The following is a 57,230-nucleotide window of genomic DNA, read 5'->3' as shown; positions in this document are numbered from 1 at the left end:
TCGAACCCCTCGTCGGACAGGGCGCTGCGGACGTCGGTCACGGTGCGGCCGGGCTCAAGGGTGACACCCAGCGCGAGGATGCGGCCGATCTCGGCGTCGAGGACATCGCGGGGCAGCCGGTATTTCGGGATGCCGTAGCGCATCATCCCGCCGGGTTGCTGGCCGGCGTCGCGCACAGTGACGGCGTGGCCGAGACGGGTGAGGTGGTAGGCGGCCGAAAGCCCCGAGGGACCTGCCCCGATCACCAGGACGCGCCGCCCGGTGGGTGCGGCGGTGTTGGGGAGGGTCCACCCGTTTCGGATGGCGTGGTCGCCGAGGAATCGTTCGACGGAGTTGATGCCAACCGCGTCGTCGAGCTGGGCGCGGTTACAAGCTGTCTGGCAGGGGTGGTAGCAGACCCGGCCCATGATCGCGGGGAAGGGGTTGTCGGCCATGATCTGCTGCCAGGCTGGTTCGTAGTGGCCTTCTTCGGCCGAGTACAGCCACTGTTGCACGTTTTCGCCTGCGGGACAGGCATGGTTGCAGGGTGGCTGCAGATCGAGATACACGGGGCGTTCGGTGCGCCATGTGCCAGTCTTGTTGGCCAGGCTGGAACCGACGTCGAGTGTGATCGCAAAGGGCTTGTCCATCAGGGCATCTCCGTTGCTTGCAACAAACCGAACCGGGCGATGTTGCGGTCGGCGATAGCCTGGATGGCCGCGATGATGTCGGGTCGCGGCGGATCGAACAGGTGCGCGTAGCGGCCCTGCAGTTGCAGGTAGTGCTCGACGGGTTGTTTCGTGCGGATGGGCGATACGCCCACGACGTCGCCGTGTTCGGCTTCGAAGACCGGGAACAGCCCGGTCTCCTTGGCCAGCCGTGCAATGCGGATGGTGTCGGCGGCCGCGCTGGCCCATCCCAACGGGCACGGCACGAAGATATGCAGGTATCGCGCCCCGCGAAATGTCATGGCGCGACGCACTTTGTCTTCGAGGTCGCGCAATTCGGCCACCGTCGCCGTGGCCACGTAGGGGATTTCGTGGGCCATCGCGATGAGGGGAAGGTTTTTTCCCTGACCAAATGCGTTGCCGGGCTTGCTTGCGACGGCCGGTGTGGTGGTGGTCGCCGCCGCCGGCGGGGTCGAGCCGGACCGTTGGACCCCGGTATTCATGTATGCCTCGTTGTCGTAGCAGATGAACAGCACGTCGTCGTTGCGCTCGAACATTCCTGACAAGCAGGCCATGCCGATGTCCACGGTGCCGCCGTCGCCGCCCTGACCGACCACCCGAACATCGGTGCGGCCCTTGGCCTTCAGTGCGGCGGCGACACCGGTCGCCACCGCAGGGGCGTTGCCGAACAGTGAATGCAGCCACGGGATCTGCCAGGATGTTTCGGGGTAGGGAGTGGAGAACACCTCCAAACAGCCCGTAGCGTTGACGGCGATCATCTGGTTTGCGGTGGCGCGCATTGCCGCGTCGAGCGCGTAGTGGGCACCGAGGGCCTCGCCGCAGCCCCGGCAGGCGCGATGCCCGCTGTTGAGGGAATTCGTGCGGGTCATATCGGCCTGGACACTGCGCTGCTCAGGGGTCAGCAGCCGGTTGCCGACCACGAAACTGCCGGTTTGATAGAACTTGATGGGTTGCACGGGCATGGCGGCCTCCCTCAGTGGTGTGCGGTCGCCGCGATGCCAGCGTCGCGCAGCAGGTTCTCGGGGCTGGGCCCCGAGCGTCGGACGTCCCGCGCACGCGCCAATTCGCGCTCCACGAGATCGCCCTTGAGATCGAGGAACGTCAGCGGCTCGGCCGTGTCGGCGACGGCGGCGGCGGCGGCGAAGATGGTCCGCAGCGAAGCGGTCGTGATTGGTCGGCCGCCCAGGCCAGCGACCACGGTGTAGCAGCGCAGGCCCAGGCCGGGGGTGGCGTTAGCCACCGTGGCCGCGACGATGCCACCCAGGCCCAGCTCAAATGCTTTCTCCACCACGACCACACGGTGGGCGCGGCTGAGCGCCTCGCGCACCGCCTCATGCGGGAAGGGCCGAAACGAGGTGATCCCCAGCCCGCCGATGCGTACCTGCTGGTCGCGCAGCTCATCGATCACGTCTTTGATGGTGCCGAGCACCGAACCCAGCGCCACCACGACCGTGTCGGCGTCCTCGATCCGGTAGGGCCGGATCAAACCGCCGGAGTCACGCCCTGAGGCGCGCAGGAACTCAGCGGCCACGGCAGGGACGACCTCGAGGGCCTGCTGGTGTTTGAGATGCGCCAGATAGCGGACCTCGGTGAACGCTTCGGGACCGACCATCGCGCCGATGGACACCGGCTCGGCCGGATCGAGGACCTGGCGCGGCTCATAGGGCGGCAGGAGTGAATCCACCAGTTCTGCCCCGGGGACGTCGATCGGTTCCACGGCGTGGGTGAGGACGAATCCGTCCATGCAGACCATCACCGGCAGTGAGAGTTCCTCGGCGATGCGGAATGCCTGCACGTGCAGATCGGTCGCCTCCTGGTTGGTTTCGGCATAGAGCTGAATCCAGCCGCAGTCGCGCTGCGACATGGCGTCGCTGTGGTCGTTCCAGATGTTGATCGGCGCCCCGATCGCCCGGTTGGCCACGGTCATCACGATCGGCAGGCCCAGCCCGGCGGCGTTGTAGAGGGCCTCGGCCATGTACAGCAGGCCCTGGCTGGCGGTGGCGGTGTAGGCGCGTGCTCCGGCGGCCGACGCACCGATGGCCACCGACATCGCGGCGAATTCCGATTCCACGTTGATGAATTCACACGGCGCCAGCTCACCGGCTCTCACCAGCCTGCTCAGCGCCTCCACGATGTGGGTTTGCGGAGAGATGGGGTAGGCGCAGATAACCTCGGGCCGGCAGGCGGCCACCGCCTCGGCCACCGCGCGGGAGCCTTCGATCTGCTTAAGCACGTTGAAATTCCTCACGCTCGGCGTGCACGAACTCGAAGGCTTGTTGCGCGGCGGCCACATTCGCCTCGGCGAGCGAGCCGGCGAACCGTCCGCGGATGGCGGCGACCACCGACTCCAGCGACACGGCACCGGTCAGCGCGGCGAAACCCCCCAGCAGGACCGCATTGGGGACCGGACGCCCGATGAGCTGCACCGCGAATACCGTCGCGGGAACCACCTGCAATTGCTCCCGGCGGTATTGTTCGACGAAGTCGCCGAGGCCCAGTTCGTCGAAGCTGCGTGAGGAATTGATCAACAAGTAGCCGTCGGATCGCAGTCCGTCAAAGACCGGCACCTGATGCAGCAGTGTCGGATCCTGGATGATCACGGCGTGCGGTTCGATGATCGGCTCGCGAGTGCGGATCGGCTGGTCGCTGATGCGGCAGTAAGCCACCACCGGAGCCCCGGTGCGTTCGGATCCGAAACTTGGAAACGCTTGCGCGTGACGGCCTTCGAGGAAGGCCGCCACCGACAGCAGTTCCGCGGCAGTGACCACACCTTGTCCGCCACGCCCATGAATGCGAACCCCGAATGTTCGTGTGCGCTGCGGTGGCAATCGGTGAGTGTCCACTCTGCCTGCTTACTCCGGCCGCGGTGCGCACCGGTAGGGCCCGAAGTCCTGATCTTGCTCGTAAGTTCGGTTACGGCGCCCGGTCAAGTGGACGCCGGCTGATCCACTCTGCTGCTGGGACCGCTGAGCGACCCGCGCGGGTAAACGTGGTCGGCCGCTATGCAGCGACCGCTGGTCAACGAATGGGCCTAACGACGCACACTCGTTGAGCCGATCTGCCCGGACGCGACGATGGTAGCCAACCGATGTCGTCGTGGGACAGCATTGACGGGGAACTACGGTGTTCTCGCAATTAGGAGACGATATGGCGGATCTGTCACAGTTTCAGCACCCTCGGCTTGCGCGCATGTATGAACGGATCAGCGCCGAATCTGAGCAACTCGGAACGGCCGAGCGCCGCGATCGCACGCTGACCGGATTGACTGGCCGCGTCATCGAGGTCGGTGCGAGCAACCGGTTGAACTTCCGACACTATCCCGACACCGTCGCCGAGGTGGTGGCCGTCGAGCCCGACGATCACCTGCGCCGTCGGCTGTGCGTTTCGCCGCAGTGTCGTTGAGTGACTCTCGGTCAAACATATCGTTTCAGCAGCGCAAATGTCGTACAGCCGAATACCCCTTGTTCCGCCGACGCCGTACACGCCTCAGGACACGACCGCCACCAGCGTTGCCGCGATCCACACTGCGGCCGCGGCCGACAACAGCCACCGAAACGCCGAGTGCAGCATGAGGTTTACCACCGCCATGACGCCGATCGACGACGCGCCGGCAACCGCCAGAACTGCCACCGTGGCCAGATCCCCGTCGCGCACGCCGGTGGCGGCCAGGTAGAGGGTCAGGATCCCGGTCGCCACCGCGTACCCGCCGAGAACGGTGAACACCCACCGCAGCCACCGGCCGAGGCGCGGTACCGCGGTAGTGACCTCGACGGCGCTGCGGTCCAGGTAGCGCAAGTCCTCTGGCAGTAAGGCGGGCCGCGCCAACGCAAAGAACCCTCCGATGCCGATGAGGATAACGCCACCGGCACCAAACAGCCACGCAGCCGTCATCACCGCTGAACTCCGCCCGTGTGTGCGCCAGTGGATCGATTTCTCGGGGCGGCAACGGGTTCGACCCCTACTCCGGTGAACGTTGCACCGGGGTGACGGTGCGCTGTGGTGCACAACCCGATCTGTCGAGACCAGACGACCCGGACTCGATGCCCTGCCCTCACGCCGGTCGGGACGGTCGAACACCGTGTTGGCGGCATGAGAGTGGCCGCGTCGTCTTCGTAGACGGCTAGGGCTGCGGTGTGCTCGGGCTGCTCGTCGAGGTCGGGGGGTGGTGCGGGTCGGTACTCGTTCCACCAGGACCCATCCCGCCAGGAACCGGCCCGCCAGGACTCATTCCACCGCCTGGGCCCATCCCGCCTGGAACCGGCCCGCCAGGACTCATTCCACCGCCTGGGCCCATCCCGCCTGGAACCGGCCCGCCAGGACTCATTCCACCGCCTGGGCCCATCCCGCCGGGTGCCATCATCCCGCCAGGCCCCATCATCCCGCCAGGCCCCATCATCCCGCCAGGCCCCATCGGCATTTGACCACCAGCGCCCGTCATCGGGCACGTGCCCGCCGGACCAGTTCTGTCGCCGTCGTAGCCGCGATGCCACCCCGAGTACCTGCCGAGGAAAAACCCGGAGAAGAAGAGGACCGCGACGATGAACACGACGCCTGCGACGATGCCTACCCACGCCAGGACAGCGGTCAGGCGACGACGCTGGTCTGACGCTGGCGACGACGCGATTACCGGCCACTCCCCGGAAGCGGGAACTGTCTGGGAGGAAGTTTCAGAAGATTCGGCCACGCTGTGATGATGCGCCGATTGAGTTCGCCCGGTGTGGTTTCCCCTCGATTCCCAGCGTGCGTACAGGATGTCCTAAAGAGGGTAGTACTAAGCAACTACGTTGATCACGCGCACGCTAGGTGTTCGTCGTTCAGATGTCTGCCACGCAGTCACGGCGCCCATGGCGCGCCATGTGTCCCAGCACTCCACAAACTACTAATGCGCTACCTACTTTCGTAGATAGTAGATATATGTCGATTGATGCGAAGGGGCGAGAATGCCGAGAAGACGGGAAGTCCGGGAGCGTCCAATCCCCAAGTCGCTGTATACGATCGAATACCAGCGAGAGCGGCGATGGCGGGTCGCGGGCTGGGTGTTAAAAGGGATCGGGACGGTGATGGCGGTCATCCACACCATTACCCACCTAGGGCGGTTGCGGATCATCGGGATGCAGGATCTGCTGATCGGGTATCCGATCGCCGCTGTGCTGATCCTAGCCGGTTTATCGGTCGTGGGATTCGCCGCCAGAACCTAGCGGCCGCAGCCTATTGCGGTTTCACCGACGGGTCCTGCCCGGCCTTGCCTGCAGCGCACGTGCCGGCGATGGGCCCCACTTGGTAGGGGCTTTCTCGGCAAGTGTCATATCGTCCTCCACCTCATATATCGTCGCCTGCCGTCGTCACCGCAGTCGGTCGGCACACGGGTGTCTGCAATCGCAGCGACGCACGGCATGCGGCGCAGGACGAAAGCGTCCGTGTATCAGCATGTTCCAACCGGTGCTGGGCAACCCAGTTCCCCAGGGTGCCGGCACTGCCCCAGGTCCCCGAGCACCCGGGCCGATCGGCTTCTCCGGTTGTGCGACGATCTGCACCGCCCGCTCCCGAAACTCCGGAGCGGTTTATCTTCGTGTCTGTGGCATGACTACTGCCTCCCACCGCATGCCTCCACGGTTCAGGGGAGATCCAGCTGCCGCGGCGGCTGCGGGATGAATCGTCGGCGACGACGGCAAGGTACGTGCGTGCGTACGTACGACAACAACTTTGACTGTTCTTCGCCGATCTAGTGTCCGTGCTGGTCGGGTGGTGGTTGCTGGGCGCGGTCGGCGTCGTTCGTGGGAGGTGTGGGGATATTGAGTGTGGCAGTGGCACCGAATGCGGCGGGTGGGCGGGGTGAGTAGCTGATTCCGCTGGGCTCAGCGCCGACAGCGACAGTCGCCACCACTGACATGCTGCCTAAGTTGATCGCCGACACCGTGTTGTCGTAGGTGTTGGTCACCCATGCCCTCGTTCCGGAGGTGTCGACGACGACGCCGTGGGGTCCTGCGCCGGTGGGGACGCTGCTGCGGACGGTCATCGCGGCGGCGTCGATCACTGACACAGTGTGGCCGGGTTTGTCGGGGGTGCCTTGATCGGCCGAGAGCACCGTCGCCTCGTCCGGGGTTAGGTACAACTGGACCGGAGGGGCCGATACGGGTGCGCTGCCGACGACCGTGCGTGCGTGCAAGTCCACTTTCACCACCGATGCAGGGGCGGTGATTCCTGCGTAGGCGTAGCGCCCGTCGGCGGTGACCGCGACCTGTGCCGGTCCCGTGCCCACGGGCACCGCGCCCAAGAACGTATCGGCGGCGGGGTCGATGAGATCCAGCGCGCCAGCCATGGTGTTGGCGACCACGATCACCGAGCCCCCGGCGGCGGGGCGTAGTCCATGCGGCATCCCGCCGAGGTTGATCCGGCCCACCGGCTGGAGCCCCGGGGTCTGGTACACCGACACGGTGCCGTCTCCGGTGTTGGTGACATAGACCCTGCCGCTGGGGGCGTCGATCACATGCGCGGGAGCTGGTCCAGTGGAGGCGGCAGCTTCCACGGTGTAGGTCGCTGCGTCGATCGCCACCACCAAGTTGTTGCTGCTGCTGACCGCGTACACCGTCGCACTGTCGCGACCCACCTGGACGTTGTGCGGTTTTTTCAGGCCGCGCACAGTCGTGGTCACCGCGTTGGTGGAGGCATCGAGCACTGTGAGGCTGTCCCCGCCCTCATCGGCCACCCACACCGACCCGGAGGGGGCCGGTTCTGGCGACACAGTCGTCGTCGGTGTCTGTGGTCGGGAGATGTTGTTTTCGCTCGAGCAGGCCGCCAGCGCCGCGGTAATCACCACAACTGCGGTAACGGCAACTCGTCGGGTTCTCATCGAAGGGTCCTTTCGCCGGTACCACAGCGTGCTGTGCCATCTGGATCTAGCCGTCACGCTTTACACAGGCGAGACGACTTTCGGATGCCACTGCGGCGCGGCACCATCATCGACCATGCACGCGCGATCGCCCCCGCGGCGCGGTTTCTTGAGCGAATCTTTACAGAACCCTCATCGATTCAACGTCATCCGTGCGCACTGTTGGAGTTAGCACGAGGTGGACGACCACGTTTTGCCGCAAGGCTCTGCTATGGGTTGCTTGTGCGACGCTGGTGTCGTACCTCGCGCATGAGAAGTTCGCCGCAGTGCGGCTTCATCTTTGAGGAAAGGAGCGGACGACGATGATGTGGTATGGCGGTGACGGCTGGGGATGGGGCGGTTGGATCCTGATGACGGTCGGGATGGTTGCGTTCTGGGCGCTGGTGATCACTGCGATCGTGTTTGCCGTTCGCTTTGTTGCCGATTCACGCCACACCTCCACCCGTCCGCCTGTTTCCGGGCCGATGCGGGCGGAGGATCTGCTCCACGAACGCTTCGCTCGTGGCGAGATCGACGGCGAGGAGTATCGGCAGCGCATGGCGCTGCTGCGTGATCACCGGTGACCGCGATGGGCTCGCACCGTGTGCGGCCGGTGTTGATCATCGCGATCGCCGCCGTCGCCCTCGGAATCGCGAGCACGGCAATGTTGGCCGCCTTTGGGTCGTTCGCCGGTTCACGATCCTGTGCGGCACCGGCGTTGCCCGGCACAGTGGTTGACGTCACCCTCACCGACATGGGAGGCATGATGGGGCCGGGCATGATGGGCAACGGCCCCTATGGCCCGGGTGCGAACAACAACGGATACCCGTGGCCCCGCAGGGGAACGACGCGAGTCTTCGTCAACCCGTCCACAGTCCCGGCGGGACCGGTGTCGCTGCGGGTACGCAACAAAGGTGCGCTGACCCACGAGGTGGTCGTGCTGCCACTTCCGCAGGGCCAGCTTCCTGGGCAGCGTGTCAGCGGTCCCGACGGCAAGGTCGACGAGACCGGCAGCCTGGGTGAAGCCTCCCGCACCTGCGGTGCCGATGACGGTATGGACATCGCCCCTTACGGCATCGCTGCCGGGGCCAGCGGCTGGACCACCATCACCCTGCCCCCCGGACGCTACGAGCTGATCTGCAACATCGCCGGCCACTATTGGTCCGGCATGTTCGCTGAACTCGACGTCACTGGTCAGAACCGATAAATCTGGCGCCGCAGGCGCAACCGCGTGCGAGAACCTAACAAGCTCGTATGAGTTCTGGTGTGTTGACGCCAAGAAGGCCTTTGACCTCGACACGTTTGCCTGTATTGCCCAACAATCCAGTCACTGTCTGATGGCACCGGTATATTTTCTGGCATGTTGCAATACCCGGATCCGCAGATAGTTGTCGACGACCTCGGCGACAAATTCTTGCGTGCTTTCGTTCAAGCCGTCGACGCCGCGCGTGCTGACCTCACGGCATTCGAGCAGTTCAAGCCTGAGTGGTTCGTCAATTTCTCGAAGCGTTTCGTCGCGAACTTCATCCACGAGCGCATGTGGGACAGCATGACCCGCCAGGTCGCCAGCCACCCGGACGTCACCGTCGTCGACGAAGAGCCGACCCGTCAAATCCATTACGGCACCAACTATGTGGTGCGCTTCAAACGCCACGCGAGCAACTTGAGGATCGAGACGTTCCCGACCGGCGGAGCGTTGGCGTTCTGGACCAACCAGGCCGCCCTGCCCGGCCTCGACCTCGTCACGCTGGCCATGGGTTATATCTGGGACACCGACCTCGGTGAAATTGGAGACGCCATCCTGTCGTTCCGGGATGGCAAGAATAAACCGGTGTGGTCGGTTACCTTGAAGTCGCGAGGTGGCGAGGCGGCAACCGATATCATGTGGGAACCGATCGATCCGCAGCTCCCGCAACTTGACCTTAGCGAGGTTGCTGAAGAGCACGACGAGGGCACCATGGACCAACCATGAGCCAGATCGGCGACGTCATCCTGACCGCCCGACGCGCCGCCGGCCTCACGCAGGAAGAACTCGCAGACAAGCTGGGTATTACTCAGGCTGCGTTGTCGCGATACGAGAACGACCTGCGGGAACCCGATGACGCCACGGTCGAGCGGATGTCTGAAATCCTCGATGTGTCACCAGATTTCCTCACGCATCCTTTCCAGCTGCGAGGAGCACTCGCAGCCGATGCCCACATGCGGCGCCAGAAGACGACGAAGGTGTCGGAGTGGAAGTCGGCCGAATCGAAGTTGAACCTGTACCGGATGCGGTCGGCGTTTTTGACGCGCCGGATCCCCATTAGCCCGGCGAACCACATGCCCACCTTCGATCCAGATGAGACCGCACCGGCCGACGCCGCCCGCATGGTGCGGGCCCAATGGCGAATGCCGATTGGCCCAGTGCGCAATCTGACGCGGTGGATCGAGTCCGCTGGTGTCATCGTCATCGAGGAGCGCCTGGGAACCCGGCGCATTGACGGGTTGTCTCAGTGGGCCAGTGAGTATCCCGTCGTGCTGCTCAACGCGGATCTGCCAGCTGACAGGAAACGATGGACGCTGGCCCACGAGGTGGGCCACCTCGTGCTGCATTCGAGCTACGTGGACCCAGACGTCGAAACACAGGCCAACGAGTTCGCCGCTGAACTACTCATGCCGTGTCACGTCATCGAGTCTGATCTGCATGACCTGACGCCGTCGCGGCTTCTGGCGTTGAAGAAGGTGTGGGGTGTGTCGATGCAAGCCATCTTCGAGCATGCTTACCGCTTGGGGAAGGCCAGTGCTGCCGAACGGACAAAGTTCTACCGCACCATGAACGCACGAGGATGGCGCAGGCATGAGCCAGGTGCCGACGTCATCGCGGACGAACGACCGGAGTTGGCGCAGACGATCGGGCAGACCCTGATGACACGCGGTGGCCTCAGCCGCGACGAAGTCGCCCGCTTGACCGGCCGCCGTAACGCTGCGAATGAAGAGCTTTTCCTGCCGCCGGAGACACGCCTAAGGGTGCTGTAGGCATGGTTGAGATCAACCTTCGGGCACTGAGCTGGTCTTCTGGGAGATTGCGAACGCGGGAAAATCCTTGGTGCTCAGCTGATAACCCAGAGGTCGCGAGGGCAAATGCAGAATGCATTGTTTGTCACGACCTTGTCACATGTCGGGTGACACAACGGGGGAGGGAGGGAGATCTCCATGGATGATAGTCACAGGTCACATGCCATTACTGGGACAACAGGCAACACATAGGGACGGGACTGCGCGGACTGTAAATCCGTCGGCGAAAGCCTACACAGGTTCGAATCCTGTACCTGCCACTCTGTTCGAAGGCTGCTTTCGTTTGAGCGGCGTGTTCAAGTAGCGCCAGAATTGTCACAGATTGTCACAACGCGGGTGGAACTGAACGCGCAGTCGTGCACGAAGGCGGGTAGGCGGGTAGTGGTTCAGTTTGAGGGGAAGCGGCAGGCGATCGCGGACAGCATGTTGACGACGCTGCGGCGGTTTACCGCAACAGATCGCAAATCCCCTTGGACCCGGAATGCATCTAACGATCTGTTGTAGCGGACGTGTTCGGTCAGTTCGGCGTGTAGCTTCTCGGCTTGTCCGTCCAGCGCCACTAGTTCGCGGTTGAGTTCATGGCGAAAGCTCCGATATCTGGCAGTTGTGTCGCACATTATCCCGAATCTCGGAGTCCGCGGGAGTTCCGGGAATTGGGAATCATCTGATCCAACGGCGTTGCAGAGGTGGGTTGGCCAACATGTGTGAGAGTGATCGTCGGGCTGTGTCGCGTTCCCAGCCTTGGCGAGCACAGTGGGTGGAATGACGACTGCACCCGACGATGGCGGGACATTGGACGCTGCGGCGAACGTCAACGCGGGCGCGCCGGCGGCGAGCCAGGGCGTCCTGAGCAGTGCACCGGCAGGGTTGTCATCGGCTCAGGCGCAGGCATTGCTGGCCGAATTGGGGCCCAACACAGTTCGGGAGGAACGCCCGGGCTTGGCGGCACGGCTGGCAGGCTCGCTGTGGGCGCCGGTGCCCTGGATGCTGGAAGCCACGATCGCGTTGGAGCTGGCGCTGGGCAAGTGGCTGGATGCGGTGATTGTGGCGGCGGTGCTGGTGTTCAACGCCGCTCTGGGGTTCCTTCAGCAGGGCCGGGCCAGGGCGGCCTTGGAGCTGCTGCGACACCGGTTGGCGGTCAATGCGCGGGCGCGCCGGGATGGTTCATGGCAGCTGGTACCGGCCGTTGAGCTGGTCGACGGCGATGTGGTGCACGTCCGGGTCGGTGACCTCGCCCCGGCCGATCTTCGGCTGAATTCGGGCAGTGTCCTGGTGGATCAGTCGAGCCTGACCGGGGAGTCGGTGGCTGTCGATCGGGGGAGCGGTCAGGGGCTATACGCGAGTTCGACCATCGTGCGGGGTGAGGCGACCGGAACAGTCACTGCGACCGGATCCCGGACCTTTTTTGGACGCACCGCCGAGCTGGTCCGCTCCTCCGGCTCTACCGATCGCCTGGGCGGTGTGGTGCTGCGCATGGTGCGGGTGTTCATCGCCATTGACCTGCTGCTCGCCGTGGCAGCGACCACATATCTGGCGGTGCGCGGCGCCCCGGGCGAGGACATCATCTCCTTCGCGATCGTGCTCCTGCTGGCCTCGGTCCCAGTCGCACTGCCGGCCGCGTTCGCCCTGGCCGGGGCACTGGGCGCCCAGCACCTGGTCGGACGCGGAATCCTGACCGCGCGTCTGTCAAGCGTGACTGCCGCCGCCGAGATGGACGTGCTGTGCGTGGACAAGACCGGCACGATCACCTGCAACCGGCTCGCCGTCGCCGCAATCACCATCGGGCCAGGCATATCCGAGGCCCAGGTGTTGCGCCTGGCCGCGGGCGCCTCCGACGAGGCCACCCAGGACCCGATCGACTTGGCCATCCTGCGTGCCGCCACCGAACGCGGCGTGCACGCCGATCCCCGGATCGGGTTCACGCCGTTCGACCCCGCCACCAAACGCTCCGAAGCCACCCTGCACACCGGTAGCCAGACCGTGCGGGTGGCCAAAGGGGCACCGCAGGTCATCGCTGCGCTGGCCGGACAACCCCCCGATCCCGACGTCGCCCGCCTGGCCGCCGCCGGCGCCCGGGTTGTGGCTGTGGCGCTCGCCGAACAGGGCGACGCTTGGCGCCAGGTCGGCCTGCTCGCACTGGCCGACTCGCCGCGCCCGGACGCCGCCGCCATGCTCGCTTCCCTGGCAGAACTCGGCGTGAGCGTGGTGATGATCACCGGCGACAGCGCCGCCACCGCCGCCGCCATCGCCGCCCAGGTGGGCATCAACGGCCCGGTCGTGCGCGCCGCCGCGCTGTACGACGAACGCGTCGCCCCGATCACCACCGGCGTCATCGCCGAGGTTCTTCCCGAAGACAAGCACCATCTCGTCAAGCAGCTTCAAGACGCCGGGCACACCGTGGGCATGACCGGCGATGGCGTCAACGATGCGCCTGCGCTGCGCCAAGCCAACGTCGGCATCGCGGTTGCCGGCGGCACCGACGTCGCCAAGTCCGCCGCCGGGGTCGTGCTGACCCGCGAAGGACTCGCCGACATCGTCGGCCTGGTCCAGGAGAGCCGCCGCATCCACCAACGCTCGCTGACCTACGCCCTCAACGTCAGCGTCAAGAAACTCGAAGTGCCGATCCTGCTCACTGTCGGTGTATTCGCCTGGGGCCAGTTCGTGTTCACCCCGCTGCTGATGGCACTTCTGCTGCTCGGCAACGACGTGGTCAGCATGGCGATCACCACCGACCGCGCCGACTACGGCCGCCGACCCGACCGGTGGGCCGTGCGCAACATCGTCGCCGGGGCCAGCGCCGTCGCGGCCCCGCTGCTCGCGGCTTCGATCGGGTTGCTGTGGTTCACCCGCGACGTCTGGCCGGGTCTAGACCTCGATCGTCTGCGCACCTTGAGCTATCTCACCTTGCTCGCCAGCAGTCAGGTCACCATCTACCTGGTCCGCACCCGTGACCACGCCTGGACGAGCCGCCCCAGCACCCCCCTGATCGCCGCGACCGCCGCTAACCTCGCCATTGCGCTGACCCTCGCCCTCACCGGAACATTCATGGCCCCTCTGCCGGGCACGGTCGCGCTCCTCGTGCTCGGGGCGCTGCTGGTCAGCGCACTCATTGCCGATCTCATCAAAATTCCGGTGTTCAAAGCTCTTGCACTGCATCGGTGCTGACGGTTGCCCGCGCTAGCTCGAACAGGCCGCTTCCCTCGATTTACAGCTTCTTTGCCTGCTCGCACATGGCGACAGACGCAGGTAGGGCAGACTCGACACTCGGCAAAGTCCGCTCAACGCAGCTCAGAGCCCAGAGGCAGAGCGTTCCGGACGCTCGTAAGCGAGCCGGGTTTCAGCGGGCTGTCAGCCAGGCGAGGCTGCCGGCGCCGGCGAGCACGCAGTAGATGGCAAATGGTGTGAGAGTGCGTGTTTCGAAGTAGCGGGTCAGAAACCGCACTGCCAGGTAGGCCGACACGAACGACGCCAGACTGCCGATGAGCACCTGGCCGTGGATGCTGGTTCCGAGCGGACCGAACAGGTCGGGGACCTTCAGCAGGCCGGCGGCCAGGATGATCGGGGTGGCCAACAGGAAGGAAAATCGTGCAGCTTCCTCGTGCGACAGTCCGCGCCACAGGCCGGCGACCATCGTCACCCCCGAACGGCTGATTCCCGGTAACAGGGCCAGGATCTGAGCGCAGCCGATCAGCACACCTTGCGGTATGGACAATTCGGCGAGGCGGTCGTCGACAGCATTGCCTGTGGAGCCAGCAGCCTCGGTCTGGTCGGAGCCTGGGGCGCTCCCCGACGTCAAAGCGGGCACTCTTCGGCGCATCAGCTCTCCGGCATACAGCAAAACGCCATTGACGACCAAGAAGGCCGCGGCGGGAACGGGCTTGCCCAGGGTGGTGCGGAAGACGTGGTCCAGGGCCAGACCAGACAGCCCGACCGGGATGGTCGCCAACACGATCAGCCATGCCAGCCGTTCGGCCGGAGTTTCGATCCGCCGGTATCGCAGCGAGGTGGCGAAGCCGGCAAGGATTCGCACCCAGTCACGCCAGAAGAACACCAGCAGCGCGGCGGCCGTGGCCACATGAAGACCGACGATGAATGCCAAATACGGCGATTCGGGTGTCGAGACGTTGAGGTCGGTGGCCCAGCGTCCACCGACTAGCGCCGGAATGAGAACCGAATGACCAAGGCTGGATACCGGAAATAACTCAGTGACGCCCTGAAATGCGCCCACCACCAGCGCTTCGAAGTAACTGAGGTGGGCGGTCACGGTGAGCGGTGGCTTCGTAGAGTCGTCACGGTCGGTCGTGAGGAGTGCACGGGCGGCACGCTACCGGCGGCGGGGGCGAACGGCCAATGGTTCTCAGCGAACTCTCAACAGCCGTGTCCGTTGGCGATTCCGTTATGTATCCGGTGGTTGGATGGTTGAACGTGGAGCACGGTTCCGGCGCCGGTACGGCAGATTTCGGGTTCGTCAGCATCGGTGTGATCGCCGCGTTGGGAGTGATCGCGATGACGGCGATCGGGGTTGCGCGACGTCCGGAATGGCGTCGGGCACTTGCCCGTGTCGGCGATGTGATGCCCATCCGCCGGTTCTGGGAGTGGACCACCGCGCGGCTGGGGCCGCCGACGTCGTCGCTGCGGGCGCGGATGCGGCTGCAGGGAGTGGCGGGCCTAACGCTGATCGCAGGTCTGGTCGTAGTCACTTTCATGGCTGTTGGGTTCACCGACCTACTCGACGACGTGCTGGAGGGTGACGGAGTAGCTGTCGTCGATCACCCGTCGGCGCGATGGCTGGCGCAGCACCGTGACGTGTGGCTGACCCATGTGCTTGTAGCGGTGACGCATGGCGGCGGCCCGGCCGGTCAGGCGGTGTGGCTGGCGCTGGTGTGTGCCGTCGCGGCGGTGCGCGGCAGATCGTGGCTGCCGGTGCTGCTTGGCGCGGTTGGTGGAGGTGGGATCGCCGCGATGATAGTGCTCGCCAAGCATCTGGTCGGTCGACCGCGCCCGACTTCGCCGTTTGCGCTTATTCCCGCGACGGGCTTCTCGTTTCCCTCTGGCCATGCGACGGGCGCAGCGGCAATTGGGTTGTTGTGCGCCTGGATTTTGTGCCGGTGGGTGGTCAGACCATGGGCCGCACAGGTTTCGGTGTGGGCAGCCACCGGCGCCGCGATCGCACTGATCGGCTTCTCCCGCCTCTACCTTGGGGTCCACTTCGTGACCGATGTGTTGGCGGGCTGGTTGCTGGGAGCCGCGTGGGCGGGGGTAGTCGTTCTGGCCGGATCATGGTCGGTGGCCGAGCGGGGGCGGCAACCCGTCCGCGGGCCCGACTGCAGCCACGACTCGTAAGGCGCTGTCGGAAGTGAACGCCGCGGGAGGCATGCCCGACACACAAACGTATGTCCCTTTCACCGTTTCGGACGGAACGATCACCGTTTCGGTGTCGGAAGGTTGGGCGCACAACACCCCATCTGGTGGCGCAACACGATTCGCCGACAAGAACAACAGCGGTGGTGGTACCTCGACGCACTTTCTCGTCGCGATCGTTCTGGCGATTTCGGCCACTGCGGGGATCGCGGTCAGGATGGCGTGCCGAGCGCCTTTCGCGGCTTTGAGGGGACTGTAAGCCACCTACAGCACAGTCGCTTTCAGCGTCCTCTCAGCGATTCGGTGCGATACTCGCCGCCCCGGACGGTTCAGCGGTGAGCGCCCGGATATCGAGCTACCCGCCCGCCCGCTCGCCCGCGATCGGAAGGTATGGCTCTGTCGATTTCCACACGGTGACGGGCATACAGATGTGGTCACCGCACTGGTGATGGAGGAATATGAGGATCGTCGGTCGGTTGCTGGTGGCGGTGATTGCTGCGGTTGCGGCGTTGTTCGTCGGGACAGGCACTTCGCACGCAGGTTTGGATAACGAGCTGAGTCTGGTTGACGGCGGTGGCCGCACGATGACGATTCAGCAGTGGGACACCTTCCTCAATGGCGTGTTCCCGCTGGACCGCAACCGGCTGACTCGGGAGTGGTTCCACTCCGGCAAGGCCGTCTACAGCGTGGTCGGCCCGGGTGCTGATAGTTTCGCGGGGACCTTGGAGCTGGGTTATCAGGTCGGCTTCCCGTGGTCGTTGGGTGTGGGCATCAACTTCAGCTACACCACCCCCAACATCCTGCTCGACGACGTCAGCATCTCGCCGACCAACTTCCACCCGCTCAACCAGATCATCACCCCGAACCTGTTCCCCGGTGTGTCGATCAGCGCTGACCTGGGCAACGGCCCCGGCATCCAGGAAGTCGCCACCTTCTCGGTGGACGTCTCGGGCCCCAACGGCTCGGTCGCCGTGGCCAACGCCCACGGCACCGTCACCGGTGCCGCCGGCGGTGTGCTCCTGCGCCCCTTCGCTCGCCTGATCTCCAAGGCCGGTGACAGCGTCACCACCTACGGCGAACCCTGGAACATGAACTAACAACCGCCGGCAACGGCCCAGCCGTTCAGCGGTTTCTCAGCGCACGCCTGCCATCGTGAGCGTGGTCGGAAATGACCCGGCGCGACATCGTCGTCGCGTCAGGAACGTGTTAGTCCAGCCGATTGGGGATTCAGGTCGACGTGATCGATTTGGGCATCCTGCTGCCCGAGTTGCGTGGCTACGAGGGCTGAGTCGATTGCGCAGTCCGCTGGTGAGGATGACCGCCCCGCCGGCGCAGCCGATTCGCCGGTAGGTTCATCAAATCCGACAGCGCGGTGCCCGCGCGGTGCTGAACAGCGCGACCACCCTTCCAGGAGATCGCGGGGTGCAAACGCCCCGTTTTTAAGCTGACCCACCCACCACAGCGACGAGGAAGGTGGCGAGAAAATTGGCCTGCCTACCGGATAGCCGAACGTGGGGTGTTTGTGCCAGGAAGATCGCCGCCGGGTTCGCTGAGTGGGGGCGCCCTTTAGCGCCCAGAACAGTGCGGTGGCGTGAGGCCCGCGCATCACATAGCGCACCGGCGCGTCGAGTGGCCCGCCTGGCGGGAGTTCGGCGCGGGTCGTCGGCATGGTCTCGGTGGAGGCGCCTCAGCGGCCCTCTGGATATCGGCCGGTTCTGCTGTACTGGACGAGCCGTTCATTGATTTGGTGGAGGACATTGTGCGCATCCTGGTCGTCGAGGACGAGCCGCGACTGGCCGAACTGATTCGTCGTGGTTTGGTGGCCGAAGGGTTCGTCGTGCAGGTGGCCGGCGACGGGCGGGTGGGATTCGATGAGGCCGTCGGCGGCGGATTCGACGTGCTGGTTCTCGACATCATGTTGCCGTCGATGAGCGGCTACGAAATCGTGCGCGACCTGCGCAAGGCGGACGTGTGGACCCCGGTGCTCATGTTGTCGGCCAAGGACGGGGAGTACGACCTGGCCGATGCATTCGACCTCGGCGCGGATGACTACTTGATCAAGCCGTTCTCGTTCGTGGTGCTGATCGCCAGATTGCGGGCGCTGCTGCGCCGGGGCGCGCCGGCGCGCCCACCCGTGCTGCGGGTCGATGATCTTGAGTTAGACCCAGCCCGCCACCAAGTGAACCGAGCCGGCGTCGAGGTGGAGTTGACGCCCCGCGAGTACGGGGTGCTCGAGTACTTGATGCGCCACGCCGATACGGTCGTCACCAAGCAGGAGGTTCTGCAGTCGGTATGGGACATCAACTACGAAGGCGACGACAATATCGTCGAGGTCTACGTCGGGTATCTGCGGCGCAAACTCGACGTTCCTTTCGGCACGCAGACCATTCACACCGTGCGGGGGGTGGGTTACCGGATGTCCTCGGCGGGCGCATAACTGTCGGTGTCGGCCGGCAGGGTCACCGTGACGCACGCCCCGCCGCCCGAGTCTCCGATGCTGACGGTGCCGTGGTGAGCGGCCACGATTTCAGCGACGATGGCCAACCCGAGCCCGCTACCACCCGCATCGCGGGTTCGAGCGGCATCGAGGCGCACGAACCGTTCGAACACCCGCTCGCGTTGGTCGGCCGGTATTCCCGGTCCGTCGTCGGCGATGCGGATGACGGCGCTGTCTCTCACTCGCTCGCAAACGAGTTCGACGGTGCTGTGGGCGTGTCGGGCGGCGTTGTCGACGAGATTGCGCACCATGCGCGTGAGCTGTCTGCGGTCGCCGCTAACCCGGGCGGCGCCGATCCGTGCCCGCACCGTCAATCGCGGGTTGCTTTGCAGGCGGGCCTTTTCGGTGGCGATGATGTCGTCGAGGTCGACGTTGTCGGCACGGATAGTAAGCTCGTGTTCATCGGCGCGAGCCAATAAGAGCAGGTCGTCGACGAGATCGCGCATGCGGCGGGTTTCAGGAATCAGCGACTCGTCGACCAGTTCGGCGTCGAGCATGTCGGGTCGGTTGTGGGCCAGCTCCAGCGCGGTGCTGATCGCCGACAAGGGACTGCGCAACTCATGGGACACGTCGGAGATGAACCTACGTTGTGCGGCGTGCCCGGCCTGCAGCCGGGTCAGCATATTGTTCATGGTCTGTGCGAGATGGGCAATCTCGTCGCCGGTCGGTGGTACTGGGACGCGTTCGTCGAGCTGCTCGGTGCTGATGGTGTCAACGCGGGCGCGGATGCGTTCGACGGGACGCAGCGCCCGCCCCACCAGGAAGTAGGTCGCCCAAGCGACTAGCGCGACGACGAGCGGTCCGCTGATGGCCAACATCAGCCCGACGGTGGCCACGGTCGTTTCGACGGGTTCACGGTCCCCGCCGACGAGGACAGTGACCGGTCCCGCCGGAGTCGCGGCGCCGCGCGCAGTGACCCACAAGTCGCCGCGGTCGCCGGCCAACTGGATGCGCCCAAGTGTCACCGTCTGCCCGGGTGGCACGACCACCGACGCCACAGCTGACTTGGGGGCTCCGGCCGACGCGAGCTGTACCGCACCCCGGTCGTCGAGGACCTGGATAAGAGCGACCTGGCCGTCGGTGCCCAACAGGCCAGGATCGAGTTCGGCGGGGCCGTCGGTGCGCATCTGTTCGACGAGTTGACCGGCGCGGGTCTGGGCCGCGGCCTGGGTAGATCGTTGCAACGTGTGGTAGAGGACGAAGAGCATGGCTGCCGATGCGACACCGATCCCGAGTGTCACCATGACGGCGGCCGCCACGGTGGATCGGGCGCGCACCGACCAGCGCGACAGCCGGCCCGCCGCCGAGATCAGTTGCGGGCGGTCCATCGTCAGCCCTGAGCCGCCTTCAGTGGCGGGCCGGGTCGTGCGCACGTGCACCTGTGTAGTGCCTCCTGGTTGTCGCGCGTCCGCTCTCATGGGCGGCGCTACCGTGTTCGCGTCGACACCGGTGGTTCGGGGTCGTGATGAGTCGATTCTTCGGCACCGACGACGTCACGGCTGGGTGATCACGCTGATTTCCTCGGTCCTGCACATACGCGCTTCGAAAATCGTCTCGGGTGTCGGTGGTTGGGCGCGCGCCCAGAAGCAGACCGTCCAGCACATCACTGGCCCACGAGTGCGGTGCCCGTGCTCGCGCGGTGCACAAGCACACCCGCGCGGCGGGCAACGCCAGGAGCATGCCGGCGAGCACCGCGGCGTGACGTACCGCAGGCGGACCTGGTGATCGTCATGTCCGTCAAGCGTCGACGCCCGCCGCTGTCATTGGTTACGGATGAGGCCGCGTGCGGGGTGGCGGGTGAACAGCAACACCGCGGCGGCGCTGACTGCGCCCAGCGCCCCGACCGTGACCGCGGCGGTGGCCCCGAGATAGGTCCACGGGACCGCGATGTTGTCCGGCGGCGGGTCGAACACACCGCTGAGCACTTTGACCAGCATCACCGACAGCACCGACCCGGTGAGCCCGCCGGCGAAGATCCCGATGGTGGTCAGGATGGCGGTTTCGCTGAACACCATCGCGCGCAGGTGGCGGCGGTGGGCGCCCAGCGCCGAGAGCAGGGCGTAGATGCGGCGCCGGTCGGTCAGGCCGAGGCCCAGCACGAGCGCGCCCGCTCCGACGGCCAGCACCAGCGCGAAGGACAGTTCGATGCGGGTCAGCCCGGACAGGTCCACTGCGGTCAGGCTGGACCCGACGTCGGCCCGCACCGCGTTGATGTCGGTCACCGTCGCCCCGGTACCGACCACGGCGCGGATGCGGGCGGCGACCGCGGCGGTGTCGCGGCCACCGGTATCGATCAGATATTCGTTGGGGGCCGCCGCGCCGGTCTGCGCGGCGAGGTAGTCGGCGTTGGCAACTAGGAAGCTGTCCTTGGGGGCGGTGGGGAACTCGGTGACGACTCCGGCGTAGCGGAAGGTGACCGGGCGCGGTTGCCGGGTGGAGGCGTCGACGATGCGCAGCGTTACCTGGTCGCCGGGACGTAATTGGAAGTCGTGCACCGTTTCTGCCGACAGCAGGATCGAGTCGGGCCGGGTGACCAGGGCGCTCATCCGCGCCCTCGCGGTCGATTCCGGAAAATAGCTATCCTGCAGGGCGGTTGCGCGGGTGATCGAGGCTGGGCGCACCCCGTAGAGGTCTTGCAGGTCAGCGCCGATGTATGCGAACCGGTGAGCCATGGGTTCCACGGCGCGCACCCCGGGCACGGCGGCGAGCCTGCCGGCGACCTCGGCCGGTAACGGCGCTGTCGCCGTCACGGTGACGTCGGCGCCGTTGGTCAGTTGAGCGTCGACTTCGGCCTGTTGGCGGTAGGTGGCGTTGAATGTCGCCGTGGACGCGGCGAACGCCACCGCCAAGGTGAGCATCACGATGGCGCGCACCAGCGGGCGACGTGCACGGGACATTCCCGCGGCGATGGTGTTCGCCAAGTCACCGGTGAACGGCCGCAGCGCCGCGGCGATCAGTGGGCGGCCGCGCCCGAGCAGCAGATCGGCCAGTCGCCAGGTGAGCAGCCCGGCGCCGATCCATAGCAGCGCGGGGCCGGCGAACGCCCAGTACGACACCGAGATCGCTGGCACCCCTTCGGGGGCCAGCACCAGCTGATACCCGCGGCCAGTGGTGGCGTAGAACACCACCGCCGCCGCGCCCAGGATGAGGCCGTCGATGCCCAACCGTGCCCAGACCGGCACGCTGAGCGTGCCCAGGCGCATCCGCGCGTCGGCAACGGTTTGTGTGCGCACCTCGCGTCTTGCCTGCACCAGCACGGTCGCGGCCGCCACCGCCATCCCGGCGGCCGCGGCCGCCGCCGGCCACCCCACCGCGGCGGTGGCCGTGCTCCCGAACCGCGGCGACCCGAAGGCCAGCCAGTTGACCACCGCTGCGGCAGCCAGCCCGGCCACAGCCCCGACCGCGCCGATGACGGCTGCCTCAGCAGCGGCCAATCCGAACAGCTGACGTGCGGTGGCCCCCCGTGCCCTTAGCACAGTCTGCTCGGCGCGGCGCCGGTCGGCGCCGGCGGAGGTGACGGTGGCGGTGAGCAGGGCGGCCAACACGGCACCGGGCAGCCCCAGGAACACAAACAACACCCGGGCATAGGCGGCGTCGCCGCGTGCGGCGTCCAGCGCCGCACCGAGGTTGTCGCCGACGAGCACGGCCCCGGCGCTGCGGGCTTCCAGGTTGCGTGCCGCGGCGCGCACTGTTGTGTAGGCGGCGCCGGGATCGGCCGGCAGGGCATGGGCGCGACGTAGATGGATCTGTGTGGAGACCAGATCCGGGCGGGTGGCAGTCAGCGGATTGAACAGGTTGTGCCACTGCGTTTCTGGAAGCAGCACCACGTTGTCGGGCGGTGCGGCCGGCTGCGCGGTTGGTGCAGCGCCGACGGTTTGGAACAATGAATTCGCTTGCGGCAGTTCTACGATCCCGGCCACCGTCACCGCAACGGCGGGCAGTCCGGCGCGGCCGATGCTGATCGTCTCGCCGGGAGCAACGTGCAGGTTGGCCGCGGTCTGCTGAGCCAGCAGCACACCGGTGTCCGCACCGGTCAAGGTACGGATCTGGTTCGGGAACAGAATTCGGTAAGTCGCCGGGATGCCCAGCACAACCCCGGGACCGGTGGTTTGGGTGCTGCCGGCGACGGTGGCCGACAACCCACTGGTTTGGGCGAATTCGACCCGCGCGTCGGCCCTCACGCCGGCAGTGGCGCTGACCAGTCGGGCAGCCGCAGCGGTGTCCGCGCCGGGGGTGATTTGGACCTGCCAGTCCACGGCCACGCTGTGCACCGCGCGTTCGGTCATAGTGGCTTCCGAGGTGGCAAGAAACGATCCCAACGTGGCGATCAGGGCGACAGCGACAGCGACGCCGGCGGTGGCCCCGAGGAGGCGGGCGCGTTGGCGGCGCAGCAGGCCGGTGAGCCACACTGTGATCATCGTTGGTTCTCGTCGCTGGTGGTAATCCGCAAGCGGCCGTCGCGCATCGCCCACTCAGTGGGTAGACGCCGGGCGATCACGGGGTCGTGAGTAGACACGATCAGCGCAGCACTCAGCTCGTCGGCGGCGCGCAGCAAGACGTCGATCACCAGCGCGGCGGTCGCGTGGTCGAGCTGGCCCGTGGGTTCATCGGCCAAGATCAGCCGCGGCGCGCTAGCAAGGACGCGGGCAATGGCGACGCGCTGCGCCTGCCCACCGGATAACGCGTCGGGTAACGCCTCGCTCAGCGCATCGACACCCAGCCGGGCCAGCGCCTCGCGGGCGCAGGCGGTGGCCTCGCGCTCCGGGTGTCCGGCGAACAGCAGCGGTAGGCGCACGTTTTCGATCACGTCGAGGTTGGGCACCAGGCTGCGGCCCTGGAAGACAAGCCCCGCTGCGGGACGGGCTGTGCTCGGCTCCGCAGGCAACCAGCTCATGGTGCCGGAGGTGGGTTCATCCAGGCCGGCCAGCAGGTGTAACAGGGTGGACTTGCCCGATCCCGACGGCCCCGTCAACGCGATGCGGTCATGGCAGGCGACCGTCACGGTCACACCGCGCACTGCCACCACGGTGCCAGTGCCTGTACCGAAGCAACGGGTGAGGTGCTCGGTGCGCACCACGGTGGGCTCATCTACATCCGACTCCGCCCGCACCGGCAGATCCGTGTTCCGGACGTTGTTCACGGCATCACCTGTCCGTCGATGAGGGTGACAACCCGGTCGGCGCTCGCGGCCACCGCCGAGCTGTGGCTGGCGATGACGATCGCGGCCCCGGCCGCGGCCCGCTCCCGCAGCACGGCCAACACGCCGGCTTCGGTGGCGGTATCCAGCTCTCCGGTCGGTTCATCGGCCAACACCACCTCCGGGTCATTGGCCAGCGCGACGGCCAGCCCGGCGCGGGCAAGCTCCCCGCCCGACAGCTGCTCGGGGTAGGCGTCGGCGCGTTCGGCGATACTCAACGAGGCCAGCAGCACCGTCGGGTGTGTCCGGACGAGCCCGCCGGCCAGTCGTTGGGCCAGCCGCACGTTCTGTTCAACGGTCAACGGCATCAACAGGTTTCGATCCTGATACAGCAGGCCGACGTGTCGGGCGCGAAGCCGACAGCGCAGCTGTTCGGATTGATGACTGATGCGCTGCCCCCCCAGCCAGACGGTGCCACCGTCGGGTTCGTCCAGACCAGCCAGACAGGCCAGCAACGTGGACTTACCCGACCCGGACGGGCCGACCACGGCAACCAGTTCACCCGCGCACACGGTCAGTGACACCCCCCGCAGGGCCAGTGTCTCCTCGTCACCCGCGCGGAAGAACCGGTACAGCGAGACGGCCTCCAGCACTGGGGCGCTGCCCTGGGCGCGCACAGCCGCATCGAGAAGGGCTTGCGTCACTTCCGGCGTGGTCATCGCAGCCACGCGAACGAGTCGGTGACGGTGCGCCACGGGTCGACGGTGTCCGAGCCCGTCGGCGCGGCCAGCGTGACCACCGCGCCGCGCCCGCCGTGGGCGTATTCGTAGCGGGCGACGTCTTGACGGACCGACTTTCCGGTGACCGGGCTCGGTGGCGAATCGGCCTGATAGCTGATCACGATCACCGGGCCCGCCGACCGTTGCACGGTGCTGACGTCTGCTGCGGTGAACCCGGGCGTGTGCGCGGCGATGCCGGGTACTTCGACGGTGCGGGCGTAGGTTTCGGTGGGTTGATAGAAGCCGTCGTGGGGGCCGACGGTGATGCTGTTGTACTTGTCGCTGAAGGTGACCGTCGACCCGGAATCGGTGCGCGCCCAGCCTTCGGGGTACTTCAGTGTGTAGGACCCGTCGGCAGCGGTGTAGGAGACGAAGGCTTGGTTGTCCGGGATGTCGCCGGGCGGGTTCGACTCGGTCACCGACTGCGCAGCGCTGGCCGATGCTGGTGCCGACGATGTACCGGCAGGGCCGCCGGCACCGCACCCGGCGGCCACGCCGATAACCACAACGCCGCCGGCCGCCGCCGCCAACACGTTCTTCATGACAGGCATGTCTTCCTCGATTCCTGGATGGGATGTCGCGGCGCGGGAGGTCCCAGTACGGCGAAGCACTGGGGGTTCGTGTCCCGCGCCGCGAGGTGGCACCGACGGCACAGCCGCAGTGCCGGGCCGATGCGTGGGGTGCCTCAGCAGGGGGCGTCAGGTCCGCCCTGGTCGCCACCTTGGATGTTGTCCTTGTCCGGTGCGCCCGGCTGATCGGGGGTGTCTCCGGGCTTGGGGGCGTCGCACTGTTGCGAGGTCGGCGGCGGCGTAGGCGGCGGCGTAGGCGCGGCCTGCGCGAGCGCCGCGCTGACCCCGCCGAGCGTCGCAGCGGCCAACATCGTGCCGATTCCGGCGAGTAGCCGCTGTGTGGTTCTCCTCATGGGTTGTCTATTCCTTCCTGTTCAATCGAACCCGTGCGGGGGGCCGATGAGTTCACCGTGCCCGCGATCTGCTGAACATTCGCTGTGCGCGGCTGAAGACGACGCCACCCTCGGCGGTCACGCCGCACCACGCACTCGCAGACACGTTGTGGCACTGCGGGTTCCGACGCGATCTGCACGATCCGTCCTTGTCTGAACGTGGGTTGACGGGATGCGGCAGGGATCCGGTGCGGTTGAAGAACAGCCGGCACATGCCCTCGCGCCGGTCGAGGCTGGCGTAAGGGGTGGTGGCGGCCGAAGGGTTGATCGCCCCGGAGGCTCCGCGCAATGTTGCCTGCTCGAAGCTGTGGATTGGCCGGGAATTGGCTGAATTGCGTTGGTATTCAGCGTCTTCTCAGCGGCGGTCTGACACGGTGTGGCGGCGGTGTCCGGAACGGTTGAAGTGGCTGCAGACAAGCCGCGTGGATGCGATCTCCGGTGTCGGATTCGACGATGCACCGCGTGGTTCGGCCCACCGTCGATGGCCGCGGATTGGATAGTGATGATATTTGCGCGTGTCTTGCGTGCGATGGCCCGGCTGCTGCAGACCCCGAAGGAATCGGTTCCGCTCGCCGAGAAGGTGTTCCGCGGTGCGCTGCTGTTACCCGTCTATTCGGTGTTATCAATGCTGTTGCGGGGCCGCGCTCGGCTGGGTCGTACGGTTTTGGTGGCGGGTCGAACGGGTTTCGGTGCCACCTTGATGTGCCGCCTGCCGGACCTCATCGCGACCTACATTTGGGTCTTTGAGGAGTGGGAACCAGATCTGACGCGTTTCGTCGCCAGCAGATGCGACGACGGTGATGTCTTCATCGACGTCGGTGCGAATACCGGCTACTACTCGCTGCTGGCAGCACGCTCGGTGGGCGTCCACGGGAGCGTGGTCGCCGTGGAGGCCTCGCCGACGATGTTTGACGAATTGCGTCGAAATGTTCGGGCTGACCAGCTCGGTGATCACATTCGCCTGGTGAACAAGGCGGCCGCAGCGAAATCCGGAACGCTGACGGTCTTCTCCGGCCCACGGCACAACGCCGGGATGTCGACGACGTTGCCGACGCGAGGTCTTGACGTCGAGTCGACCATCGAAGCGCTGCCCCTCGACCAGATCCTGACATTCGACGAGGTCACGTCAATCCGGATCGTCAAGATCGATGTCGAGGGCGCCGAACCGGATGTCTTGGCGGGGATGGCCAACCTGATCGGATTGCTTCGCTCCGACGCCGAGATCGTCGTCGAGCTCTCGCCGCGGTGGTGGCCTGACCCGCACCTGCGACCGATCGACGTGCTGCGCCCATTTGTTGAGGCCGGCTTCAACGTCTACAAAATGGAGAACAGCTACACCGCCTGGCGATACTTATGGCCCAACGACGTGAGCAACGCGATCCGGGTGCGCGACGATCTCACCAAGCGAGTCTCGCGACTCGACCTCGTGCTCTCTCGCCACGACGGCGACTTTCTGGCGATCGAGACGAAAACCGTTCGCGGCGGGTAAGGCGGCCGGCCCGATCTTTGGTGGGGTCCTGGTGGCAGCGTCGACTGGCAGATCGGATCGCCCGGTGCTGCCCGAATCCACTGGCGCAGAAGACGTTCCATCCCGGGGTCACCGCGTGAGTTCGTTGTGACCGAAATGGTGGGGATCCGCCGGAGCCTGCACGGGACTCTCAGTGCTTTTTCAGCCCGTCGGTGTGATACTCCGGGCTCCGTGCGTTCGTTGGTGAGCGCCCGGACATCGAGTGAGTCGGCAACTCGCCCAACGTGATTGGGGGGTCTGGCTCGTCATGATTTCTACACGGTGACCGGCATACAGATGCGGTCACCGCAATGGTGATGGAGGAATATGAGGATCGTCGGTCGGTTGCTGGTGGCGGTGATTGCTGCGGTTGCGGCGTTGTTCGTCGGGACAGGCACTTCGCACGCAGGTTTGGATAACGAGCTGAGTCTGGTTGACGGTGGTGGCCGCACGATGACGATTCAGCAGTGGGACACCTTCCTCAATGGCGTGTTCCCCCTGGACCGCAACCGGCTGACCCGTGAGTGGTTCCACTCCGGCAAGGCTGTCTACAGCGTGGTCGGCCCGGGTGCCGATGAGTTCGCAGGCACCTTGGAGCTGGGCTACCAGGTCGGCTTCCCGTGGTCGCTGGGTGTGGGCATCAACTTCAGCTACACCACCCCCAACATCCTGCTCGACCAAGCGAACATCTCCCCGACGCGTTTCAATCCGCTGGGCTCGGTGATCACCCCGAACCTGTTCCCGGGTGTCTCGATCAGCGCTGACCTGGGCAACGGCCCCGGCATCCAGGAAGTCGCCACCTTCTCGGTGGACGTCTCGGGCCCCAACGGCTCGGTGGCCGTGTCCAACGCCCACGGTACCGTCACCGGTGCCGCCGGCGGTGTGCTGCTGCGCCCGTTCGCCCGCCTGATCTCCAAGGCTGGTGACAGCGTCACCACCTACGGCCAACCCTGGAACATGAACTGACAACGGGCATGCCGGCCACACCGCTCAGCGACTTCTCAGCGCACCGCTGGCATTGTGAGCACCGTCGGGAAGCGACGAGTCGGGGCCGACCCGTCGCGTCTGGGTCGTAATAGCTCAGCCGATGGAGGCCGGCGCGCCGCCGTGGAGATCCGTTGCGCTCTCGTTGACCCCGATGCGCGGAAGCTTCACCCCTAGCGGTGGTGCGCCGGCCGTTCGGCATACTGGCACGATGCCATTGCCATGATCCAGTAGAGGGGCCGTCTGGGTGAAAATTCTGCTCGTCGAAGACGAACCCCATGTCGCATCCAGCCTCAAACTCGGTTTGAGCGCCGAGGGATTCATCGTCGTCCATGCCGCGACCGGCACCGAGGGTTTGTGGCAAGCGACCGAGAACCAGTTCGACGTGGTCGTGTTGGACATCATGGTGCCCGAATTGAGTGGCTACGAGGTGCTGCGTCGATTGCGCGCTCGCGGTGTCTGGACACCGGTTTTGATGCTGACCGCCAAGGATGGCGAATACGACCAAGCCGACGCCTTTGACCTCGGCGCCGACGATTACCTTGTCAAACCGTTCTCCTTCGTGGTCCTCGTCGCCCGGTTGCATGCCCTGGCTCGCCGCGGCGCGCCCGAACGACCGGTCGTGATGATGGCCGGCGATCTGACACTGGATCCGGTTCGGCATGTGGTCGAGCGAGATGGCACACCGATTGACTTAAGCCCCAGAGAGTTCAGCTTGTTGGCGTATTTGATGCGCAATAGAGACGCGGTCTGCACCAAGGCCGATATCCTGCATAACGTATGGGATCCGCACTACGAGGGCCCGGACAATATTGTCGAGGTTTACGTACGCTACCTTCGTCGCAAGATCGACATCCCGTTCGGCACCAACACTATTGAGACAATTCGCGGGGTAGGTTACCGATTGGAATCGGGTGTGTTCGCAAGCGGAACCTGAACCGTCATGGCCGTTCCACCGCCTGGCCGGTCGGCGATGCTGATGTCACCGTCATGGGCCGCGACGATTTCCGCCACAATGGACAGGCCCAATCCGCTTCCGCCGCCCCGGCGCGAGCGAGAGGTGTCCAGGCGCACGAATCGGTCGAACACGCGTTGACGATCAGCGGGCGGGATCCCCGGACCGTCGTCGGCGACAGTCAAGATGGCTTGGCCATCTCGGCTGGTCACGGTCACGTCGATACGTGAAGTGGCGTGACGGGCCGCGTTGTCGAGCAAATTGCGCACTAACCGAGACAACGCAGGACCGTCGCCGCACAACTCGACCGGATCCGCGGCGATATGAACAGTATGCGGGCAGGTGCGCCGCAGCCGAATTACTTCGCCGGTCGCGATCTCGTCGAGGCGGATCTGGTCGGGATGAAACGCGAGGCCACGCTCGTCGGCGCGGGCCAGCAGCAGCAGATCCTCGACGAGTGCGCGCATCCGCTGGGCCTCGGGAACCAAAGTGTCCCTGGCTAATTCGATGTCAAGCAATTCTGGATGAGCCACCGCTACATCGAGCGCGGAGATGATCGCCGTCAACGGGCTGCGCAATTCATGGGAGGCGTCCCCCACAAACTGGCGCTGGGCTACATGGCCTGCTTCGATGCGATCCAGCATGTCGTTCATGGTTACGGCCAGCGCTGAGATCTCGTCTCGGCCCGGTGGTACCGGTACGCGCTCGGCCGACTCTGAGGAGCTGATCGCCGCGACGCGCGCGCGCATGGCGTCCACAGAGCCCAGAGACCGCCGCACCAGGCGATACGTCGCCGCGGCGGCTACGGCGACGACTACCGGCGCGGCAAGCAACAGGAAAATCACTGCTGTACGTACGGTCGATTCCACCGCCTCGTCACCACCAGCGACCAACACAACGAACGAGCCCTTAGGTGTGCTGATCGATTGCGCGCTCACCCGCATGTCGCCGTCGGCAGACGCTGTCGGGCTCATCCCAGTACGCAGCCTGTCGCCCACCTGATCAAGAGGCACCAACGGGTTGTCAGAGATGCTGTCAGACCGGCGCAAAACTGTACCGTCGTGGGCGATGACCTGCACCGCATCGATGCGTTGGTCGGTTGCCAGCAGCGGGTCATCAAGATCGGCCGGCGCGTCTTCGATCAAGCCGGCAGAGACGTCACGGACCCTAGCGGCGGCGGCCGCATCCACTCCGGCGATCAACGTGCGGTAGAAGACCCCCGTCAATGCTGCCCCGGCCACGGCTAGCGCGACAAAAACCACAGCGCCTGCAATGAACGCCGATCGGGCCGCGATGCTCCAGTGCGGCAGCCGTAGACGAGACAGCAGCCGCGATAGTCCGGACTTCGACAAGGCTGCCTCGTTCACCCCATTACTGTGCAGCAATCTCGGACAATCAGGGGCGCGACAAACTACTCGGTCTCGCTCCCAGCTGATACCCATCAAGCATCACAGTGACTCCCAGCTAAGCCTCAGCGTCGCCTCAGGGCACCGCGAGCACACTTCCGCTGTGTCCAACAACGACATGCCATTGAGTGACAGCCTCGCTCGCGCGCGGGGAATCGCCGTCGTCATAGGTCTCGGCGCCGTCGTTGCGGCGTTTGTACTCACGATGATCCAGCGTGACGACAGTCCCGGCGCCGCCGACCTTCCCGTCGCCGGATCGGGTAGCGCACCGGTGAATACCAGCTATGCGCCGCCTGTCGAGGGCGACATGACCGGTATGAATTTGGGTGCCACGGTGATTGATACGACGACGCCGCCCACGGCGTTACCGACCTCCATCGCCGTCCCAGCGATCAAAGCCGGCCATTGACAGCCACCCGGTCAAGGGCACGCAAGCGAGCGATCCGCGCGGCAAGTATCGTTCTGGCGGCCGCAGCCTCGCTCCTCACTGGCCTTGCCGTCGCACACGCATCACCCTCTGTCGTCGGCCAGAAGTACAGCGACGCAAGCTCGACGCTGTCCTCGGCGGGCTACACACCCGTGGTGTCTGTCACGGTAGGTGACCATCTCCATTGGCCCAACTGTTTGGTTGTCCATCAGCAGGACCGCACCGCCCAACCCCCGCCCAACAGTGGTGGCTCGGGAACCAAGCAGACGTTGGTGTCCTTAAACTGCGACGCCGCGGTGGCCTCCGCGACTTCGCCTGGCAACTCCCTTGGCAGCCCAGAAGGGCGGGCTGCCAAGGTGGCCGAACAGCAGGCAGCACAACAAGCCGCTGCCCAATAGAGCGAACCCAGCCAAATCGCTGAGTCAGCTTGAGTCGGCCTTCCGCGACTTCCCCCGGGAATGGCCGACCTTCGGAAGGCGACTTCTGGCGAGCCGGATCGACCATTTCAAGGTGTGCGTTCGCATTCACATCCATGATCGTGTTCGATTCGCCGCCAACGTGGTTGAGATGATGGGCACATCGGGTCATCAGTCGGAGTCACCGGCGCTGGTCAGCCGACGCTGAAGTGTCACGACATCCCACCGCCGGGACAAACTGCGTCGTTCGCGCAGAAACCGCTTGCCTTTTGCTCGATACGAAGCCCACCAATAGTGGTGATTAGGCGCCCGCGGCGGTGATGATCGCGTCAGTGGCGAATCCTGCTACGACCCCAAGGAACACTCCCCAGGTGGTGACCACCTTGAGATCGGCACTGCGGGCGACGGCGAGTAACTCGATGACCACATAGAGGATCGAGCCCGCAGCCAAGCCCAGAAACGCCACCGACACTGTTTCGCTGACGAAACGCTGTCCCACAAGCGTGCCCACAAACGTGGGCCCACCGCCGATGAGGCCCAACAGCGCCAAAAACCCCCACGACGGCCGTTGCCCGGTCAGGGGAGCAACAATACCGAACCCTTCAGTCGCGTTGTGCAGCGCGAAGCCGATCACCAGCAGTACCGCCAGAGACAATTCACCCACTGCCGCCGAGTTGCCAATCGCCAAGCCCTCGGCGAAGTTGTGCAGCCCGATGCCGCTGGCGATCATCAACGCCAGCCGCCGCGCAGGCACCGCGGGCGTTGCGCCGATTTCGTCCGTTGTCGCCGTTCGGATTCCGGGACCCGCAGCCGTGCTTCGGCTTCGGAAGCTGTCCAACCACACCAAGCCCAATAGGCCAACGCCGAAAGTCGTCGCGAGCAGGGTGCCGATCACGAGCGCATCGGTGATCTGGCTCGCTGCGAGCGCCCGATCCACTGGTTCCCAGGCATGGGCCAGCACGTCCCACAACAGGAAGACGAGAATGCCGATCGCAACCGCATTGAGCGCAGCCTTCAATTTGGGCATCGGTGCACGCAACCGCCCGATTGGCAGACCGAGAAAAATGGTGAACCCAGCAAAGGCGCCGAGCAGGGCAATCTGACTGGCTGACATGATCCTCGCTTACTACGGTCGTACCGACTGTCTGACAATAACAATGGTGAGCCTCACCTAAGCAGATAGGTCTGCGGCCGTGCCACTGCCTCTCAGCGTGTACTCAGCGAGCGCTACCTACGGTTCGTGTCGTGACAGAAACGGCCAATACCGCTATTACGACGACCGGGCGCAACCTTCTCAGCAAGGTTCCCGAAGTCACTGTGTGGTTCTGGGTCATCAAGATCCTCTGCACCACAGTCGGTGAAAGCTTCGCCGACTGGATCAACATGACGCTCGGCGTCGGGCTGATCGCGACCGCGCTGATCTTCACCGCAGTCCTCGGGTTGGTCTTGGCCTGGCAGCTCAGTCGGCGCCGCTACGTCCCGTTCGTGTATTGGCTCGCCGTCGTGGTGCTCTCGGTGACCGGTACCCTCTACACCGACATCCTCACCGACCAGTTCGGTGTCCCACTTGCCCTGAGCACCAGCGCCTTTGCCCTGACCTTGGGCGTCGTGTTCGCCCTCTGGTATTCGCGAGAACGGACGCTCTCGATACACAGCATCGTGAGTTTGCCTAGAGAGTTGTTCTACTGGCTCGCGGTTCTGGTCACCTTCGCCCTTGGGACGGCGGCGGGCGACTGGACACTGGAACTCACCGGCTGGAGCCCAGGCATGTCGGTGCTCCTACCCGCCAGTCTGATCGTCGTGATCGCCATCGGCTGGCGCATGGGTGCAAACGCGGTGTTGTCCTTCTGGCTCGCCTACATCCTCACCCGTCCACTGGGTGCCAATCTCGGTGACTGGTTGGCGTCGCCCTGGTCGCAGGGCGGCCTTGGAATCGGCACCGCCGTCACCAGCGTCGTCTTTCTGGCTGCGATCCTTGCGATCGTCGGCTACCTCACTTTCAGCCGCAGCGACGTACTAGAGGATTACGACCGCAGCCATGCTCCCCTCGTCACCACTACCCCCCGTCGCGAACGCGTCCTACTCGGCTACTACCTGGTTGCCGCGGCGGTGACCGTCGCAGTTCTGGCCTGGGCCGGTATGCGGCCTCATGAGGCCGCCAACAATGAAGAAGAGCCAGACGGTCCGGTGGCGAGTGCGCCGGCACTGCCAGGAAACGCTGGCCCGGCTGGTGCCCACTTCCCGCCGTCCGAGATCGGTCGACTCCGCCAGATCGTGGACGACACCCTTGCCAAAGTCAGGGCCGGCGACCAAAGCGAGGCCAAGAGCCAAATCGCCGAACTGGAAACCGTCTGGGACGCTGACGAATCCACGTTGCGGCCGATGGACGAAACCGCATGGCACCAGCTCGACAGTCAGATTGACAGCGCCTTACATGCCGTGCGTGCCAACAGTCCAGACGTCGCGATCGAAATTCACAGCTTGACGACGCTTTCCCATTCACTGCGCTGACGTGACCCGTCGTCCGCTCAGGGCGGCGTTGGCCAGTCGCTGCTGACGTGGTTCCCTTAGGTTGCTGCGCCCGCCGCTGATCGCCGGCGTCGGAGAGACAGTCGCAGCCGCGACGGGCCGGGAGTGCGGCTGGTGCGGGTGATTGTGCCCCTGGCGATCAGCTCGAGCGTGATGGCGACCGCGCACGTCTGTGACAGCAGTATGGACAGCAGGATCAGTATCTGGACGGCGCCGGCCTGCGCTGCCGACCCGGTGCTGAGCAGCACGCCGACGAAGGCGCCGGGAAGTGTGACCAATCCCACCGTCCTGGTTTGGTCGAGGTTCGGGAGGAGTGCGTCGGCAGCCGTAAGGCCGATCATTTCCATCCGTGCGAGCCGGTCGCTGAATCCCAGGCTGAGCAACGCGTCAACCTCCCCGGCGCGGGTACCGAGGGTGTCGAGTGCCCGCCGTGCCGCGACCGAGATGGCGGTCATGGTGCTGCCCAGCAGGATTCCGACGATGGGCACGATAGCGACTCCGGTCATCGGCACAAGCCCGGACGCAAGCAGCAGTGGCACCACCGAAATCATGCCTGTCGCGAGTGCGACCGCGAGGAGCCAGGAACGGTTGGATTGGCTGCGACGTGCCGCCGTGACCGTTGCGGCGACGAACATGACGCCCAGCACTACAAGCGACGTCCACAGGTTGCTCAGCGCCGCAGTCAGAACGGCGGCGACGGCGGCAAGCTGCAGCACAGCGCGCACCGCCGCACGCGGCACGGTCCACGCCGAGCCGAGTGCGGTCGACCAGTAGACGGCTGCGGCGGCAAGCACCATCACCACGCAGATGACGATGAGGGTCGGGCTAAGGATGTGTTGCGACAGCTGCACTCTGTTCATTCTCCCGCAGACGAGATAGTCGCGATTGTTGGCCGGCGCGGGTCAGTGCACTTCGCCGTCGGGGGTGGTTCAGGGTAGTCATCGATGACGGGAGGCTTGTCACGGCGTTGTCACAACTCATACGCGACGCGCAGAAATGGGAAGACACATGCTGCGACCGTCAGGCCAGGTCACGGATCTGTCAGGCATGTTGCGACAGCGCTGGCAATGCCCACTGTAAATCCGCGGGCTCCCAGAGAGCGGAAATCAATGAGGTGGGCGAAATGGATTGGCCTCTAACGGTATCCCTACCTGTCAACCTTGCTGACGGGGTCAAATTCTTATGCCCTAACTGCCCTCATGTGTTTCCTTCCCCGAATGCGGTGATCCTGTCCGCCATTATGGGCCGTGCTATCCGATCTACAGAACGGATTTTCAATCGCAGTTGTCAAAACGGCTCGTCCGAGCAAGGCAGGGCTGAGTTTGTTGAAGAATAGGCGGCTGAGCGCTAACCCGGCGGCTGTGCCAGCCGGGTCAATAGGGTGTGTGCAGACGTCGAGTCGTTGGCGGCACGCCACAGACGATGGTCGATCGGTAGGTGCCGCAAAGCGGCTCGAACCGCGCGACGGTCATCAGGGCGCGCCTGGCTGATGACCGCTCGGGGATCATGGAGTGCCACTTCCGCCAACGCAATTAGGTCCTGGGCATGGCGTTCGGAATCGCGACGATCGACAACCCATGCGCGGGCCTTGGCTACCAAGGCGCCGAGGATGGTCGGGCGGCGGACGTAGCCCACTTGCTCGTTGAGGCGGATCGCCAGCCGCTCGGCCCGAGTGAGCGCCTGATTTCCGCCGTCGGCTGGCAGTCCCGGCTGGCCCGATCCTGTTGTTGGGTAACGCCTCTGGCGATCGAGACCTTCAGGGATCATCACGTCAATCGCTGTCCTATTCCGGACGAAGCGGTAGCCATAGCCGTCGCTGGTCGATTGCTCGGTGAATCCGTTGCTCGTCAGGTAGGTTGTGGTGCTGCGCAACGCACCACGGCTTGTCCATACACCTACCACCATGTCACCGTCGTCGGTCGGGCGGTGTGCGGTGCGCCCGTGTTCAGCCAAGTGCGGCAGGGTCATCTGTCCGCCCACTAGCACCCATGGTGGAGGATCGGGTCTGCTGCACGATCAGGTCAAGATGCCACCTATTCGTGCAGCAGACCCCCCGTCCGGCAGCATTTGCGACTCTCTCGCCGCCAACTGAGGCGGCGAGTGCCTACCAACGTACGTTCGACGTGTCCTAGCGGTGTCCTAAGACACCTAGTCACCCGCAAGCACGTCCGAGACGCATCAGTACAAAGACGGGTGGCAGGCAGGCATTATCCGATACACCGGAGACGCTGTGACACGCTGCAGCACAGGCGTTTTCACACTGGCAGTGTGGCGGTCACGCGTTCGCGTTCCCTCACGTCCGGACGACAAGTTTGTCGAATCCGAGCAACACCAGGACAACCATCCCTTCCCGTTGCGGGAATGGGAGCATCTGCTATCCAGACCGCCGCACAGATTCACTCCGCTCTGCCGGTCGAGGGCACTGTGCTCAACGTGTGGGCGGGCGCTGGCTCTTATGAACCGGCGCAGACCGTTGCCGCCGTCGAGCCAAGCATGGTGATGATTGCCCAGCGATCACCCGGATCAGCCCCGTGTGTGCAGGCCACAGCGGAAGCTCTGCCGCTTCGTGACAAGTGCGTTGACGCCGCGATGGCGCTATTACCGTTCATCATTGGGACGACCTCGCCGCCGGGATAGCGCAACTCTGCCGCGTCAAAACATGCCGATCGGCGTGGTTCGTTACCGATATGACCGCGCGGTGACTACGCCCGGATTCGGACGGTGACGTATCCGCACCGGGAGAGTAATCGTGTCCGCCAGCGCCCTCCCGGACTTGCCTAACCGCATTGTTGCCGACAGTCATTGCGCCAGTGGTCTTTAGAGTTCGAGTCCGGGGTCGCGGGTGTGTTCGTGGGTGTAGGTATGCAGGCGGGGTTTGAACTGGGTTTGGTAGGTGTCGCGCAGGGTGTCGCGGCGGGCCAGTAGTTGGGCGGCGTCGCGGTCTTCGGGGGTGACCGGTTCGTGTGCGGCCAGGTGCGTGCCGGCGCGGTCGATCGCGGTGTCGCGGTCGGTGGTGGGGGTGCCGAGGCGTTGGGCCCAGGGCAGGTTGTCGGCCAGTGCGTCGACGAGGCTGTGCGGGGGGGTGCGGCCCTCGGTGGGGGTGTGTACCAGTAGCAGTTTGGTGTTGCTGCGGCCGGCGTGCTCGGTGAAGTAGCGCAGTTGGTTGGGGTTGAGGTGGTCGGCGTCGTCGACGATGAGCAGGTGGCCCGGCGGAATGGTCCACTGCCCGTTGTCGATTCGTTGGCGGGTGGTGGCCGGGTCGGTGGATCGTTCGGTGTAGGTGTGGTGTTCGGCGAATGCGGTGGCGGTTTCGGTGGCCGGCATGGCCAGCACGTGCTTGCCTCTGCCGACCGCGGCGGCGCTGATCGCGGCCAGGGCGGCGTGTTTGTCGGCGTCGGGGCCCACGGTGAGCACGTGCACCGATTGCATGCTGGCGGTGATCGTCTCCACCACGGCGCGGGCCGGTTCGTCCAACTCCTCCCAGGTGCGGTCGCCGGCAGGCGGCGGGTACACCGTGGCCGGGGACCGCGACCCCGCCGCCTCCACGAAATCCACCTCAGCACGCAACACCATCACATCCTGTTCGGTGGTGACGGACGCCCAGCGGGCCTGCTCGCGTTCGCGCGCGGGATTTTCGGCGAAGCTACGGGCGGTACGCGCCTCGGCCCGGTGCAGCTGGTTGTCCAGGTTGCGGGCTTCGGCCCGGGCGGCGCGCAGCGCAGCGATGTCGGCGTGCACGGCGAGGGCGCGGCGGGCTTCGATGTCCTCGGCGGTAACGACACGATCGGGTCCGCCGGCCGCGGTGTGCAGGCGCGCGGTGGCTGCGTCGCGTTCGGCGTGGGTGCGGATCACCGCCATGGCGAGGTCGGCGGCGTCGGTGGCGAGGTCGCCGCGCCGCTCACGGTAGGCCTGGGCGAGGTTCTGGTCGTGTTCGCTCTCGGCGCGGGCGATGAGCTTTTCCAGCTGTGTCATTCGGTGCTGCTGGCCTTCGTAGGCGGCCTCAGCGGCGACCCAGTCGGCGTGCGCGTGCGCTAGATCGTGCTGATGGGGGCGTTGTGCGACGTGGCGGCGGTGCAGCGCGATCAGCTCAGCGGCCGCGGCCTGTTCGGCCGGGCCACGGCGCGCGGAGAGCACTGCGTCGGCCAGCGCCCGAGCGCGGGCCTTGGCGTCGGCGCAGCGGGCCCGCAGCTCGGTGATATCGATGTCGAGATCCGCGGTGACCGCTGGACGCTGGGTGAGTAGTGAGTAGAAGTCGAGATCGCCGAGACTGTCGTCGAATTCGGAGTGGTCGCCCAGGTATTCGTCCTCGCTGGCGTCGGCGTGCTCATTGAGGCCGACTGGGTGCAGCGGAGGCTCATGCAGCGACTGGGCGGCCCCTTCGGCGGGGTGAGGGATGTCGGTGTCGATGTCGGCGGCGTAGTGGGTGAGCAGCTCGACGCGATAGGTCAGAACACGGGCGTATTCGTCGGGGCGGATCGCGTCGTCGTCGAGCGCGTCGAGCAGGTACTCAGCCGCCGCGGCCAGCAGGTCCGCTGATGGCCAGTCCGAGGCGTTGACGGCTGCGACCAGCGCGGGCCAGGCCGGGTCACCGGTGATAATTTCGGCGGCCGTGCTGCCCAGGATGCGGTGCAGCTCCGCGGTCCACGGTGGGCGTAGCCGTTCGTTGGAGGCATCGAGGGTGGCCGGGGCCAGGGTGCCGGCCAGCCGCCACCACAGGGCGGCGGCGGGCAGCTCGTCGGGCAGTGCGCCGTGGCGTGTCATCGCCTCGTTGAGGAGCGCGGCGACGTCCGCGCCGGCGCGCGCGGCTTGGTCGAGGTGGGTGGCCAGCCGTGGCCAGAACGGGTCGGCGGTGATGTTCGGGTCGACGTTCTCGGCCAGGGTCCGCCACCGCTTGGCGCCTTGTCCGCCGGTGATGAGTGCGGCGTCCAGGCGCTGATGCAGCAGGGCTTGGAAGGACGCGGAGCGGTTGGCGTGCTGGGTGGGTCCGGTGATGCGGGTGTCGGCGGGGTCGACGTCGTGGGCGGCGCGGAACACTGCGATTTCGGCGAGCAGTCCGGGTCGTTGACCGGCCAGCGGGCGCGCCCATACCGGTGCGGTTGCCGGGGTCCAGGCGCGGGCATGTTCGCGGATCTGCTCGGCGATTGCTTCGACGAGTTGGGCGCGGGCAGTGAGGTAGCGCGCCCAGGCCGATTCGTCCTGCAGTGCTGTGGGAATCGAGGGCAGCCAGCGCAGCGGGCCGACGATGTCCAGCGCGGAATTGTCGGGATTGGGCAGCCGCCAATCCAAAAGCGCGGCGGGGTCGGTGGCGTTGCCGAGCGGGCGCTGCGCGGCGTGCGCCAGCGCCTGCTGCGGGTCGTGGCCGTCGAGGGCCAGCAGGGCCAGGTTGCGCCGCAACACTGGCCACGCTTCGGCGTTGGTGATGTCGGGGCGCAGGGCGGTGGCGGCGGCGTCGATGCGGGCCATGGTGTCGGTGCCGGCCAGCTGCTCGGCGGCGCTGGAGAGGGCGTCGGTGTACATGTCGGCCGCGCGCGCCAGGCGGGTGAACGGATCGCGTTCGGCACGTTGCGTGCTGTGCGCGGAGACCTGTGCGCCGTCGCGGCGCAGGATGCCTGACAGGATGTCCACCGCGGTCGGCGGGTGGGTGGCCTTGGGGGTGAGGATGGCGTGCGGGTCGGCCTCGCTGGTGGAGAAGTAGATGTGGTTTTCGCACCTGCCGCGGGTAAGGGCGACGTAGAGCTGTTCGCGGGTCAAGTTGTCGGAGCCGACCACGTGGCATTCGTGGCGGGCGGTCGATCCTTGGGCGCCGTTGATGGTGCGGGCATACCCGAGCGTGGTGTTCGTCTGGACGTAGCGGGCGGGCAGCCGGACCATGGATTCGGTGTCGGATCCGGTCAGCCGCGACACCGTGATGGTGCCGCGGTCGTTGATGTCTTTGATGACCCAGCGGTGCCCGTTTTTGACCCAGCCGCCGCCGGGGATGTGCAGCCAGCGCGCGTTGCTGCGGGTCAGAATCCAGTCCCCGACGCTGGCGGTCAACCCATCCGACAGTGTGACGGTGCGGGTGTTGTCCGGGTGCGGATTACGGCGTAGCCGGTCCAGGCGGGCGCGTTCGTTGAGTTCGGCGACCAGCTCGTTGGTGGGGGCGATGAGCAGGGCGTCGCGGCCCTCACCGAGCGCGCCCGACCATGCCTGATAGGCCATGTCGGCGGCGACGTGTTCGGCCCCGACGTGGACCCTGCCGTGGTCGAGGTAGAACGCGATACCGGTGGGGTCACCGTCACGCAGGGCGAGGCTGGCTGCGCCTTCGGCGGCCCCGATGATGGGGTCGGTGAACCGCACGACGTCGGACAGTGTGAGGGCCCCGTGCTGGGCCACGATGTCGCGCAGCACCCCGCCCGCGGCGACCGAGGCGAGCTGCTTGTCGTCGCCGACGAGGCGCACGCTGGCACCGTGGGCCAGGGCGTGGGAGATCACCGCATCCAGCCCGGCGGTGGACGCCATGCCGGCCTCGTCGACCACGATCAGGGTTTGGGGGCCGATGTGGTCGAACCAGGCGTGGGCGGGGTCATCGGCGGCCGGTGGGGGACCGCCGCCGCGCCCGGAAAGTTGGACCAGTTTGTCGATGGTGTCGGTCGCTGCGCCCAGGTCGGCGGCCAAGACTTCGGCCGCGGCGGCGGTCGGTGCGAGGCCGATGACGTTGCCTCCGCTGTTGGCCCACGCGGCCGCAAGGGGGGCCATCGCGGTGGTCTTGCCGGTGCCGGCGGGGGCGAGTGCGAGTTGCACGCGGGCCCCGGAGGTGGCCATGTCGCGCAGCAGGGTTTGTTGGCCGTCGTTGAGTTCCACACCGTGCTGGGCGTGGGCTTCCAGCAGCGCCAGGCCAATGCTGTCGTCGTCGACGACATGGCCGCCGGAAAGCCCTGCGGCGTGCAGGATTCGGCGCTCTGCGGCGAGGATCTCGGCGCTGGTGTAGGCGGTGGTGTCGTGGCGGGTGTAGACGCTGGCGCCGTCGCGGCGGCGCAGCAGGTCGGGCTCGTTCATCTCGGTGTCGGCGGTGGTGGTCAACGCGATGCTGTGGGTGCCCAAGGCGGCTGCGATGATGCGCTCCGCCACCTGTGGCGTGTCGTGGCAGTCGGTGTACCGCAGGACTCTTGACACCTCGGCGCGAACGTGGTTGATCTGCCATGTCGAGCGTGACGCGGAGACCGTGCCGATGACCTTGGCGGCCTGTTCGGCGACCCACTGCTCGGTGACGGTGACACGTTCGCGTGGGGCCCGCCCGGAGGTCAGTGCGGCGACCATCGCGTCGAGTTCGCGGTGGCTTCCCAGGGTGCCGATGGCCTCGGTCCGCCACTGGTGGCGCTGCTCTGCCAGCGACCGTGGTTCGTGCTTGGCGGCTCGGGTTTCCAGCGTGGCTTGCTGGGACAACGCCAGCATCTCCACCGCGCTGGGCTCACGCCCGTGGACCTGTTGGAAGTCTTTGGCGAGTTGGCCGACACGGTGCTCGATGGCGGCCCGCCGGGAGGACCAGACCTCGATCAGTTGCGCTGACATGCCGACGATTTCGCGGACGGGCCGCTTGCCCGGTTCGGGGGTGTCGTTGGCGAAGCTGACCCCGAGTTCGGCGATCAGATTGGCCTCGCACAACGTGTTGTACAGCTCCGAGGCCGACACCTTGGCTTTGTAGAGCGGTTGGCCATCGAGGGCCAGCCAGCGGGGGATGCCATCGGGGCCGATCGCGCATACTTTGTTGCTCACCGCGACGTGGGTGTGCAGGTTCGGATCCCCGGCACGGGAGTCGCGGTGATCGAAGGCGGCGGCGATGAATCCGCCTGCGTCGACCTGGGCTACACCGTTGGTGCCCATGCGCGAGAAGCAGGCTTGGGACTCGAGGAACGCCAGGGTGTCGGCGACGGCTTTGTGGTGGCAGTCCTCGACGGTTTTGGCGATGCCCAGCGGGGCTAGTGCCCACAGTGCGGATACCGATTTGACGGGGGTGAACGTCAGGTCGTACCCGGCCACGGCGGTGGTGTCCAGGCGTGAGAGCCGCGCGATGAACCCGGTCAGTTCGCGCTCGTCGAGGTGGGCGCGGCCGTAGCGTTCGACGAACATTTCCGCGGCGACGGTGGTGCGGATTTCGGCGCGCACTTCGGGATCGAGTGGGGCGTTGGTGGCGCGGCCGGTGGTGTGGTTGTAACTGCTGTAGGCGCCGCGCAGCCGGCGGGTGAAGTCGTTCTCGTTGGCACCCAACCGGAATGGGCGGCCGAGCTTGGCGGCGGCGTGCGCGCCGTCGGCCCACACCCCGATGCCGGTGAGGTGTTCGGTGATCTTGGTGGCGTTGGGGTGCAGCCCTTCACCGAAGAGTGCCTTCATCTGATCTTCGGTGACTTCGGAGCCCTCGGGCACCCCCCAGAGTTGTTCGACGTGGGGGTTGTCGGGGTCGCGGCTGACCGGCCGGCCCAGGGCGGTCAGGCCGCTGCCTACCCAGCGGCCGGGGGTCTCGCCCTTGGAGGAGTAGTAGTCGGTGAGGCTGGCCCGGCCCAGGTCAGTGCCGTCGGCGACGGCGACCTGCCGGAGCAGGTAGGTGTACCCATCTCCGGCGGTCAATTTGTGTAAGCCCATCACCGCGCGATCACCACCGGCAACGCTATGAAGCACCCCCGGGGTTTAGCGGTGCCCCAAGCCCGCCTCCGATCGGCCGTTACCGTTTCGTGACCTGAATGCACTAGGTGTGATGGGCTGAAAAGGGCGACCGGAGGTCGCAGGTGAGGGCGGGGTTGGTGGTGCGGCACGCGATCGGTGGTGGCCGATGTGGGTGGGGGCGTGGGGATGTGGGTGAAAGCGGCGGTATGTGAGTGGTGTCGTTGGGGCGGTGCTGTAGGGGTGGTGGCGGTTTTAGGTTGAGCGCCATGGCGAACAAAGTGTCGAAATCGAAGTCAGCGGTGCGGGCCGCCCGCGAAGCGGTGAAGGCCTCGCAGAAGGAAGTGCTCGAACGGGCCGCGCGCAATGCCGAGGACCTGGCGGTGTTCTTCTCCAGTCGGGAACGGCTCGACGCGGTGGATGAGTGGCTGGAAGCCAAGACCGCCGGCCTCAAAAAGCAGGCCGAGGGCAAGCGCGGCGAGCATCGCCGGACGGCCGGTCTGGCGGTCGTCGCGTTGCGCGATCGCGGAGAGACGCTGCGCGACATCACCCGACTGACGGGGGTGAGCGAGAAGGCGCTGCGCGAGTTGATCCGGTTCGCCGAGCAGAGCGCCACGGCCTCGCCGGGTGAGGCGGTCGGTGACGGCGGTGCGGCGGTGATCGGGGTCGGCGCCGAAGGTGCCGACCGGGAACCGACGGCCGAGGTGGCTGCCGGTCTCCCGCCGGTGGCGTCGGTCGGCGAGCCCACCGCGGCGTGGTCGGCGACGGGTTAGCGTGTCATCACGGTGAGCAGAGGTCGGCGGCGGTCGGAACCACTACAGCTGGTGGTGGACCCGGTTCGTGATGCCGACGAGATCGCCCGGTTCGACCGCGCCGTGGTGCGCGGTCCGACGGCCGAGGACTGTTGGCTTTTCACCGGCGCCATCGGTGGTGACGGGTACGGCCGATTCTGGGTTCGCCGCGACGGTCGCCGGATCATGCTGCGCTCCAACCGGTATGCGCTCGCGCTAGTCCGCAGCGGCGCGCCGCTGGAGCCGTGGGAGCGGTCCTTGCATGGCTGCGATGTGCCGCTGTGTGTGCGGCCGAGCGTCGCCGACGAGCTGGGCCGCCCCCGGCACGTGTACGCGGGTACCCAGAGGGACAACATGGAGCAGATGGGCCGGTCCGGTCGCGGCGGGGGCCGGGTGGCGGTGCGCCGCGGCAACGCCGGCCTGCTGGCGCGGCGCGAACGGTCGCTCGCGCTGCGGGAAGCCGTGCGTGATGGTTGGGACGCGCAAGCGGTCGCCGATGCGTTGGCTGTGGGCCATCCGACGCTGTGGTGAACGCGGCGGTGCCGGCGCACGCCAGTGGCAGGGATGTGATCCCGCGCTGCGCGGCCGGCACCGAGTGGGTACCGGCCGCGCGGGCGGCGTGGGGGCCGGTGTTATCCGGCGGCGTAGGCGGCGTGTTCGAAGCGCGCGATGAGGCTCAGTGCGGTGTCTAGGTCGCTGTCGGTGAGGGTGGTGGTGTCGGCGTCGACGGTGAGCTGCCAGGTGTCGGCTCCGACGGTGGCGGCCAGGACGTAGGTGTGGCGGCCGTGGGCGGCGAAGGTGTGGTCGGTCCGGCCGGCGAACATCAGTCCGGCGGCGCGGAAAGCGATGATGCGAGTGGAGGTTTGATCGGTGTCGGCGTTGGTGGTCGCTTCGACGGCGGCCAGGACTCGATCGTTGTCGGCTGCCCAGAGGACGATCTGGCGGCTGCTTTCGGCGGTGGCGACGAGCTGCGGTGCGCCGTAGGCGTGGTCGTCGACGATGTGTGTTCCGTGCGGTGCGTGGCCGACGAGGTCGGCCGCGTCCGACAGGAGGGCGGCGGCGAAATCGAAGTTGTTCTCGGTCATGGTTGTTCTCCGTTTCAGAAGGTGTTGAGTGCGCCGGTTAGCGCTGGGGTGCGGGGGAATCGGCTGAGGGTGGGCCGTCAAGGGCGGAGAGTCCGGTGGTGGTGCCGGCGGATGTGTGGCCCGCGAGCGGCAGCGAGCTGATGGGGCCGCACATGTCCTCCGCCGCCGGCACCAGCGCCGGGCGTCCCTTGACGGGTCGGGCCCCCGGCCGATTACGCTGCGACCCCTGCTAACGGCAATAGGTGAGTGGCGCCAGGGAGCCCGCCCGGAGGGTGGGCTGTCCGTCGGTCGCACCTAGTGCGCCGACGTCTACGAGACCGGCGGCTGGAAGAAAAGGGGGGGCCCGCCGACCACGGCCGGCCGAAGGTGAGCGTCCCGGCACCGGGTGGGTACCGGGACGCTCACGATCGAGGGTTTAGGTGGTCATGGTGTTGCCGCGGTAGATGTCGCCCTCGATGTAAGTGAGGAGGTCGCCGTTGGGGTCTGCGAGACACCAGTAGTAGGGGGCGTCGTAGCGGACGATCTTCCATGTGCGTACGGGCCTGTACCAGTGCAGTTTGTCCAGGAGTTGGTTGTCGCCGCCTGATCCGGCGAAGAAGGCTTCTCCACTGGAGGGCTCGAAGTGTTCGTTGAGGATGGTGATGACGTCCTCAACCGTGTCGGCCTGGGCGCAGCGGTCCAGGGCTGCATCGACATTGGCCCAGAAGGCTTTTAGGTCAGTGGTCATGGTTGTTCTCCGTTTCAGAAGGTGTTGAGTGCGCCGGTTAGCGCTGGTGTGGGTGCAATGGGGTGAGGGTGGGCTGTCCAGGGCGAAGAGTCCGGTGGTGGTGCCGGCGGATGTGTGGCCCGCGAGCGGCAGCGAGCTGATAGGGCCGCGCATGTCCTCCGCCGCCGGCATCGGCGCCGGGCGTCCCTGGACAGGTCGGGCCCCCGGCCCATTACGCTGCACACCCCTGCTGATTGCTCAAAGGTGAGTGGCGGCAGTCAGTTCCGCCGTAGGCGGGACTCTGCGTCGGTCGCGCGGGGTGCGCCGCGACTACGGGGCCGTTGGCCGGAACAAAAAGGGGGCCTCGCCGACCACTCGGTGGTGAGTAGTCAACGAGGCCCCACGGTGGCGCGTTAGTGCGGTGGCAGGGCGTCGAGGATCAGCTGTGCGAGTTCCTCGCCGTTGGGTAGCGGGAGTCGATCGGCGGCGGCGCAGATCGCGTCGCATTCGGCGGAATCGCAGGCGCATTCGGTGTTGGTGGCGCTCTCGTCGGATTGCGCGCTGTCGAGGGCGGCTCCGTCCACGGTGGCGGCGTCGACGATCCAGCTGGTGCGGTCATCGGAGAGTCGCAGGTATACCCGGACGGACTGCTCGATGTAGTGGGTGCCGTCGTCGGGTTCGTAGGAGTAGCGCGGGGTGTGTCCGTCGCGACGCTGGGTGGGCTTGGGGTTGGTCATGGTGTGGTCCTCTCTGGACGGGGGTGGGGGTGAATGGGTGTGGCCGGCCACCTCGGGTGTGAGGCGGCCGGCCACGTGTTGGGTTGCGCGGACTGGTCACTCGGCGGGCGGCTTGGCGGCGAGTTGGGCGAAGAGCTGGCGGAGCTTGGCCGGCGGGAGCGCGGCCTGCACAGCGGTGTCGAGCAGGGTGACCAGGGTGGTGTCGGGTTGCCCGGCGTCGGCTGCGGTGTGGTGCGCGGCCTCGAGTGCGATGGCGGCGCGCACGGCGTCGTCGCTGCAGTAGAAGCAGGCGGCAGCGAGGGCGAGTGCTTCGATGCGGGCTCGGCCGCGCAGCTGGCGTGCCAGGTGGGTCCAGACGGTGGCGCCGGTCTGGGGGTGCTCGGTGCTGACGATGAGCAGGGCGTCACGGTGGGTGATGTTCGCGGTGATGAGCAGGCCGGCGTTGGCGGCCAGTTGCGGTGTGAGGGTGGCGGGGTCCTCGAACGCGGTGGACATGCCGCGGACGGTGTGGGTAACGAACTCGACGGCATCGGCGTCGACGTCGGGTGCCGGTGCCTGTTCGGTGGGGGTGAACTCGCCGGCGATGTCGTCGCGGGTGGCGCGCACGATCCGGCCATGTTCGACGGCCATCAGCAGGCCGACCTCGGAGGTGCGGTAGTCGACGGTGGTTCCGGTGTCGCCGGTGTCGATGTCGGTCCAGGTGTGGCCTGCCTCGACGTGCGGGGTGTGCAGCCGCTTGACGATGCTGGCACCGCGGGCGGTCATATGACGCTGCGCGGCGTCGAGGTGATCGCCGGCGTGCTTGTCATGCTCGGAGTCGGCGATGGCGATGAGCAGAACGCGCCGCATGCCCCCGCCGGGTTGTTGCAGGGGAAGGGTGTTGGCCAGTTGGGCGGCGGCGTCGAGGGGTTCGTCGATGTCGTAGCGGGCGCTGACGTGGACGGTGTGTCGATCGCCGATGTTGTCCAGGACGATCGCGACGATGCTGTTGGTGGGAACGAAGCCGAACAGCGTCGGGGTGACGGCGAGGATGTCGGTGTTGGAGCTCAGGTTGATGCGCATGGTTGTTCTCCCGTTCGGGTGGTGTTGAGTGCGCCGGTTAGCGCTGGGGTTGGGGGGACCGGCGGGGTGGCGCGCGCAAGCCCGAAGAGTCCGTGGCGGACGGAGCAGGGCTTTCGGCCCCGGGTCAATCCTCGCGCGCAGCGCCTGGGGGATTGACAACGGTTGGGCCGAAAGGGTCACTCGGCCTGCGTAGTTCGGCGCGGGCGTGGCTGGCGCGTGACGGGTCCCGGTCGGTCATACTTGGGGCCCAGCTGAACGGTTAAAGGTGAGGGGCTACGGATACGGCCGCCGCCAGGTGGCCATCCGCGCCGCAGGCGCGCTCGGCGGTGGGCCAGTCGTCCCAGCGCGCGATTTCGCGGCCGGACGAAAAAAGGGGCCCGCCTGGCGAGTGCCAGACGGACCCCTGTCCAGGGGGTGCTATGTGTCGCTCGGTGGCGGGTCGGTGTCGATGCCGAGGCCGGCGGCGTTGATGCGGGCTTGGATGGCATCGAGGCTGATCCAGCAGTCGCTGTAGTCATTCTCGTGGTAGAGCAGTGCCCAGTCTTCCCAGCCGTCGAGGGCGGCATCGACGGCGTCCTCGTCGACGTCAGCTCGGCTGATCGGGATTTCGTGGAAGTTGTCGGGCCGGCTGTCGTCTGCGATGGCGGCGACGAGTTGGCCAGTGCCGTCGAAGGTTCGGGGGTCGCCAGCCGGTGCGAAGTTCATGCGGAAGCGCAGTTGCCGTGGGCGTCCTTCGGTGTCGATGAATTGCCAGGCTGATGCGTAGTCCTTGTCGACCATGGTGGTGATCCTTTCTGTGGTGAGGATAGAGGGTTTGATCTGTTGGCCGGGCCACCTGAGTGCGGCGGCCCGGCCAGAGTTGCTGGGATGGAGGGCTATTCGACGGGCGCGGTTGCGGCGATGATGTCTTCGGCGTCGGCGAGGTAGTACTCGGCGTATTCGCGTTCGCTGGGCTGGCTGGTCGGCTCAAGGAGGACGGTGATGGCGTTGTCGCGGGCTGAGAGGGCGTACTGGCGGCGACGGTGGGTGTCGTCGGCGTTGACGGCGCTGTGGATGTCTGCGCGGGCCATGGCCAGGCTGTGTGTGGTGCTGAGGGCGACGGCTTCGGCGGCGAGGATGGCGGTCATGGTTGTTGTCCGTTTCAGAAGGTGTTGAGTGCGCCGGTTAGCGCTGGGGTGCGGGGGAATCGGGTGAGGGTGGGACGTCAACCCCGAAGAGTCCGGTGGTGGTGCCGGCGGATGTGTGGCCCGCGAGCGGCAGCGAGCTGATGGGGCCGCACATGTCCTCCGCCGCCGGCACCAGCGCCGGGCGTGGGTTGACGTCTCGGGCCCCCGGCCGACTACGCTTGCGACCCCTGCTAACGGTTTAAAGGTGAGGGGCTGCGGACGGTGGCCGCCGGGAGGCGGCCAGGTGCGCCGCAGGCGCGATCTCTGACTGCAGCCGGTTGGGATCGCCAGCCATGGGATCGCCGGGCTGCAGTGAGGCGCTGAGGGCACCGCGCGGAGCGGGCCGCGGCGGTCATACTGGGCTGATGGAATCCGAATTGGTGCGCGCGCTCGTCGAGGGTGGCGGGACCGCGGCGACGCGGTGTCTGGCGTGGTTGGTCGACGGCGCCCCGGCTGGGGCCGGGGCGTGTGTCGACGTGGTGTGGCCGGCCGCGCCAGTGGAGTTGTGATCGCTCAGGTGAGAATGTCCAGCGCGGCGCGCAGGCTCGCGAAGCGGCCGTAGCGGCGGCTGGTGTCGGCGCTGGTCTTTTCACCCAGCCAGATCCCGATGATGTGGGCCTGGCCGTCGTCGTCGGTCACCCAGACAGGGCCGCCGGAATCTCCGGGGACGCTGGCGGGCATGTCGGTGGTCATGAACTGATCGTCGCCGTAGCTGTACGCGACGGTGCCGCAGTGCCGGCCGCTGGAGACACCGAGATGGCAGACGGTCTGGCCAACCTCGATGAGCGGGGTTGGTCCGCCGGCCGCGAAGGTAACGACGTTGGCTGCGGGCCGGGTAGTCACCCGCGGCCCGAAGTCGATCAGGCCGTAGTCGGGTCCGCCTGAACGTGGTGGTGCGACCACGGTGTTGACGAATCGTCCGGTGGCGCCCGAACTTTCCTGAACGACGCGACCTGATTCATCGGTTTGACAGTGCCCTGCGGTAATCGCGTACGCGTGGCCGTTGGTGCCGGTGTAGACGTATCCGGTGGTGCAAAAGGATGCTGAGCCGTCGTCGGTCACGTAGTCGATGCGGTCGCCGGGACTGATCGTTGTTGGCATGGCCGCCGCGGCGGGGGCCTGGACGAGCAATGAAGCGGCAACCGCGATGGCGGTGGTGACGACCGTGGTCGGTTTCATGGTGAGCAGTTCCTTCTCGCCGGAGATACGTGCGGTGACCTGGTGGTCAGGCCGAGCGAAGACGCCGTTCAGCGCTGCGTTCAGCGCGGTTGTTCAGTGCTTATCCAGGCGGCGGCCAGAACTGCCGAATGGCCTTGGTGCTGGATGCGGCCGGCAGCGGAGGCACCAGCCCGCTGGTCGAGCGTGCCGGCGGACAGAAGGGCGCGGCGCAGGATCATCGGGCACCGCCGGTGGACAGCTTGGCGGCGGCTTCCCCGCGGCGCCACAAGTCGGCGAGTTCTTCGCGGATGAGGCCGAATTGGTCGGTCAGTTCACCGCGGTCGATGTCGGTTTCAGCGAGCTGCTGCATGCGTTGGCCGAGTACGCCGAAGGCGCGGCGGTACGCGTCGTCGAGGACCTGGCGGGCCAGGCTGCTGGCCAGCGCGGCACTGATGTTCTGGGTGTAGGCGTCGACGAGGTACAGCGCGAGCTGCTTGAGCCGTGTATCGGTGGGCGGATCGTCGGGGCACAGGGCGTGGCGGGCGGAATGGCGTTTGCCGGCGGCCAGGACGCTGACCGGGTCGGGCTTTTCCTCGTCGTCGACTAGGCGGCGGATCAACTCGTAGGCCCAGCGGGCGACGGGCTTGGCGATCGCGGTGTCGGGCACGAGATCCAGCAGCGGCCGCGCCTCGTCGGCCGACAGGTAGAGCAGTGCGCCGATGAACTGGTGTTCGGGCTGCCATTGCTGCACAACGCTTTCGGCGAGGAACGCATCGGCTTGCTCGGGCGTCTCGGCCAGTGAGTCGGCGGCGGGGACCAGGTGCAGGGTGTGGCGAAGGGCGGCGGTCATGACGCGGCAGCTCCCGTCAAGTTGTTGGTGGTTGGGGCGACGGTCACCGTCGCAGTGATGGTGGCGGTGCCTACGCACCTCGGTGGGCCGCCGCCGGCGTCGAGCCGGACAAGGGTGATGACGGCCGGATTCGTTGCGCTGCAGAGCTGGTCGCTGGTGCGGTGGTCGCCGTGCAGGTAGAGATCAGCCTGGATCGCGTAGTCGAGCAGTGCGCGGCCGGCCTGAGCGGGATTGGCGTGGGAGGTTGTGCGCGCGCCCTCGTCGGTGGCGATCGTGAGCTGATACATGGCGGCTTCCGGGATGTCTGGTTGGTTCAGGCGGCGGTCAGGCTGACTGGCGGAGTGTCGATATTCGTATGTGTTGTATTCATGGATTTCCTCCTCTGTTGTGTGCATTTTTGTTTCAGTGACCTGTTACTAGCGCTACTAATTCCGCAGCGGGTAGGGCGGCCATCATGTTGACGGCGAAGGGCCAGACGATGTTGTTGACTGCGCTCTTCCATTTGCTTTTGTCGGTGCTGTTGGCGGCGCCGCGTACGACGGCGCCTGCGAGACGTTCGAGTGCGTCTTGAAGGCTGAAATCACCGACTGTGGCGTAATTCTGGGTGCACCAGCGGACGTGAGCGATGACGTCGTTGATGTGAGCACGCAGTGGTGCTGGGATAGAGGGGTCGCTTTTCAAAGTTTCAGCGACGCTCTCAATGTAGCCGTTGATCCTGTCGATGCCGTCGGCTTCAAGGGTCGGTACTACGTCTTCCAGGCGCTCAGCAAGCATTTCGAGAGTGTTCAGGCTGGTTTGGTCGATCGTGGCGGTTCCCTGACCCTGCCAGCCCCCGCTGAATGAGAAAACGACCTGATACCACGTTGGGACGGCCTCTCGGGCGACTCGCATGTTGCGGCCCTGGCTTTCCAGGAGCCCGATAAGTTCTTCGATCTCTCTGAGATGACTGATCGCCAACGTGTGGTCGTCCCAATTTTGACCGTTCAGTCCGCGAGCCGAGGCAGCATTGACGTTCTGTGGGCCGCGCCAGCTGAGGAACTTGGCATGTAATAGTTGGGCGGGGTTAGACATAGCTGTGGTGCTCTCTGAAGGACTGTGTCGGTTCTGTTTCTGATTTGCGCCGCGCGAGTAGGTATTCAGTTCTGTCTCGTTGGCCGAACTTGGCCCACTGAGTTGTCGCGGAGGCGCTGAGGCCGAGCTGTGCGGCGACAATGGCTGCCGGGAGGTCGCTGGTGAGAGCAACCATGGCGTAATTGCGGCCTAGTCGACTCGGGACGCCGGCTTCCGCGAGTTTCACGCTGAGAGTGCGGGTATGGATGGGTTCGTGTGCGCGGGCGCCGGGAAAGAGGAAGTGGGCGTCGCTGTCAGGCGTTTGTGCGCGTGGGTTCTGGGATGCCTGTTGTGTGAGTCGGTTGACGAGCGTTGCGACAGACTCGGGCAATTCAATTGGATGGTTGACGAGTGTGAGCTGTGTGCACGGGCCCGTCGAGGTGACGTGTGCGGTGGTCAGACGCTGAATGTTGACCAGTTTCGCTCCGTAGAGCAGCACGAGCAGTCCAGCGACTCTGGTTTGGAGTTCGATACCGCAGTGCTCGTCAAGCAGCTTGGCGATCTGACCCCGGTGGTCTTGTTCGTCACTGATCTCACTCGGCGGCACCTGTGATCCGCGTGCGAGCGTGACGTTTTCGACGATGCCACGCTTGTTGAGCCACGCGACAAAGCCCTTTATCCGGCGACTGCGGTTGCGGTCTCCTGCTGTCCAGTCGTCGAGCATCGTTTGGGTGAGGTCACCGATTCGATGCCCGGATGATTCCACGTGCTCGATGAGTCGCAGCGCCAGCCGGATCCGCTCGCGGCTCGAATCGGCAGCGTTGGCAGTAAATCCTCGCCGAGCGGCCCGGCGTCGTGCTGTGCGCAAAATGCCCCATCGTGCATAGGGTTCCAGCAGCGCAGCGTGGCGCGGAGCCAGGGAGGCGGTAAATTCGTCAATCCATGTTTCGAGCCGCTCGATCGGCTCGTCGCGCCGCGTCAAGACGTTGGCTTCGACCAGCAGGGCCCGCAGATAGTGGCGGGCTTGGCCGGGCGGGCACGCATCGACGGTCGCGTGGGTGAGGGCACCTTCCGCAGTGGCCAAGAAGCGCAATGCTTCTTGAGTGCGCGCTTTGATTAGCCAACGCAGCGTCGAGGCGGGCCGGCCACGACGAGCAAGCAGGTCGGGCAACATGTCCAGGCCCTCACGAATCGAGCCATCTTCTGCGGTGAGCAGCTCTTCAGTCAGTCGTCGAATCGAGCAGCTCAGGCAGGTGCCTTCGTAGTGCTGCGGGCCGCCTTGATCGCAAGTGGCGCAGACGTAGTCGGTGAGACTGCCCGCGCACGGCCCGCAAGCCAATTCGCCTGCCGGGGTGTGGCCGATAAGGACTTTGGTATGGCCGCAACTCGAGCAGACGTCGGGATGGTTCGTTGAACGCTTATAGCACGAGAAGCACACCGGTCCGAGCGGCCAATGCGCGTGGGTAGGACGTGTTTTCCCGCATAGACCGCACTGCGCGTCCGGAGACTGCACGCAGCTCTTGCAAAGATCAGTGTCCCCGAGCTGAACGCGAGCGGCGATCGGACGCACGTTGCCGCACTTGCCGCAAGCACGCATCGGGGCTTTGTAGCAGCGCTGGCATAGCGGGCCCTTGACGGTCATCGATTTAGCGTGATCAAGACGACCGCAGCCCGAGCAGACATGTTTCGGGCGAGCGCAGCTGCCGCACAATGCTTTACCGTCCGCTTGCCGTGTAGAGGGCACCTTATTTCGCCCGCAGCTGGCGCAAGTTTCCATCCGCTGCGGGTCGTTACGGTAGCAGCGTTTGCAGACTCCGCCATCCGGGGTGCGGGCGGCCCGTTGCGCGAGTCGACCGCAGCGCACACAAGTGTGCTTGGGGGGTGCCACGACGCTCATGAGGCACCGCCTGGTCTGCGGATTGTGGTGCGTCGCGGCTTAATCGGAGTGACCTTGCCGGTGGAGTCTTGACCTCCAACCGCCTTACGTCTCGCAACCTCGTTGATTCGCGGCTCGATCAAGTCGTTTGGAGTGCACTCCAAGATGTCGCACAATGCGACGAGAATGTCCATGCTCAATCGCTGCGGCTGGCCGGTTACTAGGCGATAGGTCTGCTCCCGCGACAAAGACACGCCACGATCGGCTAGGTGCGGTTGCAGATCCGTGGTCGAGAACATTCCACGCTCGGCCATCTTCATGCGCAGATGCCACACGTAATCCATCTGTCTCATCGTGATGACCCCCCGAGCTCGGTGCCGTAGCGGGAGTGCATCGATTGGGACAAAAGGCGATTGCGGTACTCGTTTGACACGCCGACATAGATGGCGGTCGTCGAGGAGAACGAGTGACCAACCTGCTCTTGGATGAATCGTTCCGGGTAGTCGAACTCAACTAGGTGAGTCACGTACGAGTGACGCAACGAATGTAGGTCCAGTGTTGGGTCAATGCCGGCTTCATCGCGCGCGGTGCAAAACGCTTCATTGAGCGTCCGCATGCCGACTCGTGATCCCCGCTCGGTCAACCACAATGCCGGGCGCTTCTCGCTGGGAAACAGCGGTCGCACATCAGTCATGTAGTGATCGAGGATTTCAACGATCCAGCTCATCTCCGGAATCGTCAGTACGGTGCGTCGCTTGGGCGCTCCACCGCGCGAGGCCTTGCCGTACCGAACCGACACCGCGCCAAACCTGCCGAAGTCGTCCATCTTTGAATTACGGCGCAGATCAACAACGTCGATATGGACGACCTCGCGCCGACGTAAACCGAAGGCGTAGCAGAACTTCAACATCGCTGCGTCACGCAAGGCTGTTCGTGCGCCCTTGCGGCCGCGGGCACGGATGGTGCCGACTCGGGCATCAGCGGCATCGAAGAGCGCCTGAACCTCGTCATAGGTCAGCGGACGCCGGGACGGATCACCTTCGTAGTCCCCGACATGGACAATCGAGTTGTCCTCGTGAAAGACCTGCTGGGGAATTTCACCGAACTGCTGCGTGCACTCCGCGATCCAGCCGTACCGCGGATCAAGCAAGTACTCGCAAAACATCCGGATATCGATCTCGTAATTACGTGCGGTCGATAGCCGCAACGGCGTTGAACCAGAACGCAACTCACTAATCCACGCCTCACCCTCAGAAGGCGTCCACTGCCACGGATACAAGCCAGAGAACTCCACAAACCGACGCACCAGCCGACGCCGGGGCACGATCGTGGAGTCCTTCAGGAACCGGGCCCGTTGCTGGTTCTCCCAGCCCTCCAACATCGCTTCAAGCACCGCGCGTTGCGGATCAAGCTGAACAACATTGGGCGCCAACATCCGGCGGGCTACGCCATCGGCATCGCTAGTCACAAGCCCTGTTGTAACAGATGCATCGTTGATGCACCAGACTTTGGACCGGTGTTGACCATCGACTACCAGCGTCGAGGTCTCACCCCCCAACGCCTGAGCTGCTACAACAGACAACATTGCTAGCCAACCAATGTTGCATCAGATGACAATATTGCTCCATTTTTGAGGGCCTTGAGCCGGTCGGGCCGGAATCCGGCGAAGTGCTCGTTGGGCCCGGCGTACACCACGGGTGCCTGCAGGTATCCCAGAGACATGACGTAATCGCGCGCCTCATTGTCGGTCGACAAGTCGATCTTCTCGTACGGAATGCCCTCTTTATCGAGGATTCCGAATACGGCATTGCACTGCACACAGGCGGGCTTTGTGTAAACGGTGATGACGTTCATATCCGTCTCCTTATCGGTGCTGGTCATAGGTCAATTCTATATTCTGTTTTAACGGTCGGCAACGCCTCTGCGAAATATTATTTGGCAATTTTGGCGTGTTTTGTACCGGTTTTTACCGATGTCGTGCTATCGAGTTTCGCCCCAGGTAGAGGCTTCTTTGTGCTCTTCCTCCAGGAAGGTGGTATCGATCGCTTGGTGTCATTCTGCTGACTATTATTTTGGCGCTTCTCGAAGCATTGTCAGTGACCGGATATAAACCGGAGTGCATAGGTCCGGGCGAAAGGTTTCCTTTCCGCGTTAGTCGTGCTTTACGAACAGCAACGGGAAGCTTTTCGAGCCGTTTACGGCGGTCACGTGGCCTTGCGCGTAGGTTCTTTCCGGTCAATGCTGGAATGTGCGAGAAGCTCACGTCGCTACCATTTCTCCGTCCGCCGGCGGTGTTGCGCGCGGGGTGATTCGGGAGTGGGGGTGGTGGGGCCAGGTCTGGGCCCCACCACCCGGTGCGCCCAGCTCTCCTGGGTCGCCTCGTCGTAGACGGCATCGGCGGTGCGCTGGCCGACGATGACCTTTTCAATTTCACTGGGCTGGTAGCCGCTGTCGATGAGGAACTGCAGGTAGGCATCCGAGCCCACGGTGGACGCGATGTAGGACGCGGTGCCGGTGATGCCGGTGCGGGCGTTGCGCCAGGCGCTCTTATCGGTGCGGGCCTCCAGTGCGCCCAGGACCACGGCCAGGCTGATCACCTGGGCCCGTGGGTCGATGTTGGTGGAGAACTCGTTGACCAGCGCGCGCACCGCGCGCTCGTCCTTGACGCCGAGCAGCTCGGCGGTGAGGCTCGACCCGTGGTTCTGGCTGAGGATGTAGGGATCGCGGGTTAGGCAGTGCGCCACGAACGTGGCGGCTCCCTTGGGGGCGGTCTTGCGGGCCAACAGCTTGACCACGTAGTCGCGTCGCACACTCTCGGCGGCAGCGCCGAGGCGGTTGAGTACCAACACCTTTCGTCGTTCGCGGCGTTCGGCTTCCTGCTGTGCGGCTTCCCGCTCAGCGATGGCCTCGGGGGAGTCGTCGTCGCCCTCGGTTGCCGGTGCGCCCTGGCGCGAGGCGACACCCTGCAGCGACCGGGACAGAGCGAGACCGGCTCCCGCGTAGTCCGTGCAGTACCACTCCGGGACGATCACGGTCTTCTCGGTGACGGTCGAGTAGTGGCGCAACCCTTCGGCCGCTTCGGTGTCCTCGTCGTATTCGGTGTCGGGGTCAAGTTCGCTGTCGGCGACCGGTTCCCCGGTCGTGGCGTCGACGTAGGCGTAGTCCTCGGCCAGGTAGACCGCCCAGTGTTCGGGCTTCTTCTCCACATCGGCGGGCACTTCGCCGTCGTCACCGGTGCGCAGGTAGGCCAGCGAGACTGCGGCCAGGTCCGACCAGCGCGGCCGATCCGGCAGGATCGTGTAGCCGCGTTCGGTGTAATTCTTTTCCGCCGTCGCGATGAGCGCATTGACTTCGCGCTCTGAGCGCAGGGTTGAGACTGTGTGCTCGAAGTTGTTGCCGCCGTAATGAGCCGCGCGCAGAAGTCGCTCAACGGCATCGTCGTTATCTTCGAATTCGGCCAGCACTTCGGCCTGGGTGAAGTCGAGTTGACCGCCATCGAGTGCGTCGAGGGCTGCCGTCGATTTCGACACCGCGCCAGCGGCTTTGACGTCTTCGCGGCGCATGGACAGCTTCTTGGCGACTTTGGTGGCCGACATACCGGTGTCGAGCATCTGCTGGATGGCGCGGGCGCGCTGGGAGTTTTTCAGCCCGTGCCGTTGCTCGTTGGCGACCATCTGCTGCACGATCCGCTCAACGGTGGCGGTGTCGTCGTTCGTGGCCCCGGCGGGCAGCACGTAGACCGGCACGCTGGTCAGCCCGACCTCGCGGGCTCCAAGGGTGCGGCACTGGCCTTCGCGGACGTAGGTGCGTCCTTCGGCGTCGCGTACGGCCAGGATGGGGACGATGACGCCCAACTCGCGCAGGCTGGCCAGGAAGTCCTTGTCCAGCTCGACGTGATCGCGGACGTTGTCTTCGAGCTCCAGGACCTGCGGATCGATGTACTCGACGGACCCGGCGACCTGCTCGGTGGTGTTGTCGGTGGTGGTTGACATGTTTGGTGACCTTCCTCGCTAACGCGGGCACCCCGGGTCGGGCCGCCCGTTCTTTTGCCGTCTGGCGAAAACGAATTGGTGGCCAGTGGCGCAGGTGAGCGGGAAGGTCTCGGGCGCAGAAGTTTTCCCGTGAGCGCAGCGAACACGCTTGGGAACAGTTCTGCGAGCCCGCAGGGCCCGGAGCGCAGCGGAGGCCGATGGCCTTCCGCGGCCAAGCCGCGGCCACAAAATGAGTGGGCCAGAAGGCAAAACAACGGCGTCATCAGTCACGCCGAAGGCGTGTCCGCCAAAGCTTCGGCGCTCCAGTCGCAAAGTCGCCCGCAAGTAGTCGGTATGAATACCGTTGCAGATAGGGCTAGTTCACGGGGACCGACTCGGGTGTCCGCTGCACGACGGCCCCCACAATCCGCGGCGGTCTTGCCTGGCTTCGCTTTCTGCGGCCCCGATCTGCGGTATGCGGGCTGCCGGGCGGTGGCCGTAGATGTAGGACCGTGCAGCACCGGCGCGTGCGGCCTCGACCGAAAAATCCCAGCTGCCTGGCCTATCCAGATAAGCAAGGGTGCGACCGTAG

General features: G+C 65.8%; 53 protein-coding genes and 1 tRNA gene (2 of these 54 cut by a window edge). 20 read left to right on the top strand and 34 right to left on the bottom strand.

From position 1 onward, the window contains the following. The 4 genes in view from Y900_RS27120 to Y900_RS27105 are tightly spaced (at most 11 nt apart) and all read right to left on the bottom strand, a layout consistent with a single transcriptional unit that may run on beyond the window. Positions 1–629, bottom strand: partial view of an NAD(P)-binding protein gene (locus Y900_RS27120; RefSeq protein WP_192827614.1) — the 5' portion only. 997 nt of this gene lie to the left of the window's left edge; only the first 629 of its 1,626 coding nucleotides appear in the window; its start codon is at positions 627–629; its stop codon lies off the left edge, out of view. Then, positions 629–1,630 carry a thiamine pyrophosphate-dependent enzyme gene (locus tag Y900_RS27115; RefSeq protein WP_036348362.1) on the bottom strand — a complete coding sequence of 334 codons (1,002 nt, stop codon included), beginning with the start codon at positions 1,628–1,630 and terminating at the stop codon, positions 629–631. Before Y900_RS27115 ends, Y900_RS27120 begins: the two co-directional genes overlap by 1 nt. An 11-nt stretch (positions 1,631–1,641) precedes the next feature. Beyond that, a complete protein-coding gene (locus Y900_RS27110; protein ID WP_036348360.1) occupies positions 1,642–2,901 on the bottom strand; it encodes a transketolase C-terminal domain-containing protein in 1,260 nt (419 codons plus the stop codon). Beyond that, the gene (locus tag Y900_RS27105) at positions 2,894–3,511 is read right to left on the bottom strand and encodes a 2-oxoacid:acceptor oxidoreductase family protein (RefSeq protein ID WP_272945581.1); all 618 of its coding nucleotides are present in this window, start codon (positions 3,509–3,511) and stop codon (positions 2,894–2,896) included. The genes Y900_RS27110 and Y900_RS27105 overlap by 8 nt, the downstream gene beginning before the upstream one ends. 346 nt (positions 3,512–3,857) lie before the next feature. Between Y900_RS27105 and Y900_RS27100 the strand changes: the two genes are divergently transcribed. After that, the gene (locus Y900_RS27100; RefSeq protein ID WP_051660495.1) at positions 3,858–4,070 is read left to right on the top strand and encodes a hypothetical protein; all 213 of its coding nucleotides are present in this window, start codon (positions 3,858–3,860) and stop codon (positions 4,068–4,070) included. A gap of 84 nt (positions 4,071–4,154) precedes the next feature. Here Y900_RS27100 and Y900_RS27095 read toward each other — a convergent pair whose 3' ends face one another. After that, positions 4,155–4,559: a hypothetical protein gene (locus Y900_RS27095; protein WP_237752741.1), complete on the bottom strand. Its 405-nt coding sequence runs from the start codon at positions 4,557–4,559 to the stop codon at positions 4,155–4,157. Positions 4,560–5,151: 592 nt separating this feature from the next. Between Y900_RS27095 and Y900_RS33525 the strand changes: the two genes are divergently transcribed. Together Y900_RS33525 and Y900_RS27090 are read left to right on the top strand one after the other, a co-directional pair. Then, complete coding sequence (locus tag Y900_RS33525) at positions 5,152–5,274, top strand: hypothetical protein (protein WP_272945580.1); 123 nt, start codon at positions 5,152–5,154, stop codon at positions 5,272–5,274. 334 nt (positions 5,275–5,608) lie between these two features. Next, positions 5,609–5,866 (top strand): hypothetical protein, encoded by a 258-nt coding sequence (locus tag Y900_RS27090; protein WP_036348355.1) that lies wholly within the window; start codon positions 5,609–5,611, stop codon positions 5,864–5,866. 524 nt (positions 5,867–6,390) lie between these two features. On the opposite strand, the gene Y900_RS27085 is transcribed toward Y900_RS27090, so the two are convergent. Continuing rightward, positions 6,391–7,518, bottom strand: a complete 1,128-nt coding sequence (locus tag Y900_RS27085) for a YVTN family beta-propeller repeat protein (RefSeq protein WP_036348352.1) — start codon at positions 7,516–7,518, stop codon at positions 6,391–6,393. 341 nt (positions 7,519–7,859) lie between these two features. Here Y900_RS27085 and Y900_RS27080 point away from each other — a divergent pair, with 341 nt between their 5' ends. The 6 genes from Y900_RS27080 (at position 7,860) to Y900_RS27060 (ending at position 13,755) form a co-directional block, all read left to right on the top strand. Further along, positions 7,860–8,120, top strand: coding sequence for an SHOCT domain-containing protein (locus Y900_RS27080; protein ID WP_036348349.1), 261 nt, complete (start codon positions 7,860–7,862; stop codon positions 8,118–8,120). 5 nt (positions 8,121–8,125) lie between these two features. After that, positions 8,126–8,743, top strand: a complete 618-nt coding sequence (locus tag Y900_RS27075) for a sulfocyanin-like copper-binding protein (protein WP_036348910.1) — start codon at positions 8,126–8,128, stop codon at positions 8,741–8,743. 153 nt (positions 8,744–8,896) lie between these two features. Beyond that, positions 8,897–9,508, top strand: a complete 612-nt coding sequence (locus Y900_RS27070; protein WP_036348346.1) for a hypothetical protein — start codon at positions 8,897–8,899, stop codon at positions 9,506–9,508. Then, positions 9,505–10,551: a type II toxin-antitoxin system RelB family anti-toxin gene (locus tag Y900_RS27065; RefSeq protein ID WP_036348344.1), complete on the top strand. Its 1,047-nt coding sequence runs from the start codon at positions 9,505–9,507 to the stop codon at positions 10,549–10,551. Before Y900_RS27070 ends, Y900_RS27065 begins: the two co-directional genes overlap by 4 nt. A gap of 230 nt (positions 10,552–10,781) precedes the next feature. Further along, positions 10,782–10,850: transfer RNA gene (locus tag Y900_RS32540), tRNA-Tyr, on the top strand. A 502-nt stretch (positions 10,851–11,352) separates the two neighbouring features. Next, positions 11,353–13,755 (top strand): HAD-IC family P-type ATPase, encoded by a 2,403-nt coding sequence (locus Y900_RS27060; RefSeq protein WP_081845423.1) that lies wholly within the window; start codon positions 11,353–11,355, stop codon positions 13,753–13,755. Positions 13,756–13,927: 172 nt separating this feature from the next. Here the strand turns inward: Y900_RS27060 and Y900_RS27055 are convergent, their stop codons facing one another. Continuing rightward, complete coding sequence (locus tag Y900_RS27055) at positions 13,928–14,854, bottom strand: undecaprenyl-diphosphate phosphatase (protein WP_036348341.1); 927 nt, start codon at positions 14,852–14,854, stop codon at positions 13,928–13,930. Between the two features lie 143 nt (positions 14,855–14,997). Here Y900_RS27055 and Y900_RS27050 point away from each other — a divergent pair, with 143 nt between their 5' ends. The 3 genes from Y900_RS27050 (at position 14,998) to Y900_RS27040 (ending at position 18,388) form a co-directional block, all read left to right on the top strand. Next, the gene (locus Y900_RS27050; protein WP_237752740.1) at positions 14,998–15,933 is read left to right on the top strand and encodes a phosphatase PAP2 family protein; all 936 of its coding nucleotides are present in this window, start codon (positions 14,998–15,000) and stop codon (positions 15,931–15,933) included. A gap of 476 nt (positions 15,934–16,409) precedes the next feature. Beyond that, positions 16,410–17,048, top strand: coding sequence for a porin MspA (locus Y900_RS27045; protein WP_036348338.1), 639 nt, complete (start codon positions 16,410–16,412; stop codon positions 17,046–17,048). Between the two features lie 662 nt (positions 17,049–17,710). Further along, positions 17,711–18,388 (top strand): response regulator transcription factor, encoded by a 678-nt coding sequence (locus Y900_RS27040; protein WP_036348903.1) that lies wholly within the window; start codon positions 17,711–17,713, stop codon positions 18,386–18,388. Here Y900_RS27040 and Y900_RS27035 read toward each other — a convergent pair. The 6 genes from Y900_RS27035 to Y900_RS27010 form a co-directional block, all read right to left on the bottom strand. Then, positions 18,361–19,776, bottom strand: coding sequence for a sensor histidine kinase (locus Y900_RS27035; protein WP_051660494.1), 1,416 nt, complete (start codon positions 19,774–19,776; stop codon positions 18,361–18,363). The genes Y900_RS27040 and Y900_RS27035 overlap by 28 nt on opposite strands. A 432-nt stretch (positions 19,777–20,208) precedes the next feature. After that, entirely contained in the window at positions 20,209–22,866 is a 2,658-nt protein-coding gene (locus tag Y900_RS27030; RefSeq protein ID WP_036348335.1) for an ABC transporter permease, read from the bottom strand. After that, the gene (locus tag Y900_RS27025; protein WP_237752739.1) at positions 22,863–23,588 is read right to left on the bottom strand and encodes an ABC transporter ATP-binding protein; all 726 of its coding nucleotides are present in this window, start codon (positions 23,586–23,588) and stop codon (positions 22,863–22,865) included. Before Y900_RS27025 ends, Y900_RS27030 begins: the two co-directional genes overlap by 4 nt. After that, positions 23,585–24,304 (bottom strand): ABC transporter ATP-binding protein, encoded by a 720-nt coding sequence (locus tag Y900_RS27020; protein WP_081845421.1) that lies wholly within the window; start codon positions 24,302–24,304, stop codon positions 23,585–23,587. Before Y900_RS27020 ends, Y900_RS27025 begins: the two co-directional genes overlap by 4 nt. Continuing rightward, a complete protein-coding gene (locus tag Y900_RS27015; protein WP_131536324.1) occupies positions 24,301–24,915 on the bottom strand; it encodes a hypothetical protein in 615 nt (204 codons plus the stop codon). Before Y900_RS27015 ends, Y900_RS27020 begins: the two co-directional genes overlap by 4 nt. Before the next feature lie 134 nt (positions 24,916–25,049). Next, the gene (locus Y900_RS27010; protein ID WP_036348329.1) at positions 25,050–25,286 is read right to left on the bottom strand and encodes a hypothetical protein; all 237 of its coding nucleotides are present in this window, start codon (positions 25,284–25,286) and stop codon (positions 25,050–25,052) included. A 541-nt stretch (positions 25,287–25,827) separates the two neighbouring features. On the opposite strand from Y900_RS27010, the gene Y900_RS27005 reads away from it, so the two are divergent. From Y900_RS27005 to Y900_RS26995, 3 genes are all read left to right on the top strand, one after another. Further along, positions 25,828–26,814, top strand: a complete 987-nt coding sequence (locus tag Y900_RS27005; RefSeq protein ID WP_157838286.1) for an FkbM family methyltransferase — start codon at positions 25,828–25,830, stop codon at positions 26,812–26,814. Between the two features lie 345 nt (positions 26,815–27,159). After that, positions 27,160–27,798, top strand: a complete 639-nt coding sequence (locus tag Y900_RS27000; RefSeq protein WP_036348326.1) for a porin MspA — start codon at positions 27,160–27,162, stop codon at positions 27,796–27,798. A gap of 265 nt (positions 27,799–28,063) precedes the next feature. After that, positions 28,064–28,753: a response regulator transcription factor gene (locus Y900_RS26995; protein ID WP_036348323.1), complete on the top strand. Its 690-nt coding sequence runs from the start codon at positions 28,064–28,066 to the stop codon at positions 28,751–28,753. Here Y900_RS26995 and Y900_RS26990 read toward each other — a convergent pair. After that, positions 28,714–30,138 (bottom strand): HAMP domain-containing sensor histidine kinase, encoded by a 1,425-nt coding sequence (locus Y900_RS26990; protein WP_420329845.1) that lies wholly within the window; start codon positions 30,136–30,138, stop codon positions 28,714–28,716. The genes Y900_RS26995 and Y900_RS26990 overlap by 40 nt on opposite strands. A gap of 142 nt (positions 30,139–30,280) precedes the next feature. On the opposite strand from Y900_RS26990, the gene Y900_RS26985 reads away from it, so the two are divergent. After that, positions 30,281–30,586, top strand: a complete 306-nt coding sequence (locus Y900_RS26985) for a hypothetical protein (protein ID WP_036348320.1) — start codon at positions 30,281–30,283, stop codon at positions 30,584–30,586. A 735-nt stretch (positions 30,587–31,321) separates the two neighbouring features. On the opposite strand, the gene Y900_RS26980 is transcribed toward Y900_RS26985, so the two are convergent. Then, positions 31,322–32,047 carry a ZIP family metal transporter gene (locus tag Y900_RS26980; RefSeq protein WP_237752738.1) on the bottom strand — a complete coding sequence of 242 codons (726 nt, stop codon included), beginning with the start codon at positions 32,045–32,047 and terminating at the stop codon, positions 31,322–31,324. Positions 32,048–32,265: 218 nt separating this feature from the next. On the opposite strand from Y900_RS26980, the gene Y900_RS26975 reads away from it, so the two are divergent. Then, positions 32,266–33,531 carry a COG4705 family protein gene (locus Y900_RS26975; RefSeq protein ID WP_036348312.1) on the top strand — a complete coding sequence of 422 codons (1,266 nt, stop codon included), beginning with the start codon at positions 32,266–32,268 and terminating at the stop codon, positions 33,529–33,531. A 56-nt stretch (positions 33,532–33,587) separates the two neighbouring features. Here the strand turns inward: Y900_RS26975 and Y900_RS26970 are convergent, their stop codons facing one another. From Y900_RS26970 to mobF, 3 genes are all read right to left on the bottom strand, one after another. Further along, the gene (locus Y900_RS26970) at positions 33,588–34,400 is read right to left on the bottom strand and encodes an ABC transporter permease (protein ID WP_109751288.1); all 813 of its coding nucleotides are present in this window, start codon (positions 34,398–34,400) and stop codon (positions 33,588–33,590) included. 496 nt (positions 34,401–34,896) lie between these two features. Next, the gene (locus Y900_RS26965) at positions 34,897–35,529 is read right to left on the bottom strand and encodes a hypothetical protein (protein WP_131536322.1); all 633 of its coding nucleotides are present in this window, start codon (positions 35,527–35,529) and stop codon (positions 34,897–34,899) included. 837 nt (positions 35,530–36,366) lie between these two features. Then, complete coding sequence (gene mobF / locus Y900_RS26960; protein ID WP_036348307.1) at positions 36,367–42,168, bottom strand: MobF family relaxase; 5,802 nt, start codon at positions 42,166–42,168, stop codon at positions 36,367–36,369. A gap of 287 nt (positions 42,169–42,455) precedes the next feature. Here mobF and Y900_RS26955 point away from each other — a divergent pair, with 287 nt between their 5' ends. Together Y900_RS26955 and Y900_RS26950 are read left to right on the top strand one after the other, a co-directional pair. After that, positions 42,456–42,959, top strand: coding sequence for a hypothetical protein (locus Y900_RS26955; RefSeq protein ID WP_036348304.1), 504 nt, complete (start codon positions 42,456–42,458; stop codon positions 42,957–42,959). Between the two features lie 51 nt (positions 42,960–43,010). Next, positions 43,011–43,508, top strand: coding sequence for a hypothetical protein (locus tag Y900_RS26950; RefSeq protein ID WP_036348300.1), 498 nt, complete (start codon positions 43,011–43,013; stop codon positions 43,506–43,508). Positions 43,509–43,609: 101 nt separating this feature from the next. Here Y900_RS26950 and Y900_RS26945 read toward each other — a convergent pair whose 3' ends face one another. From Y900_RS26945 to Y900_RS26920, 6 genes are all read right to left on the bottom strand, one after another. After that, on the bottom strand, positions 43,610–44,062 hold the full coding sequence (locus tag Y900_RS26945; protein WP_036348297.1) for a hypothetical protein: 453 nt from the start codon (positions 44,060–44,062) through the stop codon (positions 43,610–43,612). A gap of 415 nt (positions 44,063–44,477) precedes the next feature. Beyond that, complete coding sequence (locus Y900_RS26940) at positions 44,478–44,789, bottom strand: hypothetical protein (RefSeq protein WP_036348294.1); 312 nt, start codon at positions 44,787–44,789, stop codon at positions 44,478–44,480. A gap of 392 nt (positions 44,790–45,181) precedes the next feature. After that, on the bottom strand, positions 45,182–45,505 hold the full coding sequence (locus Y900_RS26935; protein WP_036348882.1) for a hypothetical protein: 324 nt from the start codon (positions 45,503–45,505) through the stop codon (positions 45,182–45,184). A 96-nt stretch (positions 45,506–45,601) separates the two neighbouring features. Beyond that, a complete protein-coding gene (locus Y900_RS26930; RefSeq protein ID WP_036348291.1) occupies positions 45,602–46,567 on the bottom strand; it encodes a DUF4192 domain-containing protein in 966 nt (321 codons plus the stop codon). 417 nt (positions 46,568–46,984) lie between these two features. After that, positions 46,985–47,347 (bottom strand): hypothetical protein, encoded by a 363-nt coding sequence (locus Y900_RS26925; RefSeq protein ID WP_036348288.1) that lies wholly within the window; start codon positions 47,345–47,347, stop codon positions 46,985–46,987. Positions 47,348–47,442: 95 nt separating this feature from the next. Then, the gene (locus Y900_RS26920) at positions 47,443–47,694 is read right to left on the bottom strand and encodes a hypothetical protein (RefSeq protein ID WP_036348286.1); all 252 of its coding nucleotides are present in this window, start codon (positions 47,692–47,694) and stop codon (positions 47,443–47,445) included. Positions 47,695–48,098: 404 nt separating this feature from the next. Between Y900_RS26920 and Y900_RS32535 the strand changes: the two genes are divergently transcribed. Next, complete coding sequence (locus Y900_RS32535) at positions 48,099–48,242, top strand: hypothetical protein (protein WP_157838285.1); 144 nt, start codon at positions 48,099–48,101, stop codon at positions 48,240–48,242. A 4-nt stretch (positions 48,243–48,246) separates the two neighbouring features. Here the strand turns inward: Y900_RS32535 and Y900_RS26915 are convergent, their stop codons facing one another. The 10 genes from Y900_RS26915 to Y900_RS33215 all read right to left on the bottom strand — a co-directional run. Next, positions 48,247–48,912, bottom strand: a complete 666-nt coding sequence (locus tag Y900_RS26915) for a trypsin-like serine protease (RefSeq protein WP_036348283.1) — start codon at positions 48,910–48,912, stop codon at positions 48,247–48,249. Between the two features lie 214 nt (positions 48,913–49,126). Beyond that, a complete protein-coding gene (locus tag Y900_RS26910) occupies positions 49,127–49,741 on the bottom strand; it encodes a hypothetical protein (protein ID WP_036348280.1) in 615 nt (204 codons plus the stop codon). After that, positions 49,738–50,028 (bottom strand): hypothetical protein, encoded by a 291-nt coding sequence (locus Y900_RS26905; protein WP_036348879.1) that lies wholly within the window; start codon positions 50,026–50,028, stop codon positions 49,738–49,740. The genes Y900_RS26910 and Y900_RS26905 overlap by 4 nt, the downstream gene beginning before the upstream one ends. Before the next feature lie 115 nt (positions 50,029–50,143). Next, entirely contained in the window at positions 50,144–50,812 is a 669-nt protein-coding gene (locus Y900_RS26900) for a hypothetical protein (protein WP_036339434.1), read from the bottom strand. Continuing rightward, complete coding sequence (locus tag Y900_RS26895) at positions 50,805–52,433, bottom strand: site-specific integrase (RefSeq protein ID WP_131536084.1); 1,629 nt, start codon at positions 52,431–52,433, stop codon at positions 50,805–50,807. Before Y900_RS26895 ends, Y900_RS26900 begins: the two co-directional genes overlap by 8 nt. Positions 52,434–52,684: 251 nt before the next feature. Next, positions 52,685–53,020, bottom strand: coding sequence for a helix-turn-helix domain-containing protein (locus tag Y900_RS26890; RefSeq protein WP_036339440.1), 336 nt, complete (start codon positions 53,018–53,020; stop codon positions 52,685–52,687). Next, on the bottom strand, positions 53,017–54,102 hold the full coding sequence (locus Y900_RS26885; RefSeq protein WP_051659878.1) for a tyrosine-type recombinase/integrase: 1,086 nt from the start codon (positions 54,100–54,102) through the stop codon (positions 53,017–53,019). Before Y900_RS26885 ends, Y900_RS26890 begins: the two co-directional genes overlap by 4 nt. Before the next feature lie 152 nt (positions 54,103–54,254). Then, entirely contained in the window at positions 54,255–54,521 is a 267-nt protein-coding gene (gene nrdH, locus Y900_RS26880) for a glutaredoxin-like protein NrdH (RefSeq protein ID WP_036348876.1), read from the bottom strand. Between the two features lie 413 nt (positions 54,522–54,934). Further along, complete coding sequence (locus Y900_RS26875) at positions 54,935–56,659, bottom strand: ParB/RepB/Spo0J family partition protein (protein ID WP_237752736.1); 1,725 nt, start codon at positions 56,657–56,659, stop codon at positions 54,935–54,937. A 360-nt stretch (positions 56,660–57,019) separates the two neighbouring features. Further along, positions 57,020–57,230: the 3' portion of a thermonuclease family protein gene (locus Y900_RS33215; protein ID WP_237752776.1), read on the bottom strand. The gene runs 101 nt beyond the window's last position; the window shows 211 of its 312 coding nt (coding positions 102–312); the start codon falls outside the window, past its right edge; its stop codon occupies positions 57,020–57,022.

It is taken from the genome of Mycolicibacterium aromaticivorans JS19b1 = JCM 16368 (assembly GCF_000559085.1).
Taxonomy (GTDB): Bacteria; Actinomycetota; Actinomycetes; order Mycobacteriales; family Mycobacteriaceae; genus Mycobacterium; species Mycobacterium aromaticivorans.
Note: the sequence above shows the minus strand (reverse complement) of the source record. Positions and strands in the feature narration are given on the sequence as shown.

Bases quoted from the DNA above. Each gene is read 5' to 3' on its own strand.
- Y900_RS27010 (WP_036348329.1), bottom strand. From the start codon at position 25,286: ATGAGGAGAACCACACAGCGGCTACTCGCCGGAATCGGCACGATGTTG.
- Y900_RS27075 (WP_036348910.1), top strand. From the start codon at position 8,126: ATGGGCTCGCACCGTGTGCGGCCGGTGTTGATCATCGCGATCGCCGCC.
- Y900_RS26980 (WP_237752738.1), bottom strand. From the start codon at position 32,047: ATGCCCAAATTGAAGGCTGCGCTCAATGCGGTTGCGATCGGCATTCTC.
- Y900_RS27030 (WP_036348335.1), bottom strand. From the start codon at position 22,866: ATGATCACAGTGTGGCTCACCGGCCTGCTGCGCCGCCAACGCGCCCGC.
- Y900_RS26935 (WP_036348882.1), bottom strand. From the start codon at position 45,505: ATGACCAACCCCAAGCCCACCCAGCGTCGCGACGGACACACCCCGCGC.
- Y900_RS27035 (WP_051660494.1), bottom strand. From the start codon at position 19,776: ATGGACCGCCCGCAACTGATCTCGGCGGCGGGCCGGCTGTCGCGCTGG.
- Y900_RS26915 (WP_036348283.1), bottom strand. From the start codon at position 48,912: ATGAAACCGACCACGGTCGTCACCACCGCCATCGCGGTTGCCGCTTCA.
- Y900_RS27095 (WP_237752741.1), bottom strand. From the start codon at position 4,559: ATGACGGCTGCGTGGCTGTTTGGTGCCGGTGGCGTTATCCTCATCGGC.
- Y900_RS26945 (WP_036348297.1), bottom strand. From the start codon at position 44,062: ATGACCGAGAACAACTTCGATTTCGCCGCCGCCCTCCTGTCGGACGCG.
- Y900_RS27090 (WP_036348355.1), top strand. From the start codon at position 5,609: ATGCCGAGAAGACGGGAAGTCCGGGAGCGTCCAATCCCCAAGTCGCTG.
- Y900_RS26885 (WP_051659878.1), bottom strand. From the start codon at position 54,102: ATGTTGGCGCCCAATGTTGTTCAGCTTGATCCGCAACGCGCGGTGCTT.
- mobF (WP_036348307.1), bottom strand. From the start codon at position 42,168: ATGGGCTTACACAAATTGACCGCCGGAGATGGGTACACCTACCTGCTC.
- Y900_RS27065 (WP_036348344.1), top strand. From the start codon at position 9,505: ATGAGCCAGATCGGCGACGTCATCCTGACCGCCCGACGCGCCGCCGGC.
- Y900_RS27005 (WP_157838286.1), top strand. From the start codon at position 25,828: ATGATATTTGCGCGTGTCTTGCGTGCGATGGCCCGGCTGCTGCAGACC.
- Y900_RS26895 (WP_131536084.1), bottom strand. From the start codon at position 52,433: ATGACCGTCAAGGGCCCGCTATGCCAGCGCTGCTACAAAGCCCCGATG.
- Y900_RS27045 (WP_036348338.1), top strand. From the start codon at position 16,410: ATGAGGATCGTCGGTCGGTTGCTGGTGGCGGTGATTGCTGCGGTTGCG.
- Y900_RS26875 (WP_237752736.1), bottom strand. From the start codon at position 56,659: ATGTCAACCACCACCGACAACACCACCGAGCAGGTCGCCGGGTCCGTC.
- Y900_RS27085 (WP_036348352.1), bottom strand. From the start codon at position 7,518: ATGAGAACCCGACGAGTTGCCGTTACCGCAGTTGTGGTGATTACCGCG.
- Y900_RS27015 (WP_131536324.1), bottom strand. From the start codon at position 24,915: ATGCCTGTCATGAAGAACGTGTTGGCGGCGGCGGCCGGCGGCGTTGTG.
- Y900_RS33525 (WP_272945580.1), top strand. From the start codon at position 5,152: ATGCCACCCCGAGTACCTGCCGAGGAAAAACCCGGAGAAGAAGAGGAC.
- Y900_RS26930 (WP_036348291.1), bottom strand. From the start codon at position 46,567: ATGCGCATCAACCTGAGCTCCAACACCGACATCCTCGCCGTCACCCCG.
- Y900_RS26940 (WP_036348294.1), bottom strand. From the start codon at position 44,789: ATGACCACTGACCTAAAAGCCTTCTGGGCCAATGTCGATGCAGCCCTG.
- nrdH (WP_036348876.1), bottom strand. From the start codon at position 54,521: ATGAACGTCATCACCGTTTACACAAAGCCCGCCTGTGTGCAGTGCAAT.
- Y900_RS26920 (WP_036348286.1), bottom strand. From the start codon at position 47,694: ATGACCGCCATCCTCGCCGCCGAAGCCGTCGCCCTCAGCACCACACAC.
- Y900_RS27100 (WP_051660495.1), top strand. From the start codon at position 3,858: ATGTATGAACGGATCAGCGCCGAATCTGAGCAACTCGGAACGGCCGAG.
- Y900_RS27000 (WP_036348326.1), top strand. From the start codon at position 27,160: ATGAGGATCGTCGGTCGGTTGCTGGTGGCGGTGATTGCTGCGGTTGCG.
- Y900_RS26955 (WP_036348304.1), top strand. From the start codon at position 42,456: ATGGCGAACAAAGTGTCGAAATCGAAGTCAGCGGTGCGGGCCGCCCGC.
- Y900_RS26900 (WP_036339434.1), bottom strand. From the start codon at position 50,812: ATGTCTAACCCCGCCCAACTATTACATGCCAAGTTCCTCAGCTGGCGC.
- Y900_RS27070 (WP_036348346.1), top strand. From the start codon at position 8,897: ATGTTGCAATACCCGGATCCGCAGATAGTTGTCGACGACCTCGGCGAC.
- Y900_RS26925 (WP_036348288.1), bottom strand. From the start codon at position 47,347: ATGGTCGACAAGGACTACGCATCAGCCTGGCAATTCATCGACACCGAA.
- Y900_RS26905 (WP_036348879.1), bottom strand. From the start codon at position 50,028: ATGTATCAGCTCACGATCGCCACCGACGAGGGCGCGCGCACAACCTCC.
- Y900_RS27115 (WP_036348362.1), bottom strand. From the start codon at position 1,630: ATGCCCGTGCAACCCATCAAGTTCTATCAAACCGGCAGTTTCGTGGTC.
- Y900_RS26890 (WP_036339440.1), bottom strand. From the start codon at position 53,020: ATGAGACAGATGGATTACGTGTGGCATCTGCGCATGAAGATGGCCGAG.
- Y900_RS27060 (WP_081845423.1), top strand. From the start codon at position 11,353: ATGACGACTGCACCCGACGATGGCGGGACATTGGACGCTGCGGCGAAC.
- Y900_RS27080 (WP_036348349.1), top strand. From the start codon at position 7,860: ATGATGTGGTATGGCGGTGACGGCTGGGGATGGGGCGGTTGGATCCTG.
- Y900_RS27020 (WP_081845421.1), bottom strand. From the start codon at position 24,304: ATGACCACGCCGGAAGTGACGCAAGCCCTTCTCGATGCGGCTGTGCGC.
- Y900_RS32535 (WP_157838285.1), top strand. From the start codon at position 48,099: ATGGAATCCGAATTGGTGCGCGCGCTCGTCGAGGGTGGCGGGACCGCG.
- Y900_RS26910 (WP_036348280.1), bottom strand. From the start codon at position 49,741: ATGACCGCCGCCCTTCGCCACACCCTGCACCTGGTCCCCGCCGCCGAC.